This window comes from Georgenia sp. Z1344 (genome assembly GCF_049856295.1).
Taxonomy (GTDB): domain Bacteria; phylum Actinomycetota; class Actinomycetes; order Actinomycetales; family Actinomycetaceae; genus JB111.
In genome coordinates, this window is sequence record NZ_JBNDMZ010000003.1 from 261,252 (window position 1) to 310,265 (window position 49,014).

General features: G+C 73.4%; 49 protein-coding genes, 4 tRNA genes and 3 pseudogenes (1 of these 56 cut by a window edge). 23 read left to right on the forward strand and 33 right to left on the reverse strand.

Features of this window, described 5'->3' with window-relative positions; translation table 11 throughout:
- The 7 genes from pstA to ACPYO6_RS04730 all read right to left on the reverse strand — a co-directional run.
- On the reverse strand, positions 1 to 963 hold the 5' portion of the coding sequence (gene pstA, locus ACPYO6_RS04700) for a phosphate ABC transporter permease PstA (protein WP_425713733.1). 267 nt of this gene lie to the left of the window's left edge; only the first 963 of its 1,230 coding nucleotides appear in the window; it begins with the start codon at positions 961 to 963; its stop codon lies off the left edge, out of view.
- Positions 960 to 2,087: a PstC family ABC transporter permease gene (locus ACPYO6_RS04705; protein WP_425713734.1), complete on the reverse strand. Its 1,128-nt coding sequence runs from the start codon at positions 2,085 to 2,087 to the stop codon at positions 960 to 962. The genes pstA and ACPYO6_RS04705 overlap by 4 nt, the downstream gene beginning before the upstream one ends.
- Positions 2,088 to 2,230: 143 nt before the next feature.
- Positions 2,231 to 3,484, reverse strand: coding sequence for a phosphate ABC transporter substrate-binding protein PstS (pstS, locus tag ACPYO6_RS04710; RefSeq protein WP_425713735.1), 1,254 nt, complete (start codon positions 3,482 to 3,484; stop codon positions 2,231 to 2,233).
- A gap of 346 nt (positions 3,485 to 3,830) precedes the next feature.
- The gene (locus ACPYO6_RS04715) at positions 3,831 to 4,802 is read right to left on the reverse strand and encodes an NUDIX hydrolase (protein ID WP_425713736.1); all 972 of its coding nucleotides are present in this window, start codon (positions 4,800 to 4,802) and stop codon (positions 3,831 to 3,833) included.
- Positions 4,799 to 7,126 (reverse strand): RNA degradosome polyphosphate kinase, encoded by a 2,328-nt coding sequence (locus ACPYO6_RS04720; RefSeq protein WP_425713737.1) that lies wholly within the window; start codon positions 7,124 to 7,126, stop codon positions 4,799 to 4,801. Before ACPYO6_RS04720 ends, ACPYO6_RS04715 begins: the two co-directional genes overlap by 4 nt.
- Before the next feature lie 43 nt (positions 7,127 to 7,169).
- Positions 7,170 to 8,081: a mycothiol synthase gene (gene mshD / locus ACPYO6_RS04725; protein ID WP_425713738.1), complete on the reverse strand. Its 912-nt coding sequence runs from the start codon at positions 8,079 to 8,081 to the stop codon at positions 7,170 to 7,172.
- Positions 8,082 to 8,125: 44 nt separating this feature from the next.
- On the reverse strand, positions 8,126 to 8,770 hold the full coding sequence (locus ACPYO6_RS04730) for a hypothetical protein (RefSeq protein ID WP_425713739.1): 645 nt from the start codon (positions 8,768 to 8,770) through the stop codon (positions 8,126 to 8,128).
- A 117-nt stretch (positions 8,771 to 8,887) separates the two neighbouring features.
- Between ACPYO6_RS04730 and ACPYO6_RS04735 the strand changes: the two genes are divergently transcribed.
- Positions 8,888 to 9,709, forward strand: coding sequence for a transglutaminase-like domain-containing protein (locus ACPYO6_RS04735; RefSeq protein ID WP_425713740.1), 822 nt, complete (start codon positions 8,888 to 8,890; stop codon positions 9,707 to 9,709).
- A gap of 4 nt (positions 9,710 to 9,713) precedes the next feature.
- Positions 9,714 to 10,235: an NUDIX hydrolase gene (locus tag ACPYO6_RS04740; RefSeq protein ID WP_425713741.1), complete on the forward strand. Its 522-nt coding sequence runs from the start codon at positions 9,714 to 9,716 to the stop codon at positions 10,233 to 10,235.
- Between the two features lie 11 nt (positions 10,236 to 10,246).
- Here ACPYO6_RS04740 and ACPYO6_RS04745 read toward each other — a convergent pair whose 3' ends face one another.
- Entirely contained in the window at positions 10,247 to 10,645 is a 399-nt protein-coding gene (locus tag ACPYO6_RS04745; protein WP_425713742.1) for a VOC family protein, read from the reverse strand.
- Between the two features lie 91 nt (positions 10,646 to 10,736).
- Here ACPYO6_RS04745 and ACPYO6_RS04750 point away from each other — a divergent pair.
- A tRNA-Lys gene (locus tag ACPYO6_RS04750) sits at positions 10,737 to 10,809 on the forward strand.
- Positions 10,810 to 10,822: 13 nt separating this feature from the next.
- On the opposite strand, the gene ACPYO6_RS04755 is transcribed toward ACPYO6_RS04750, so the two are convergent.
- Together ACPYO6_RS04755 and ACPYO6_RS04760 are read right to left on the reverse strand one after the other, a co-directional pair.
- Positions 10,823 to 11,284: a VOC family protein gene (locus ACPYO6_RS04755; protein ID WP_425713743.1), complete on the reverse strand. Its 462-nt coding sequence runs from the start codon at positions 11,282 to 11,284 to the stop codon at positions 10,823 to 10,825.
- Positions 11,281 to 11,892 (reverse strand): DinB family protein, encoded by a 612-nt coding sequence (locus ACPYO6_RS04760; RefSeq protein WP_425713744.1) that lies wholly within the window; start codon positions 11,890 to 11,892, stop codon positions 11,281 to 11,283. The genes ACPYO6_RS04755 and ACPYO6_RS04760 overlap by 4 nt, the downstream gene beginning before the upstream one ends.
- Before the next feature lie 61 nt (positions 11,893 to 11,953).
- On the opposite strand from ACPYO6_RS04760, the gene ACPYO6_RS04765 reads away from it, so the two are divergent.
- From ACPYO6_RS04765 to ACPYO6_RS04775, 3 genes are read left to right on the forward strand one after another with little or no spacing between them, the layout of a single operon-like run.
- Complete coding sequence (locus tag ACPYO6_RS04765; protein WP_425713745.1) at positions 11,954 to 12,916, forward strand: helix-turn-helix transcriptional regulator; 963 nt, start codon at positions 11,954 to 11,956, stop codon at positions 12,914 to 12,916.
- A gap of 12 nt (positions 12,917 to 12,928) precedes the next feature.
- Entirely contained in the window at positions 12,929 to 13,606 is a 678-nt protein-coding gene (locus ACPYO6_RS04770) for an MFS transporter (RefSeq protein ID WP_425713746.1), read from the forward strand.
- A gap of 12 nt (positions 13,607 to 13,618) precedes the next feature.
- Complete coding sequence (locus tag ACPYO6_RS04775) at positions 13,619 to 14,092, forward strand: hypothetical protein (protein ID WP_425713747.1); 474 nt, start codon at positions 13,619 to 13,621, stop codon at positions 14,090 to 14,092.
- Positions 14,093 to 14,221: 129 nt separating this feature from the next.
- Here the strand turns inward: ACPYO6_RS04775 and ACPYO6_RS04780 are convergent, their stop codons facing one another.
- The 3 genes from ACPYO6_RS04780 to ACPYO6_RS04790 are packed head-to-tail and all read right to left on the reverse strand — an operon-like array spanning position 14,222 to position 16,262.
- Positions 14,222 to 14,704: a nucleoside deaminase gene (locus ACPYO6_RS04780; protein ID WP_425713748.1), complete on the reverse strand. Its 483-nt coding sequence runs from the start codon at positions 14,702 to 14,704 to the stop codon at positions 14,222 to 14,224.
- Between the two features lie 33 nt (positions 14,705 to 14,737).
- Entirely contained in the window at positions 14,738 to 15,784 is a 1,047-nt protein-coding gene (locus ACPYO6_RS04785) for a nitronate monooxygenase (RefSeq protein ID WP_425713749.1), read from the reverse strand.
- Positions 15,785 to 15,812: 28 nt separating this feature from the next.
- Complete coding sequence (locus tag ACPYO6_RS04790; protein WP_425713750.1) at positions 15,813 to 16,262, reverse strand: hypothetical protein; 450 nt, start codon at positions 16,260 to 16,262, stop codon at positions 15,813 to 15,815.
- Positions 16,263 to 16,482: 220 nt separating this feature from the next.
- On the opposite strand from ACPYO6_RS04790, the gene ACPYO6_RS04795 reads away from it, so the two are divergent.
- Complete coding sequence (locus ACPYO6_RS04795) at positions 16,483 to 17,241, forward strand: ANTAR domain-containing protein (RefSeq protein WP_425713751.1); 759 nt, start codon at positions 16,483 to 16,485, stop codon at positions 17,239 to 17,241.
- A 4-nt stretch (positions 17,242 to 17,245) separates the two neighbouring features.
- On the opposite strand, the gene ACPYO6_RS04800 is transcribed toward ACPYO6_RS04795, so the two are convergent.
- The 4 genes and pseudogenes from ACPYO6_RS04800 to ACPYO6_RS04815 all read right to left on the reverse strand — a co-directional run.
- On the reverse strand, positions 17,246 to 18,910 hold the full coding sequence (locus ACPYO6_RS04800) for an NAD-dependent epimerase/dehydratase family protein (protein ID WP_425713752.1): 1,665 nt from the start codon (positions 18,908 to 18,910) through the stop codon (positions 17,246 to 17,248).
- Entirely contained in the window at positions 18,907 to 19,128 is a 222-nt protein-coding gene (locus ACPYO6_RS04805; protein ID WP_425713753.1) for a hypothetical protein, read from the reverse strand. Before ACPYO6_RS04805 ends, ACPYO6_RS04800 begins: the two co-directional genes overlap by 4 nt.
- Positions 19,115 to 20,461: a cytochrome P450 gene (locus tag ACPYO6_RS04810; RefSeq protein WP_425713754.1), complete on the reverse strand. Its 1,347-nt coding sequence runs from the start codon at positions 20,459 to 20,461 to the stop codon at positions 19,115 to 19,117. The genes ACPYO6_RS04805 and ACPYO6_RS04810 overlap by 14 nt, the downstream gene beginning before the upstream one ends.
- Positions 20,462 to 20,475: 14 nt before the next feature.
- Positions 20,476 to 20,709 (reverse strand): annotated as a pseudogene (locus tag ACPYO6_RS04815) (SDR family oxidoreductase); the annotation flags it as partial.
- A gap of 343 nt (positions 20,710 to 21,052) precedes the next feature.
- Here ACPYO6_RS04815 and ACPYO6_RS04820 point away from each other — a divergent pair.
- The 5 genes from ACPYO6_RS04820 to ACPYO6_RS04840 all read left to right on the forward strand — a co-directional run bounded on the left by ACPYO6_RS04820 (position 21,053) and on the right by ACPYO6_RS04840 (position 23,984).
- On the forward strand, positions 21,053 to 21,787 hold the full coding sequence (locus tag ACPYO6_RS04820) for a sigma-70 family RNA polymerase sigma factor (RefSeq protein ID WP_425713755.1): 735 nt from the start codon (positions 21,053 to 21,055) through the stop codon (positions 21,785 to 21,787).
- A gap of 34 nt (positions 21,788 to 21,821) precedes the next feature.
- Complete coding sequence (locus ACPYO6_RS04825) at positions 21,822 to 22,109, forward strand: WhiB family transcriptional regulator (RefSeq protein ID WP_425713756.1); 288 nt, start codon at positions 21,822 to 21,824, stop codon at positions 22,107 to 22,109.
- A gap of 37 nt (positions 22,110 to 22,146) precedes the next feature.
- A complete protein-coding gene (locus tag ACPYO6_RS04830) occupies positions 22,147 to 23,340 on the forward strand; it encodes a zinc-dependent alcohol dehydrogenase (RefSeq protein ID WP_425713757.1) in 1,194 nt (397 codons plus the stop codon).
- A 130-nt stretch (positions 23,341 to 23,470) separates the two neighbouring features.
- Entirely contained in the window at positions 23,471 to 23,737 is a 267-nt protein-coding gene (locus ACPYO6_RS04835; RefSeq protein ID WP_425713758.1) for a DUF7218 family protein, read from the forward strand.
- A gap of 10 nt (positions 23,738 to 23,747) precedes the next feature.
- Positions 23,748 to 23,984 (forward strand): hypothetical protein, encoded by a 237-nt coding sequence (locus ACPYO6_RS04840; protein ID WP_425713759.1) that lies wholly within the window; start codon positions 23,748 to 23,750, stop codon positions 23,982 to 23,984.
- Positions 23,985 to 24,016: 32 nt separating this feature from the next.
- Here ACPYO6_RS04840 and ACPYO6_RS04845 read toward each other — a convergent pair whose 3' ends face one another.
- Positions 24,017 to 25,345, reverse strand: coding sequence for an MFS transporter (locus ACPYO6_RS04845; protein ID WP_425713760.1), 1,329 nt, complete (start codon positions 25,343 to 25,345; stop codon positions 24,017 to 24,019).
- A 261-nt stretch (positions 25,346 to 25,606) separates the two neighbouring features.
- Here ACPYO6_RS04845 and ligD point away from each other — a divergent pair, with 261 nt between their 5' ends.
- Positions 25,607 to 26,731: a non-homologous end-joining DNA ligase gene (gene ligD, locus ACPYO6_RS04850; RefSeq protein ID WP_425713761.1), complete on the forward strand. Its 1,125-nt coding sequence runs from the start codon at positions 25,607 to 25,609 to the stop codon at positions 26,729 to 26,731.
- Between the two features lie 131 nt (positions 26,732 to 26,862).
- Here the strand turns inward: ligD and ACPYO6_RS04855 are convergent, their stop codons facing one another.
- The 7 genes from ACPYO6_RS04855 to ACPYO6_RS04885 form a co-directional block, all read right to left on the reverse strand.
- The gene (locus ACPYO6_RS04855; protein ID WP_425713762.1) at positions 26,863 to 27,123 is read right to left on the reverse strand and encodes a GlsB/YeaQ/YmgE family stress response membrane protein; all 261 of its coding nucleotides are present in this window, start codon (positions 27,121 to 27,123) and stop codon (positions 26,863 to 26,865) included.
- A gap of 180 nt (positions 27,124 to 27,303) precedes the next feature.
- Positions 27,304 to 28,284, reverse strand: a complete 981-nt coding sequence (locus ACPYO6_RS04860; RefSeq protein WP_425713763.1) for an EamA family transporter — start codon at positions 28,282 to 28,284, stop codon at positions 27,304 to 27,306.
- A complete protein-coding gene (locus tag ACPYO6_RS04865; protein ID WP_425713764.1) occupies positions 28,281 to 29,201 on the reverse strand; it encodes an AEC family transporter in 921 nt (306 codons plus the stop codon). Before ACPYO6_RS04865 ends, ACPYO6_RS04860 begins: the two co-directional genes overlap by 4 nt.
- Positions 29,198 to 30,133, reverse strand: a complete 936-nt coding sequence (locus ACPYO6_RS04870) for an endonuclease/exonuclease/phosphatase family protein (protein WP_425713765.1) — start codon at positions 30,131 to 30,133, stop codon at positions 29,198 to 29,200. Before ACPYO6_RS04870 ends, ACPYO6_RS04865 begins: the two co-directional genes overlap by 4 nt.
- Positions 30,130 to 30,597, reverse strand: coding sequence for a peptide-methionine (R)-S-oxide reductase MsrB (msrB, locus tag ACPYO6_RS04875; RefSeq protein WP_425713766.1), 468 nt, complete (start codon positions 30,595 to 30,597; stop codon positions 30,130 to 30,132). Before msrB ends, ACPYO6_RS04870 begins: the two co-directional genes overlap by 4 nt.
- A 73-nt stretch (positions 30,598 to 30,670) precedes the next feature.
- Positions 30,671 to 33,469: a mechanosensitive ion channel family protein gene (locus tag ACPYO6_RS04880; protein WP_425713767.1), complete on the reverse strand. Its 2,799-nt coding sequence runs from the start codon at positions 33,467 to 33,469 to the stop codon at positions 30,671 to 30,673.
- A gap of 35 nt (positions 33,470 to 33,504) precedes the next feature.
- Complete coding sequence (locus tag ACPYO6_RS04885) at positions 33,505 to 33,864, reverse strand: metallopeptidase family protein (RefSeq protein ID WP_425713786.1); 360 nt, start codon at positions 33,862 to 33,864, stop codon at positions 33,505 to 33,507.
- A gap of 207 nt (positions 33,865 to 34,071) precedes the next feature.
- On the opposite strand from ACPYO6_RS04885, the gene ACPYO6_RS04890 reads away from it, so the two are divergent.
- From ACPYO6_RS04890 to ACPYO6_RS04900, 3 genes are all read left to right on the forward strand, one after another.
- Positions 34,072 to 34,144, forward strand: a tRNA-Glu gene (locus ACPYO6_RS04890).
- 63 nt (positions 34,145 to 34,207) lie between these two features.
- Positions 34,208 to 34,281 (forward strand) — tRNA-Asp (locus ACPYO6_RS04895).
- Positions 34,282 to 34,317: 36 nt separating this feature from the next.
- A tRNA-Phe gene (locus ACPYO6_RS04900) sits at positions 34,318 to 34,390 on the forward strand.
- A 53-nt stretch (positions 34,391 to 34,443) separates the two neighbouring features.
- Here the strand turns inward: ACPYO6_RS04900 and ACPYO6_RS04905 are convergent.
- Positions 34,444 to 36,399 carry a peptidoglycan DD-metalloendopeptidase family protein gene (locus tag ACPYO6_RS04905; protein WP_425713768.1) on the reverse strand — a complete coding sequence of 652 codons (1,956 nt, stop codon included), beginning with the start codon at positions 36,397 to 36,399 and terminating at the stop codon, positions 34,444 to 34,446.
- Positions 36,400 to 36,666: 267 nt separating this feature from the next.
- Between ACPYO6_RS04905 and ACPYO6_RS04910 the strand changes: the two genes are divergently transcribed.
- Together ACPYO6_RS04910 and ACPYO6_RS04915 are read left to right on the forward strand one after the other, a co-directional pair.
- Entirely contained in the window at positions 36,667 to 37,161 is a 495-nt protein-coding gene (locus tag ACPYO6_RS04910; RefSeq protein ID WP_425713769.1) for a phage holin family protein, read from the forward strand.
- Positions 37,158 to 37,469 carry a DUF3618 domain-containing protein gene (locus tag ACPYO6_RS04915; RefSeq protein ID WP_425713770.1) on the forward strand — a complete coding sequence of 104 codons (312 nt, stop codon included), beginning with the start codon at positions 37,158 to 37,160 and terminating at the stop codon, positions 37,467 to 37,469. The genes ACPYO6_RS04910 and ACPYO6_RS04915 overlap by 4 nt, the downstream gene beginning before the upstream one ends.
- A gap of 109 nt (positions 37,470 to 37,578) precedes the next feature.
- Here the strand turns inward: ACPYO6_RS04915 and ACPYO6_RS04920 are convergent, their stop codons facing one another.
- Complete coding sequence (locus tag ACPYO6_RS04920; RefSeq protein WP_425713787.1) at positions 37,579 to 37,794, reverse strand: BldC family transcriptional regulator; 216 nt, start codon at positions 37,792 to 37,794, stop codon at positions 37,579 to 37,581.
- Positions 37,795 to 38,137: 343 nt separating this feature from the next.
- On the opposite strand from ACPYO6_RS04920, the gene ACPYO6_RS04925 reads away from it, so the two are divergent.
- A complete protein-coding gene (locus ACPYO6_RS04925; RefSeq protein WP_425713771.1) occupies positions 38,138 to 38,335 on the forward strand; it encodes a DUF3073 domain-containing protein in 198 nt (65 codons plus the stop codon).
- Positions 38,336 to 38,671: 336 nt separating this feature from the next.
- Here the strand turns inward: ACPYO6_RS04925 and purM are convergent, their stop codons facing one another.
- The 4 genes from purM to ACPYO6_RS04945 all read right to left on the reverse strand — a co-directional run bounded on the left by purM (position 38,672) and on the right by ACPYO6_RS04945 (position 42,786).
- The gene (gene purM / locus ACPYO6_RS04930; protein ID WP_425713772.1) at positions 38,672 to 39,844 is read right to left on the reverse strand and encodes a phosphoribosylformylglycinamidine cyclo-ligase; all 1,173 of its coding nucleotides are present in this window, start codon (positions 39,842 to 39,844) and stop codon (positions 38,672 to 38,674) included.
- Positions 39,841 to 41,301 carry an amidophosphoribosyltransferase gene (purF, locus tag ACPYO6_RS04935; RefSeq protein ID WP_425713773.1) on the reverse strand — a complete coding sequence of 487 codons (1,461 nt, stop codon included), beginning with the start codon at positions 41,299 to 41,301 and terminating at the stop codon, positions 39,841 to 39,843. Before purF ends, purM begins: the two co-directional genes overlap by 4 nt.
- 62 nt (positions 41,302 to 41,363) lie before the next feature.
- Positions 41,364 to 41,897, reverse strand: a complete 534-nt coding sequence (locus ACPYO6_RS04940; protein ID WP_425713774.1) for a hypothetical protein — start codon at positions 41,895 to 41,897, stop codon at positions 41,364 to 41,366.
- A gap of 118 nt (positions 41,898 to 42,015) precedes the next feature.
- Positions 42,016 to 42,786, reverse strand: coding sequence for an SDR family NAD(P)-dependent oxidoreductase (locus ACPYO6_RS04945; protein ID WP_425713775.1), 771 nt, complete (start codon positions 42,784 to 42,786; stop codon positions 42,016 to 42,018).
- A 190-nt stretch (positions 42,787 to 42,976) separates the two neighbouring features.
- On the opposite strand from ACPYO6_RS04945, the gene ACPYO6_RS04950 reads away from it, so the two are divergent.
- Both ACPYO6_RS04950 and ACPYO6_RS04955 read left to right on the forward strand, forming a co-directional pair.
- Positions 42,977 to 43,531, forward strand: a complete 555-nt coding sequence (locus ACPYO6_RS04950; RefSeq protein ID WP_425713776.1) for a GNAT family N-acetyltransferase — start codon at positions 42,977 to 42,979, stop codon at positions 43,529 to 43,531.
- Positions 43,532 to 43,725: 194 nt separating this feature from the next.
- A pseudogene (locus tag ACPYO6_RS04955) lies at positions 43,726 to 44,634 on the forward strand (LacI family DNA-binding transcriptional regulator); the annotation flags it as partial.
- Positions 44,635 to 45,018: 384 nt separating this feature from the next.
- On the opposite strand, the pseudogene ACPYO6_RS04960 reads toward ACPYO6_RS04955, so the two are convergent.
- Positions 45,019 to 45,753, reverse strand: a pseudogene (locus ACPYO6_RS04960) (xylulokinase); the annotation flags it as partial.
- Between the two features lie 120 nt (positions 45,754 to 45,873).
- Positions 45,874 to 47,157: an alpha-hydroxy acid oxidase gene (locus ACPYO6_RS04965; protein ID WP_425713777.1), complete on the reverse strand. Its 1,284-nt coding sequence runs from the start codon at positions 47,155 to 47,157 to the stop codon at positions 45,874 to 45,876.
- 389 nt (positions 47,158 to 47,546) lie between these two features.
- Between ACPYO6_RS04965 and ACPYO6_RS04970 the strand changes: the two genes are divergently transcribed.
- Both ACPYO6_RS04970 and ACPYO6_RS04975 read left to right on the forward strand, forming a co-directional pair.
- Positions 47,547 to 47,933, forward strand: coding sequence for a hypothetical protein (locus tag ACPYO6_RS04970; protein ID WP_425713778.1), 387 nt, complete (start codon positions 47,547 to 47,549; stop codon positions 47,931 to 47,933).
- Between the two features lie 74 nt (positions 47,934 to 48,007).
- The gene (locus tag ACPYO6_RS04975) at positions 48,008 to 49,000 is read left to right on the forward strand and encodes an IS3 family transposase (RefSeq protein WP_425713788.1); all 993 of its coding nucleotides are present in this window, start codon (positions 48,008 to 48,010) and stop codon (positions 48,998 to 49,000) included.
- The last annotated feature ends 14 nt before the right edge of the window (positions 49,001 to 49,014 follow it).

Below are 49,014 nucleotides of genomic sequence, written 5' to 3' on the forward strand. Positions count from 1 at the left end.
GCCCGCGACCGAGGTGCGCAGGACGACCTTGACGATCGTCAGCCACTTCGGCACGCCGAGCGCGTAGGAGGCCTCGCGCAGCTCGTTGGGCACGAGCCGCAGCATCTCCTCGGTGTTGCGCACGACGATGGGGGTCATGAGGACGATGAGCGCGACCGCACCCATCGCGCCGGAGCGGTAGGCCGGCGCGCTGTCGAACCCGAGCTGGCCCATGACCATCGTCAGCATCGCGACGGCGAACAGACCGGCGACGATCGAGGGGATGCCCGTCATGATGTCGACGAGGAAGGTGACGGCGCGGGCGAAGGGGCCCTTGCCGTACTCGACGAGGTAGATCGCCGTGAAGATGCCGAGCGGGATGGCGACGAGCGCCGTGAGCAGCGTGACGTAGAGCGTGCCGATGATCGCGTGCCCGAGGCCGGTCTCGACGTCCGCGACGGACGCGCCGACGTTGTTGTGCGTGAGGAAGCTCCACGAGATCGCCGCGATGCCCTGCTGGATGGAGGTCCACAGGAGGGAGACGAGCGGGAGGAGCGCGACCAGGAACGCGCCGCCGATGATCGTGGTGGCCACCCGGTCGCCGCCGTAGCGACGTCCCTCGTAGAGGTAGGCCACGAGGATCATGACGACGATGTAGGTGACGACGGCGTAGAGCCCGATGGTCAGGAGCGGCAGCGAGTACTGCGACTCGCGCTCCGGGTCCGACCAGGTCTCGACCGCCGGCCCGAAGGTCTCGGTGCGCATGCCGAAGAAGATGCCGACGGCCAGCGCGAAGGCGATGACGACCCACTGCACCCACCCGGGCAGGCGGCGGCCGTGGCTCGTGATGGACGGCGCCCCGTGGGCGCGCGTCGGCGGGCCGTCGCCGACCCGCTTGCCCAGCGCCGCACCGGCGTTGGTCGTCAGCTGGTCGTTCGCGGCGGTCTCCCGCCCGACGTGGCCGGTGGGGTCGGTGTCGCTCATGCGTTGGCTCCCGAGAACTCGGCGTACCGGGCGACGATGGCCCGGGAGATGTAGTTGACGACGAAGGTGAGGATGAACAGCATCAGGCCGATCGCGATGAGGACGTCCTGGCCGGCGACCGGGTCACCGGTGGCGTGCGCCTCGGGGAACGACAGCGCGATCTGCGAGGCGATCGTCGCGTGCTGCCCCGGGGACATGAGCCAGAAGTTCACCGCGAGGCCGGGCGAGAGGACCATGAGGAGGGCCATCGTCTCGCCGAGGGCGCGCCCGAGGCCGAGCATCGACGCGGACACCATGCCGGAGCGGCCGAAGGGCAGCACCGTCTGCTTGATCATCTCCCAGCGGGTGGCGCCCAGCGCGAGCGAGGCCTCCTCCTGCAGGCGCGGGGTCTGCAGGAAGACCTCGCGGCACAGGGACGTGATGATCGGCAGGATCATGATGGCGAGGATGAGCCCGCCCATGAGGATGTTGCGGGCCGGCGGGGTGAAGTCGAAGAGGAACGGCGAGATCGGCCACCACTCGAAGTTCTCCGCCATGTAGCTGAAGCCCGGCAGGCCGCCGTACCACTGCTCGGGGTCCTGGCCGAGCTCGGAGTCGCCCCAGTTGCCGGCGATCCACTCGAGCACGGGCGTGAAGGTCTCGGAGACCCACGTGAACGCGGGGCGCAGGAGCGGTTCGAGCAGGCGCATGCCCCACAGGCCGAAGACGACCGAGGGGATGGCGGCGAGCAGGTCGATGACGTACCCGAGCGCGGAGGACATGCGGCGCGGCGCGTAGTGCGAGATGAACAGCGAGATCGCGATCGCGAACGGGACGGCGATGATCAGCGCGATGATCGACGCGAGCAGCGTGCCGAAGATCGTGATCCCGGCGTAGGCCCAGAAGCCGTTGCCGCTGGTGAACGGCGCGGCGGCGGCCACGTCCTCCGAGCTGGAGGTCAGCGCGGGGATCGACTGCAGGAGCAGGAACAGCGCGACGGCGCCGAGGACCGCGATGATGACGGCGCCCGCGGCGAACGAGAGTCCGTTGAAGACCCGGTCGCCGGTGCGGACCTTGCCTCCGTCGACCCGCTTGGACGGTGGGCGTTCAGCTGGCGGTGCGGAGGTGGTGACAGCTTCAGACACGGGGTGGCTCCAGTCGCCGTGGCGGTGGGGTGGGCCGGCCGCGCCGGGCCGGGGTGGACCCGACGAGCCCGAGGGGATGTCGGTGAGCGCGTCGACGGTCCGGCCCCGCTCGGGGCCGGACCGTCGACGTGGTCAGGCGTGGGTCAGCCGGCCGAGATCTGCTCGATCACGGTGTTGACCTGGCCACGCAGGTTGTCCGAGATCGGGGCGACACCGAACTCCTCGGCGGCCGACTGGCCCTCCGCGGAGGCGATGTAGGCGAGGAAGCCCTGGACGTTGGCGGCCTCGGCCTCGTCCTCGTACACCGAGCAGGCGGCGTGGTACGAGATGAGGACGATCGGGTACGCGTCGGGGATCGAGCCGTCGCGCTGCAGGTTGATCGTCAGCTGCGTCTCGGTGGCGCCCTCCGCGGGCTCCGAGCCGTCGACGATGGCCGCGGCGGCCTCGGCCGAGTACTCGACGAAGTTGCCGTCGCCGAGGCCGATCGCGGCGGTGCCGAGGTCACCGATCTGCGAGGCGTCGGCGTACGTGACGGCGCCCTCGGTGCCGGTGACGAGCTGGACGACGCCCGAGGTGGCCTGGGCCGACTGCGTGCCGTCGATCGGCCACACGTCGGACGGCTCGTGCTCCCAGCCCGAGCCCGACTCCTGCAGCCACTGCTGGAAGTTCTCCGTGGTACCGGAGTCGTCCGAGCGGTTGACCGGGATGACCGGGAGCGCGGGGAGGTCGGCGTCGGGGTTGTCCGCCGCGATCTCCTCGGCGTCCCAGGAGGTGATGTCGCCGTTGAAGATGCCGGCGACGGTCTCCGGGGTGAGGTTGAGGGTGTCGACGCCCGGGAGGTTGAACGCGACGGCGATCGGCGACACGTAGGTCGGCAGCTCGACGATCGGGTTCCCACCGCAACGCTCCTCGGCGGCGGCGAGCTCGTCGCCCTCGAAGTAGGAGTCGGTGCCGATGAAGGAGACCTGGCCACCGACGAACTGCTCGCGGCCGGTGCCGGAGCCCGTGGCGTTGTAGTTGACGGTGACGTCCGACTCCTGGCCGAACTGGTCACGCCACGCCTGCATGGCGGTCTCCTGCGAGGAGGCGCCCGAGCCGTTGAGCGTGCCGGACAGCGAGGCGTAGTCGATGCCGAGGTCCTGCGGGCCGGACGCACCGGCGTCGCCACCCTCGGACTCGGACTCGGAGGGCGACTCCTCGGACTCGGACTCCGAGGGGGCCTCCTCGGGCTCCGACTCGGTGTCCTCCTCCTCGGAGGACTCCTCCTCGGAGGTCTCCTCCTCCGAGGTCTCCTCCTCGGTCGACTCGGCGTCGTCGCCGCCACAGGCGGCAAGGGTCATGGCGACAGCGCCGACGGCGGCCAGGCCGGCCAGACGGCGGGAACCAGCAAGCTTCACGGTATTTCCATCCTCTACAAGTGGAGTCCGGTTCGGGAAAGCCCGACCACGTGGGGACGTTAGGCACCGCGGGTGTACGGACATCACGTCGTAAGTGAACAATCGGTGAACTCGACCAGTCACCTCAGTCACAGATTGACCACGGGCCACGGCTTGACCAGGATTTTTCGGACGCATGACGGTGGGATCAGACAGTCCCGGTCTACCGGGCCACAGCCGCGCCGACCTGGGCGGACGCCGTTCTGGAGGGGAGCCGGTGGGTGGTGGTTCGTCGTCGTCGGGGGCCGTTCCCGGCCCGGGGACACCCCCGCGCGCACGGGCGATCATCCGGAGGGTGAGTCTGCGCTCATTCGTCCTCGACGGCGCGGACCCGCTCGACGGCGACGACGACGGGGCCGTGCCGCGCCCGGCGCGCGCAGTGCACGACCAGCATCTCGCCGGTCCGCAGGAAGGGGTCCTTGTCCGGGACCGTGCGGCGCAGGGCGTGGGGCGCCCGGTCGAGCAGCGTGGCGACCACCGTGGGCAGCACGGGGCGGTGCGTGCAGATCGCCGTGGGCCGGGTGGGGCGGCTGAGCGCGGCCGCCACGAGGTCGCGGACGGGGCGCTTCCGGCGCTCGTGGGCGGCCTCGGTCAGCTCCTCGTGGAGGTCGACCTCGATGCCGCCGCGCTCCGCGTACGAGGCGAGGGTCGCCCGGCAGCGCTCCCACGGCGAGCTGACGAGCTGCTCGACCCCGTAGGCCGAGAACAGCGACCCCATGCCGACCGCCTGGACCGCGCCGCCCACCGTGAGCGGCCGGGTCGCCTCGGAGCCCTTCCACGACTTCCGCGCCCGCGCGCGGGCGTGCCGCACGAGGAGGACCGTCCAGGTGTCGAGGCGGGAGTCCTTCCACTGGTCGACGAGGCGGCCGAGGACCTCGCGGTCGCGGTCGTGCGCGAGGGCCTTCTCGGCGTCGCGCACGGACATCCACCGCGTCTCGTCGATCTCGTCGGCGGACGCCGCCGACGGGACGCGGCGCACCCGGGACCAGGCGCCGTCGGGCGTCGCCGCGCTGCTCGCCCAGTAGCTGACGTGCTTCCGGCGCCCGTCCCGCAGCCGGTAGCGCACGACCCCGAGGGGCTGGCCGACGACGACGAGCTCGCCGGTCTCCTCTGCCACCTCGCGGACGGCGCACTCCTGGAGGGTCTCGTGCGGGTCGAGGTGGCCCTTGGGGAAGCCCCACTCGTCGTACCGCGGCGAGTGGACGAGGAGGACCTCGAGCCGCCGGCCCTCCTCGCGCCAGACGACCAGGCCGGCGGCCCGGACGTTCCCCCGGCTCACCTCGAGCTCGCGACCCGCCGTCGCGCCTGGCGCATGTGGTGCTGCTGGACGTCGCGCAGGCGGTTGCCGTCGGCGTCGTGCGTGACCCTGGTCCAGCCGTCGGGGCCGAGGCGCCACGAGGACGTCTCGTCCGAGGCGGCGAGGTCGACGAGCTCGACGAGGCGCTCGCGCTGGCCGGGGTCGACGATGCGGATGAGGGCCTCGACGCGGCGGTCGAGGTTGCGGTGCATGAGGTCCGCGGAGCCGATCCACACCTGCGGGTCGCCGTCGTTCGCGAAGGCGAAGATCCGGGAGTGCTCGAGGAAGCGACCGAGGATCGAGCGGACCCGGAGGTTGGCGCCGGTGCCCGGCAGGCCGACCTTGATGGCGCAGATGCCGCGGACCACGACGTCGACCGGGACGCCCGCGCGGCTCGCCCGGTACAGGCCGTCGATGAGGCGCTCGTCGACGATCGAGTTGACCTTGATCTTGATCCACGCGGGGCGGCCCGCCTCGTGGTGGGCGATCTCCTTCTCGATGCCCTCGAGCAGGCCGGGGCGGATGTCGCGCGGGGCCACGAGCAGGCGGTGGTAGCTCGTGCTCGGCGCGTAGCCGGAGAGCTGGTTGAACAGGCGCGTGAGGTCCTGGCCGACGTCGCGGTGGCACGTGAACATCCCGATGTCCTCGTAGCCGCGGGCCGTCTTCGGGTGGTAGTTGCCGGTGCCCACGTGGCAGTAGCGGCGCAGCCCGTCCGCCTCCTGGCGCACGACCATCGACAGCTTGCAGTGCGTCTTGAGGCCGACGATCCCGTAGACGACGTGGACGCCCGACTCCTCGAGCTTGCGCGCCCACTCGATGTTCGCCTGCTCGTCGAACCGGGCCTTGATCTCGACGATCGCGAGGACCTGCTTGCCGGCCTCGGCGGCGGCGATGAGGGCGTCGACGATCGGCGAGTCGCCCGAGGTGCGGTACAGCGTCTGCTTGATGGCGAGGACCTTCGGGTCCTTCGCGGCCTGCTGGAGGAACTGCTGGACCGACGTGGAGAACGAGTCGTAGGGGTGGTGCAGGAGGACGTCGCGCTCGCGGATGGCGGCGAAGATGTCGGTCGGGTTCGCCGACTCGACCTTCGCCAGGCCCGCCGCCGTGACCGGCACGTACTTGGGATACTTGAGGTGCGGGCGGTCGAGGTCGTGGATGACGTTGAGGCCCGTGAGGTCGAGCGGCGCGGGCAGGCGGTAGATCTCCTGCTCGCCGACGCCGAGCTCGCGCGCGAGCAGGTCGAGCACCCGCTCGGAGATGTGCTCCTCGACCTCGAGGCGGACGGCCGGGCCGAAGCGCCGGCGGGAGAGCTCCTTCTCGAGGGCCTGGAGCAGGTTCTCGGCGTCGTCCTCCTCGACCTCGAGGTCCTCGTTGCGGGTGACGCGGAACGTGTGGTGCTCGACGATCTCCATGCCCGGGAACAGGGCGTCGAGGTGCTGCCCGATGATCTCCTCGAGCGGGACGTAGGAGGTGCGGCCGCCCGCGTCCTCCGGCACGTCCTCCGGGCGGTAGGGGCGGCCCTCGGCGTCGACGGCGATGAACCGCGGCAGCAGCGCCGGCACCTTGACGCGGGCGAAGTGCTCCATCCCCGTCTCGGGGTTGCGCACGAGGACCGCGAGGTTGAGCGAGAGGCCCGAGATGTAGGGGAAGGGGTGCGCCGGGTCGACCGCGAGCGGCGTGAGCACCGGGAAGATCTGGGTGCGGAAGAACTTGTGCAGGCGCTCCTTCTCGCTGTCCGCGAGCTCGCCCCAGTGGAGGATGTCGATGCCCTCCTCGGCGAGCTTGGGCTGCACGTCGTCGAGGAAGACCTTCGCGTGGCGGGACATCAGCTCCTGCGCGCCGGCCCCGATGCGCTCGAGAACCTGCCGCGGGCTCAGGCCGGATGCGCCCGGCACCGCGAGGCCCGTGCTGATCCGGCGCTTGAGGCCGGCGACGCGGACCATGAAGTACTCGTCGAGGTTGGAGGCGAAGATGCCGAGGAACCACGCGCGCTCGAGGATCGGGAGGCTCTGGTCCTCCGCCTGCTCGAGCACCCGCTGGTTGAAGGCGAGCCAGCTGATCTCGCGGTCGGCGAAGCGGTCGTCCGGCAGGTCGCCGTCCGCCGTCGCGGGCTCCTCGTCCTCGGGGTCCGCGGGGCTGCCCTGGATGACGAAGGTCGGCGGACCGTCGGTGGCGGAGTCGCCCGGGCCGCCCTGGGCGCCCTCGCCGGTCAGCTGCCGCGCGACCCGCGCCTCGACGTCCTCGCGGTCCTCGTGCAGGTCGGGGGTGTGCTCGTCGGTGCCGTGCGGCGCGGAGGAGGAGCTCATGGCGCCATCCAACCACCTCGCGGTCAGGTGGCGCTGCGGAGGGTCAGGCGTACTGGCTGTGCCGCTCGACGACCGCGAAGCCCTGCCGCTCGTAGGTCGCGAGCGCCGGCGCGTTGTCCCCCTCGACGTAGAGGTCGACCGAGCTCCGCCCGCGCGCGGCCACCTCCGCCAGGCCGCGGGCCGTGAGGTCGCGGCCGAGTCCGCGGCCCTGCGCCGACGGGTCGACGCCGAGGACGTACAGCTCCGCCTCGCCCGGATCGCCCGGCTTCATCCAGATGAAACCGAGCGGATCGGGGGCGCGGGGTCCGTCGTCGTCGGCCGCCTCGTCGTACGCGAGGAGGAGCAGCTCGGGGTCGAACCACGGCTGCGCGAGACGCTCGTCGAGGTCGGCGCGCGTCATCCGCCCCTGCTCGGGGTGGGTCGCGAACGCCCGCGCGTTGACCCGCAGCCAGGGCTCGGCGTGCGCATCGACGTCGAAGGTCTCGATCCGGGTCCCGGCCGGCGGCTGTGGCGCGTCGTCGGTGCGGACCTGGGCCCCCATCCGCAGGAGCTCGCGCACGCGCGTGAGGCCGAGCGAGCCCGCGAGCGCCTGGGCGCCGGGGAGGTCGCCGTGCGCCCAGACGGCGAGGCCCGCGTCGGTACCGGACGTCCCCTCCACCGAGACGTCGCCGCCGATCTCACGCGCCGCGACCAGCAGCTGCCGGCCGAGTCCGCGCCGCCGGGCGGCGGGGGCCACGACCAGCTCGCCCGAGCCGTCGGCGACCTGGGCGTAGCCGAGCAGCGCGCCGTCCTCGTCCTCGAGCAGCAGGTGCGTGGCCGCGCGGGCGGAGTCGGGGGCGAGCCGGAGGAGGGTCTGCTCGTCGAGGGGGCCCACCCCGTCGGCGGCCTTGGCCTCGGCGGCGAGTGCTCGGACGGCGTCGGCCTCGTCGGCGCTCAGGCGGTCGGCGGTGCGCATGGGTGGATCTCCCGTTCGGTCGGGCACGTGCTGGTGGGCGGGGCTCAGTCGAGCTGGCCGCTGCCGTGCAGGGTGGCGGCGGCCTCGAGGTCCTCCGCAGTGCCGAGCAGCCCGCCGGCGCGGCGGGTGATCTCGAACGCGAGGTCGGCGCCGTCGCCCTCGGACTCCTCGTGGTCCGCGTGCAGCGCGGACCCGGTCGCGAGCACGCGGAGGAACGCGGCCGCGCGGTCGAGCGCGACGGCGAGGTCACCGGCGTAGACGCCGGAGAGGACCTGGTCGACCACGCCGACGACCTCGTCGGGACCGTTGGGCGCAGCCACGCCGGCGACGGCGCCGGCCACCTCGGCGCGGGTGAGCCCCTCGCGGTAGCGGGCGGCCACGGTGGCCGGGTCGCGGCGCACCCACTCGCGCAGCAGGTAGAGCCGCCACAGCGCGCCGGGCAGCGTGGCGGCGGGGCTGCGCGACCAGAGCTCGGCGATCGTGTCGAGGCCCTCGGAGTCGACGAGGGTGACGAGCCGGTCGAGCAGGTCGGGGTCGGTCCCGGAGTCGCGGCGGCCGCCGTCGACGATGAGGCGCGCGGTCGTGTGCGCGAGCTCGGACCGGGTGGCCGGGTCCTCGTCGCCCTCGATGCCCTCCGCCACGGCGGGGTCGAGCATCGCGGGCCGGCGGGGTCGTCGTGGTTCGTTCATGTCGACCTCCTTCGGCGTGCCCGGCGGACGGCCGGGCGGCGTCCGCCATTGTCGCGCATCTCGTCGCCGGAGGCCTCCGGGTCGAGCGCTCGTGCGGTGGCACCTACGCTGGCGAGCGTGCAGCGTTCCGTCACCGCCAGCCTCCAGATGACCACCCGCCGCGGCGCGACCCGCCTCGCCTTCCTCGTCTCGGTGGCCCGCCAGCCGGGCCTGACGATCGACGAGCGGCTCGTCTGCCGGCTCGGGGAGAGCGAGGTCGACCTCGTCGAGTTCGTCGGCCGGCACGGCACCGTCACCCACGTCCTCGACCTGCCGGACGACACCGAGCTCGGCACGCCGCTCACGCTCGACTACGAGGCGCAGGTCGGCGGGGACGGGGACCTCGGCGACATGGACGAGCCGGCCGAGCTGCTCGAGTTCCTGCGCCCCTCGAGGTACGCCGAGTCCGACCGCCTCTTCCGGTTCGCGCGCTCGCAGTTCGCCGGGCTGACGGGCCTCGAGCTCGTCCGTGCCGTCGAGTCGTGGGTGAACACGTCGCTCGCCTACGTCCGGGACTCCTCTCGGCCGACCGACGGCGCGGTCGAGACGATGCTCGCCCGCCAGGGGGTGTGCCGGGACTACGCGCACCTCGTCGTCGCCCTCCTGCGCGCGATGGACGTGCCCGCCCGCGTGACCTCGGTGTACGCGCCCGGGCTCTCCCCGATGGACTTCCACGCCGTGGCCGAGGCGTGGCACGAGAACCGCTGGCACGCGATCGACGCGACGCGTCTCGCGCCCCGCCGGCCCCTCCTGCGCATCTCGACCGGCCGCGACGCCGCCGACAACGCCTTCCTCTCCTCCTACGGCGGCGGGATCAACTTCCGGACGTTGCAGGTCACGGCCACGATCGACGGCGACCTGCCCGCCGACGACCACGCCGACCCCGTCCAGATCGCCTGACACCGTGCCGACCCCCGACTTCATCCTCGAGCTCCGCGAGCACGTGGGGCACGCCCTGCTGTGGATGACGGGCGCCTCCGCGGTGGTCGTCCGGGAGGACCCCACCTCCCCCGCGCAGCACCAGGTCCTGCTCGTGCGGCGCGCGGACAACGGCAGGTGGACTCCGGTGTCCGGGATCGTCGACCCGGGCGAGCAGGTGGCGGACACGGCCGTGCGCGAGGTGCTCGAGGAGACCGGCGTGCGGGCGCGGGCGGACCGGCTCGTGCACGTGAGCACCTCGGGGCCGATGACGTACCCGAACGGCGACGTCGCGCAGTACGTCACCCTCGCCTTCCGCTGCTCGTGGGTCTCCGGCGAGCCCTACCCCGCCGACGAGGAGAACACCGAGGCCCGGTGGTTCGACCTGACGGACCTGCCGGAGATGACGGACGACATGCGCGAGCGCATCGACGCCGCGCTCGACCCCGACGCCCCCGCGCGGTTCACGGGCGGACAGCCGCCGGCCGAAGAGCCGCCGGCCGGCTGAGTCGGTCGACGTCAGTGCCGGCCGGCCCAGTGCGGGCTGTGCATGAGGCCGAGCATGTTGCCGAACGGGTCGATCACCGACGCGGTGACGAATCCTTCCCCGCGCTCGGTCAACGACTCGGCGGGGGTGGCGCCGCGCGCGAGGAGGTCGGCGAGCGTGGTCGCGACGTCGTCGACGTGCCAGTACGTGGTCGACGTCCCCGGGCCCGCCGCGCCCGGCAGGTAGCTGCGGTCCATGAGGCCGAGCTCGTCCTCGTCCGGTCCGACCCGGAACTCGACGTAGGCCGCGGGGCCGGTCTCCGGGCGCCGGAAGTAGGGCTCGGCGCCCAGGACGTCGGCGTACCAGCGCGCGGCGGCGTCGACGTCGTCGGCGGTGAGGACCATCGTGGTCAGTCCGTGCAGCGTGCTCATCAGGGTGCCCTCTCGGTGGGTGGGTGGTCGGTGGTTCGTCGTCGTCGGGATTCACGCGTCGCTCCGATCCCGACGTAACCTGTGCGCTCGCGGGCCTCTAGCTCAATCGGTAGAGCAACGGACTTTTAATCCGTGGGTTGTGGGTTCGAGCCCCACGGGGCCTACTCGGCCTGCGGGTCAGTCGAGGCAGAACTCGTTGCCCTCCGGGTCGGCCATGACGATGAAGCCGATGCTCAGGGGCGGCTCGGGCTCGTGCCGACGCAGCCGCGACGCCCCGAGCCCGACCAGGCGGTCGCACTCGGCCTCGAGCGCGGCCATCCGCGGCTCGCCGCTGAGGTCGGAGGCCGTGCGGACGTCGAGGTGGACGCGGTTCTTCGCCACCTTGTCCTCGGGGACCTGCTGGAAGAAGATCCGCGGGCCCACGCCGTCCGGGTCCTCGAGAGCGGACGAGGAGTTCCGCAGCTCCTCGGGCACCTCGGCGGCCTCGAGGAACTCGTCCCAGGCGGCGAGCGGGTCGGCGCCGTCGGGCAGGTCGACGCCGGGCGGCGCCGGGTGGACGTAGCCGAGGACCTCGCGCCAGAAGATCGACAGGGCGCGCGGGTCGTGGGCGTCGAACGTGATCTGGACCGTCGCACTCATGACTGCACCGCCCCTCCGGAGCTCTCGCCCGTCGTGTGCAGGTAGAGGTCGCGCAGGAGGGCGACCTCGGCGAGGTGGTGGACGAGCTCGCGGTTGATGTGCAGGACGAGCCGCGCCATCGGGTCCTCGGCGAACGGGCCCTCCGCCTCGCCGCAGGGACGGGCGAGGCCCTCCTCCCCCAGGCTCGCGACCCCCTCGGTCCACCGCGCGTACTCCTCGTCGAGCTGGGCGAGGGCTGCGTCCGCCGTCGGCGCGTAGTCGAAGGACTGGTAGTCGGTGGCCGCGCGGCCGAAGTGGGCCGCGTTGCGCACCGCCAGCACGCCGACGATGACGTGGCCGAGGCGCCAGGCGATCGTCGTCATCGGGGCGGGCTCGGGCGGCGGGAAGGCGAAGTCGATCGTCATCTCGCCGGAGCCCGCCTGGACGGGGGCAGTCCCGGTCCCGCGCGGGCGGACGTTCCAGGCACCGGGGGCGGGCTCCCAGAGGTACTCGTCGTCGGTCAGCCCGGTGAGGCGCTCGCGGACCTGGTTGGTCAGGTGCCAGTCGGTCTGGTCCCGGAGCAGCGCGTTCCAGGACGTGTCGGTCAGGGTCGCTGTCGGTTCGCTCATGACCACACCGTGACGGAGAACAAGGACAGATTCGGTCCGCGTTCGGTGGAAGAGTGTCCGCATGCGCACCGAGGGGACGACCGAACGGGTGCTGCGGCTGCTCGGGCTGCTGCAGCACCGCTCACAGTGGACGGCCACCGAGCTCGCCGACGAGCTCGACGTCACGCCGCGCTCGGTGCGGCGCGACGTCGAGCGGCTGCGCCGGCTCGGCTACCCCGTGGAGGCGGCGCCCGGGATCGGCGGCGGGTACCGGCTCGGCGCCGGGACGCGCCTCCCTCCCCTCCTGCTCGACGCCGACGAGGCCGCCGCCACCGCCCTGTCCCTGCGCCTGGCCGCCGGTGGCACGGTGGCCGGCGTGGGCGAGGCTGCGCTGCGCGCGCTCACCAAGCTCGACCAGGTGCTGCCGCCGCGCCTGCGCGCCGAGGTGCGGGCGCTCTACGACGCGACGGGAGCCGTCGTCGGCCCCCACTCGACGATCGACGCCGACCTGCTCGTCCGCCTCGCGCGCGCCTGCCGCGACTCGGTCCGGGTGCGCTTCCGGTACACGGCGCGCAGCGGCGATGAGCGCGAGCGGACGGCCGAGCCCGTGCGCATGGTGTCCGTGGGGATGCACTGGTACCTCATGGCCTTCGACGTCGGCCGGGACGGCTGGCGCACGTTCCGGCTCGACAGGATGAGCGAGGTCGAGGCCTCCACCTGGCGTTTCACCCCGCGCGACCATCCCGACCCGGTCGAGTACGTCCAGCAGTCGGTGACGACGTCGCCCTACGCGTTCGTCGCCCGGGTCCGCCTGCGGGCGGCCGCGGAGGACGTGCGGGCGCTCGTCCCGGCGACCGCCGGGCGCGTCGAGGAGGAGGCCGACGGGTGGTGCGTGCTCATCTCCGGCGGCACGGAGCTCGACTGGATCGCCATGCACGTGGCCTCCCTCGGCTACGACGCCGAGATCCTCGAGCCGCCCGAGCTGCGCGAGGCGGCGGCCCGGCTGGCGCAGCGGCTGTCGCGGATGGCCGGTACAGGCGACTGACAGACTCCGCCCATGCGCCGGCGCACCTCGATCGCCCTCCTGGCAGTCGGCCACGCGTGCGTCGACGTCTACCAGGGGGCGGTCGCCGCGCTCGTCCCCTTCTTCGTCGCCGAGCGGGACTACACGTACGCGGCGGCGTCGGCGATCGTCCTCGCCGCCTCGCTCGTCTCCTCGATCGTCCAGCCGCTCTTCGGCGCGCTGACGGACCGGTGGTCGATGCCGTGGCTCGTCCCGGTGAGCACGGTCCTCGGCGGGCTCGGCGTGGCCCTGGGCGGCGTGAGCGAGAACTACGTCCTCACCCTGATCTTCATCGGGGTCTCGGGCATCGGCGTCGCGGCGTACCACCCGGAGGGGGCCCGGCTCGCGCGCACGGCGAGCGCCGGCAGCCACACGGCGATGGCCTGGTTCTCCACCGGCGGCAATGTCGGGTTCGCCCTCGCGCCGGTCGTCGTCGGGCTGAGCGTGGGGATCGGCGGCCTCGCACTCACGCCCGCGCTCGTGCTCCCGGCGCTCGTCGGTGCGGTCCTCACGCTGCCCGTCGTCCGCGTCCTCACCCGGCAGGTCGCGACCTCCCGCACGACGGCGACACCCGTCCGCCCCGACGACTGGTCCTCGTTCGGCCGCCTCAGCCTCGCAGTGGCCACCCGCTCGATCGCGTTCGTCGGGCTCGGCGCGTTCGTCTCGCTGTAGGCGGCCGAGCGCGTGGACGGGGGCGAGAGCGCCGGCCTCGTCGCGCTGTTCGTCCTCTATCTCGGGGGCATCGTCGGCTCGATGCTCGGCGGCGCCCTCGCCCAGCGGTTCGGCCGGGTCCGGGTCTCGCGGTGGGCGTACGTCGTCAGCACGGTCGCGGTGGCCGGGGTCGTGTGGGTTCCCGGCTACTCGATCTACGCGTTCCTCGCGCTCGCGTCGATCGGCATGTACACGCCCTTCTCGCTCCAGATCACGCTCGGCCAGGACTACCTGCCCAGCCGGGTGGGGACGGCGAGCGGGGTGACCCTGGGCCTCGCGGTGAGCGTCGGCGGCCTGGCGAGCCCGGGGATCGGCGCCCTGGCCGACCGCACGTCGCTGCAGGTGGCGCTCGCCCCGCTCGTCCTCATGCCCGCGATCAGCTGGCTGATGTTCGCCACGCTGCGGGAGCCGGGTGGGCGAGGCGAGGCCGACGGACAGGGCACGTGAGGCAAGCCGGGCAAGCGGCGCTAGCCAGGTCGACGGGGCGAGCCAGGTGAACGTGACGAGCCAGATGAACGCGACCGGCCGGGGCCGTCGGACGGCTGAGCGACCGAACCGCTGTGGGCGTCCCTTCCGTCAGCGCCGGGCGTCGGCTCTCGCCGCGTGCAGAGCGCGCACCCGCTCGGCGAGCTCCGGGTCCGGCCCGTCGACGACCGCGCCGGGTACGACCGCCTGGATCGGCAGGCTCGCGAGCGGTCCGGACGGGAGCCCGAGCTCGCGCGACCACTGCGTCAGCTGCTCGGTCGACGACGCGTAGACGATCCGCCCCAGCCCCGCCCAGCCGTGGGCGGCCGCACACATCGCGCAGTGCTCGCCCGAGGTGTAGACGACGCACCGCGCCGCGACGCCGGGCTCGAGGTGCTCCGCAGCCCAAAGGGCGATGACGAGCTCGGGGTGCCGCGTACGGTCCCCGCCGGAGACGTGGTTGTGGTCCTCGAGAAGGACGTGGCCGTCGGGCGCGACGAGAACGGATCCGAACGGCTCGTCACCGGACTCGAGCGCCGCCTCGGCCAGCTCGACGGCGCGGACGAGGAAGGCGCGGTCGGTGTCGGTGATCATGCCGCCATCCTGCCCGTCGACGGTCGGTGGGTGTCAGCCGCGTCGGCCGGCCCCGGCCGCCTGCGCATCGGCCCACAGGTCGGCGACGATCCGCGCGGCCGGGCCGCTCGGCGCGTCCTGCCACCGCTGCCCCGCCCACAGCGGGATGAACCGGGTGTCGCCCGCCGCACCGCCGTCCTGCCGGATCGGCCAGGTCACGTGGTTGAGCGCGGGGTAGGCCGCGGGCGCCACGGCGTCGAACCGCCGGACGAGGTCGTTGACGAGCGAGCGCGCGGGGCGGCCGGTGAACGCGCGGGTGACGGCGGTCGCGGTGAGAGCGGGGTCGCGCAGCGCGGCGCGGTGGCCGGGAGAGGTGCCGGCCTCGTCGGAGTCGAGCAGCGCGGTGCCGACCTGGACGGCATCCGCGACCTCGAGCGCCCGCGCCACCTCCTCCCCCGTCGTCAGCCCGCCGGCCGCGACCACGGGCACGTCCACCGCCGCGCGCACGGAGCGCAGCAGCTCGCCCAGCGGGGCGTCGTCCGGGGTGTCGACGACGGCGAACGTCGACCGGTGCCCGCCCGCCTCTGGCCCCTGCGCCACGACCGCGTCCACGCCGGCGGCCGCCGCGGCCTCGGCGTCCCGGGCGTGCGCGACGGTGACCCACACGGCGGTGCCGACGTCGTGGAACCGGGTGATCGTCTCCCCGCTCGGGAGGCCGAACGTGAAGGACACGAGCGGCACCGGGTCCGCGAGCAGGGCCTCGACCTTGGCGTCGAACCCGGAGTCGTCCTGGCGCGGCGTACCGAGCTCGTCGATGCCGAGCTCGACGGCCAGGGGCGCGAGGGCGTCGCGGTAGGCGAGGGCGGCGTCGAGGTCCGCGGCCTCGGGGTCGGGGACGAAGAGATTGACGCCGAACCGGGTGGCGCCGAGCTCGCGCGCTCGGCGGACCTGCTCGAGCAGCGCGTCGACCCCGCCGTAGCCGGACGCGAGGAATCCGGTCCCGCCGGCCTGCTCGGCGGCGGCGACGAGCTCGGGCGTCGACGGCCCTCCGGCCATCGGGGCAGCGATGAGCGGAACGGTCAGGTCAGCGGGGGTGAGCACGGCCTCGAGCCTAGTGACCGGCCGGCGCTCATGGCCCGGGAGGCGGCGGGAGCTCGACGACTCGTGCGCCCGGTCCCACCCGGTCGAGCTCGTCCGCGACCGCTTCCGCGAGCGCCGCGAACGCGGGGTGGACCGGGTGGCGCCGGTCCGCGTCGGGCGGGGGCGCGGTCGTCCGCACGAGCGTGACGTCGTTGCGCTCCCCGCAGCGACGGCACACGGTCTCCCACCCGTCCTCGTCCGCGGCCACCGGGCCGACCGCGACGAGCCTCGCCCCCTCGACGTCGCCCTCGGCGAGCGAGCGGACGGCGACGGCGCCCGCGTGCGAGTCGAGCCGGGCCACGGCCGCGCGCACGGAGGTCAGCCAGCCCAGGTCCACGGACAACAGGTGCGGGCGGGCGCCGCGATCGGCGAGCGCGTCGGCGATCACGAGCTCCGCGCGCCCCCCGTCGCCCAGCACAGCCACGGTCGTGTCACGCATGCGTCGATCGTCCTCCTTGTTCCTGCGGCCCGCACGTCGGCGCCCGCCCGGCGGTCCCTGGCAGGCCGCGTCCCCCGCGCCACCCGTCTCCGTCGGCCGGGCCCGAGACCGGTGCGGCCGCCCGAGGAGTCGGTAGACTGGTGCCTCGGTGACGGTCGGCCGCTCGCGCCGGACCGCGCCCACCCGGGGGTACGCACGCCGCCCGGACGACGGAGGTGTGGTGGCGGACGAGGACTTCTTCTCCCGGATGGCGCTCGACCTGCAGGCCGGGTCCGGTGCCGGGAGTCGCACGACGATCGAGCGGATCGCGGACTACGCCCGCTCCGCGGTCACGTGCGACGACGCCGGCATCATGCGTACCCACGCCCGTGACCGGCTCGAGACCGCCGCCGCCACGTCGAGGGCGGTCGCCGAGGCCCACCACCTGCAGCTGCACCTCGACGAGGGGCCGTGCCTCGACGCGCTGACCGCGGCCGAGGGCGGCGAGTACGTCTCCGGGGACGTCGGGGCGGACGCGCGCTATCCGGCCTGGGGCCCGGCCGTCGCCGCCCTCGGGTTCCGCAGCGTGCTCAGCGTGCCCCTGCGCACGCAGGAGCGCCGGTACGGGTCGCTCAACCTCTACTCGGCCCGGCGGGACGCCTTCGACGAGGAGGACGTCGCGGTCACCCACATCTTCTCCCGGCACGCCTCGGTCGCGATCGCGTCGGCGCACGAGCACGAGGGGCTGAAGGTCGCCGTCGACTCGCGCAAGCTCGTCGGTCAGGCCCAGGGGATCCTCATGGAGCGGTTCGACCTCGAGGCCGACCAGGCGTTCGCCTTCCTCCGGCGGCACTCCCAGGACCACAACATCAAGCTCCGCGAGGTCGCCGAGTGGGTGGTCGAGCACCGTCGTTCCCACCGCACCCCCCCGTCCGACGCCGGACGCGAGCACCAGCCCGCCGGCAACGGGACCGTGTCCTCCGACACCGAATCGGGCTGAGCGCTCACTCACCGGGCGCCGCGACCTTCCGCTCCTGCCCGTCCTTCTGGCGCGCCGTGGCGAAGGCGTGGCCGGTGACCCGGTCGTGCAGCCGGCCGATGACCTCGGCCTGCTGACGGGCGTCGTCGGCGAGCTGGTCGAACACCGCTCGGGGCAGCCCGAGCTCGTCGGCGAGGCGCGCGAGCACCTCCCAGACGCCCAGCTTGCCGATGACGGCACTGCGCAGGAGCTCGGTCTCGAGCACCGGTGTCATGGGCGAGTCCACCAGCCGTCCGTTGAGCTTGAGCCTGCCGATCCGCTCGGCCGCCCACGCCGCCACCTGGCGGTGCGCGCGTGGCCGCAGGTCGAGCGTCTCGACGAGGTCACGGAGGAAGAGCCGCTCGGACTCGATCTGCTCCGCCAGGTCCGCCAGCTCGGGGCCGAGCTCCGTGCGGCCGTGGGCGTCGGCCATGCGTCGCGCGCGTGCGCTGCCCCCCGTCGCCCCCGTGAGGTGGTCGGAGAGGTAGAGGCCGAGCAGGTGCCGGTCGAGCGTCGCGGGAACCCGGTGAGCGGCGGGCGTCCCGCCGGACTCCTGGGCGCGGAACCGCAGCGCGCCGCCGGCCGGGGTGGCGTCGGTCGGCCACGCCTCGGCCGGCCGCATCGGAGTGCTCGGCATCCCGGTCCCGTCGGCGATCCCCGTCAGGAGCGCGCGCAGCGCGCTGCCGGCGTCGTGCCGGGGGTGCCAGCCGAGCTCCGTGCGGGCGCGCGTCGCATCCATCACCGGGACGGCCATGCCCATGTCGAGCCATCCGGCGTCGGCGGCGACCGCGCGTGCCTCCCACGCGAGCGAGACGGCCGGCCGCAGCAGCCGCGGCGGGACGCGGACGAGCCGGCCGTGGTCGAGGACGTCCGCCAGGTCCTGCGCGGTGAGCACGGGGTCGGCGGCGATGTTGAAGGGTCCCGCCGCCCGCTCGAGGACGACCCGCAGGTAGGCGTCGGCGAGATCGTCGGCATGGACGACCTGCAGGCGCAGACCCGTCGGCACGGGCATCACGGGCAGCCGCCCGGGCCGCAGCAACCCGGCGGGGACGAGCGGACCGAGGAAGTACCGCCGGATCTCCGCGGCCGGTTCGCTCCCGAAGACGAGCGCCGGGCGCAGGCGTGCGACCCGCAGGTCGGGGTGCTGCTCCTCGTAGTGGTCGAGGACCCGCTCCTGGGCGGCCTTGTCCACCGAGTAGTGGGACGTGGGGATCCCCTCGGTGGGCCAGGACTCGTCGCGGGGCGTGTCGTCGTCGACCGGTGAGTAGGCACCCACCGAGGAGGCGACGACCAGGTGCGGGACCCCCGCCCGTGCCGCCGCCTCGGCGACCCGCGCCGTCCCGGTGACGTTGGCTCGCCGCAGGAGGTCGCGCTGCCGGTTCGGCTGGATGAGCCAGGCCAGGTGCACGACGGCGTCCGCGCCGCGGATCGCCGTGGCGATCTCGTCGATCAGCCGGTCCTCGTGCTCCCGGGTGCGCGCCGGCAGCGCGAGGTCGATGCGGTGCCACGTGGCGGACGCGTACGGCTCTGCGTCGGGCTCGGGCAACCGCCGGGCGATGGCGACGATCTCGTCGACCTCCGCGGATCCGGCCAGTGCGCGCAGCACCGCGGTGCCGGCGTTGCCGGAGGCTCCGACGACGGCGACCCTCACGGTCCGTCCTCCGGCTCGCCCTCGGCCTGGGAGGGATGTCCGCCGGGCGGTTCGGGGTGGTCCTCGGAGTGGGCGTCCGACGGGTCCTCCCCCTCCGCCTGCGACGGCCGGCCGGTGGGGCGGTCGCCCGGCTCCTCCCGCTGCGCGGGGTCGCCGGCGAGCGCCTCCCCGGTTCCGGTGAGCTCCTCGGTCGTGGGGTCGTCCCTACGGTCGGGCATGGCTGGTCTCCTTCTCCTGTGCGTGCCCGACGCCGACCCTCGGCGTCAGGGTGAGTCGCACCCTGCCCGGTGCGAGGGTGCGCGGGAGCGGCGCGTCGGCGGACAGGTCGGCCGGGTCCGCCAGGCCGACGTCGTACCGGCGCACGAGCGCGGCGAGCACCTCGCTCGTCACGTCGAGCACGAGCGTTCTCCCCGGGCACCGGGCGGGTCCGGCGCTGAACGGCACGAGTCCCCGGTCCGCCTCGGCGCGTCCGTCGGTCCACGCCTCGGGCGTGAACCGGTCGGCCCAGCCGCGGCGGCGCGGGTCCCGGTGGAAGAACGTCGACACGACGACGAACCCCGTCCCGGTGGCGGCCTCGCGGTCCCGCCACGTGGTCGGGGTCGTGGAGTCGCGCAGGATCGCGAGCGTGGTCGGCCACAGCCTGAGCGACTCGAGCACGGTGGACCGCGCGGCCGGCCGCAGTCCCCGGTGGTCGGCCGGGTCCTCCGCCCGCACGCGCTCCTGGGCCTCGGGGTGGATCGCCAGCAGCGCGAGTGCCCGATGGATCGCGATGGCGGCGGCGTCGAAGGCGAACAGCCAGTGCGGGAGCTGGCCGGTGCTCGCGGTGCCCCGCGCGGCCGGTGCGGCGGCGACGAGGCCGGCGAGGCTGTTCGGGTCGGCCGTGAGCACGTACCCGCGCAGCGAGGCGGCGAGCTCGCGCATCCTCGCCGTGCTCCGCGGCACGAGGCAGGCCCAGTTCGCCCGGGCCCGCAGCTGGTCGAGGACCGTGGTCACGCGGGTGTCGTCCCGCGCCAGGTCCCCGAGCGTCACGCGGCGGGCGACGCGACCGAACGAGGCGCGCAGCCGATCCCACGTGAGGTCCGGCCCGGTGAGCGCGCCCATCTCCTCGTCGGCCGCACGGACGCACGTCTCGTGCAGGCGGTGCAGGTCCGCCCCGTGGTCGAGGACGGCCTCGTTGAACGGCCGGCGGAGTCGGCGCCGTGCGGCGTCGGAGACGAGCAGGCCCGCCGGCTGGAAGTGGCTCAGGGAGGCCACCTTCTCCCGGTTGGCCGGGGTGAACGTGTCGACGTCACCAAGCAGTCGCTCGACGTCACCGACGTCGAGCGGGAGCGCGATCTCTCGCAGCGGCAGGCGCAGCCGGACGGGTCCGGGCCCGTACCGCTCGCGGAGCGCGGCGAGGACGTCGGCGGCGCGGCGGTCGGCGTCGAGCCGGTCGACGAGGGCGGTCGCGCGCGGCCGGCGCACGATGATGCCGCGGACGAGCAGCGGCAGCAGGACGCCCGTGACGGCGCGTGCGGTGTCCCGGCGGCCGAGCGTGACGAGCCCGGTCACGGTCCGATCATCCCGCCGGTGACGCCCAGCGGCGTCGACCGCCCGAGCTCGGGCAGCTCCTCGGTCGGCTGACCGTCCGAGGGCTGCAGCGGCGTGCAGATCGGACCGGGCGCGACGGCGTTGACCCGGATGCCCCGCGGGGCGAGCTGCTGCGCGAGGTTCGTGCTGAAGCTGTTGATCGCGGCCTTCGTCGCCGCGTGGTCGAGCAGCACGGGCGGGGGCTGGTGGGCGACGATCGACGTGGTGCTGCGGACGTCGTCGGACATCGCGTGCTCCCGTTCGTCGTCGGAGGATCGGTGCGGGGTGGGCATGCCCCTGACGTACCCGCGGGGACGTCCGGCAAACCGAGGGCCTCCGTTTGACACACGTCACGGACTCGGCAAGATTGGAGACCTGGTGATGCAGCCGCCAGGACGCGCACGTTCTGCTCGGGGGACCTCCGTGAACGTACGACCGACAGCTGACCACCGTGGGAGCCGGCGCTCCCGCACCCACCGATCCGGGCGACGCAGCACCGCACGCCGACGCGGCGGCGAATCTCGCGGCCAGGAACCGTCGCCCGACCCGGCTCACGCCGACCACGACGACGCGGTGCTCGAGCATCTCGGGCTCGCCCGCGCCCTCGCCCGCCGGTTCCGGGGCCGCGGACCGGAGCCGGAGGACCTCGAGCAGGTCGCCTACCTCGGGCTGGTCAAGGCCGTGCGAGGTTTCGACGCCGGTCGCGGCAGTCTCGCCGCCTACGCGACCGCCACCATCCTCGGTGAGCTCAAGCGCCACTTCCGCGACGGCGGGTGGATGGTCCGCCCCCCGCGGCCCGTGCAGGAGCTGCAGATCGAGATCCGCGGGGTGGTCGACGAGCACCTCCAGCGCCACGCGTCCCCACCCTCCGACGCCGAGCTCGCGCGTTCGCTCGGGCACGACGTGCACGCGGTCCGCGAGGCCCGCGCCGCCGTCGGATGCTTCGCACCGCAGTCGATCGACGCCGCTCCCGGCCCGGGCACCCGCCCGATCGGCGAGGATCTGCCGGCCGCCGACGACGGGGCGTTCGAGCGGGTCGAGGAGCTCGCGAGCCTCGCGCCGTTGCGCGGGCGGCTGACCGGGTCCGACCGCGTGCTCCTGCGGATGCGGTTCGTCGAGGAGCACACCCAGCAGGAGATCGCCGACGTGCTCGGCGTCAGTCAGATGCAGGTGTCCCGCCGGCTCGGCCGCGTGCTCGCCACGCTCAGGCTGGCCGCGGGGACACCGGCCGCGGCGTCACGGCGGGGCACGGCGGCGCCGTCCCCCACCGGTACGACCGCCACCACGCCAAGGACGCGCGCCGCCTGAGGGCCGCGTGCGCGACGACCACAGGAGGCACCCGATGGCTGAACTGTCCCGACTTCCCGAACCGCTGCTGGACGTGTGGAGCTGGCAGCTCGAGGGGGCGTGCCGCGAGGTCGACCCCGAGGACTTCTTCCACCCCGAGGGCGAGCGCGGCCAGGTCCGGCGGCGCCGCGACGAGGCCGCCAAGGCGGTGTGCGCGGCCTGCCCCGTGATCGACGCCTGCCGTGAGCACGCGCTCGCCGTCCGCGAGCCGTACGGGGTCTGGGGCGGCATGAGCGAGGACGACCGGCAGGCCGCCTACCGCTCCGAGCGGAGGGCCGGTTGATGCACCGAGGACGCACTGCCGAAGAGAGGAGGATCACGTGCGCGCACTGACCTGGCAGGGGCCCGAGCACGTCAGCGTCGAGGACGTCCCCGACCCGACTGTCGTCGAGCCGACCGACGCCGTGGTGGAGGTGACCTCGACCGCGATCTGCGGCTCGGACCTGCACCTCTACAGCGTCCTCGGCGCCTTCCTCGACCCGGGGGACGTCCTCGGCCACGAGACGATGGGCATCGTGCGAGAGGTCGGGGCGGAGGTCACCGACGTCTCGGTCGGCGACCGGGTGGTCGTCCCGTTCCCGATCGCGTGCGGGAGGTGCCGGATGTGCGCGCGCGGCCTGCACAGCCAGTGCGAGACCACGCAGGTGCGCGAGCACGGCAGCGGGGCTGCCCTGTTCGGCTACACCAAGCTCTACGGCCAGGTGCCCGGCGGCCAGGCGGAGTACCTGCGGGTCCCCCACGCCGGCGCGGGGCTCGTCCGCGTGCCGGACGACGGCGAGCCGGACGAGCGCTACCTCTACCTCTCCGACATCCTGCCGACGGCCTGGCAGGCCGTGCGCTACGCGCAGGTGGAGCCGGGGTGCGCCGTGGTCGTGCTCGGGCTGGGGCCGGTCGGCCAGCTGGCCGCGCGCGTCGCCCGGTACCTGGGTGCCGGTCGGGTGATCGGCGTCGACCGCGTGCCCGAGCGGCTGGCGATGGCGGCGCGGCACGAGATCGAGGTGATCGACGAACGGGAGGTCGACGACGTCACCGCCGCCCTGCGGGACCGGACCGACGGCGAGGGCCCGGACGCGGTGATCGACGCCGTCGGGATGGAGGCCCACGGCTCCCCCGTGGCCGGCGTCGCCCACCGGGCGATGGCGAAGCTGCCGGACGCCGTCGCCGCCCCGTTGATGGAGCACGCCGGCGTCGACCGGCTGGCCGCGCTGCGGACCGCGATCTCCGCCGTGCGCCGCGGCGGCACGGTCTCCGTCTCCGGCGTGTACGGGGGCGCCCAGGATCCCCTGCCGCTGCTGGAGATGTTCGACAAGCAGCTGACCGTGCGGATGGGGCAGGCCAACGTCCACCACTGGGTCGACGAGCTGCTGCCCGTCGTCATGGACCGCGAGGACCCGCTCGGCGTCCTCGACCTGCGCACGCACCGGCTGCCGCTCGAGGAGGCGCCGGCCGCGTACGCGATGTTCCAGAAGAAGGAGGACGGCTGCGTCAAGGTCGTCCTCGACCCCCGGGCCTGACGGGGCGCGCCGGTGCGGCGGCCGATCTGCCGCCCGGTGCGCCGGCTGTTTGACTCCCGGCGGATCGGGTACGAGGCCCGGGAGGCTCGACCAGCGGCGCGGCTCACGCGCCGACGAGGAGGGAGACGACATGCCGAGGGACGAGACACCCAGCCTGAAGAAGCCCGAGATGTACGAGGAGCTGCGGGACGAGGGCGCGTCGAAGGAGAAGGCGGCCCGCATCTCGAACGCCGCGGCGAACGAGGGCAAGAAGGAGGTCGGCCGCCGCGGCGGGGAGGCCGGCAGCTACGAGGACTGGACCGTGGAGGAGCTCAAGGACCGGGCGAAGGAGCTCGGCATCGAGGGCTACTCCGACAAGAGGAAGTCGGAGCTCGTCGACCTGCTCCGCAACCACTGAGGGGGACGCCATGGCCATGTGCGCCACGTGCGGGAACAGCTACGAGAAGACCTTCACGATCACCACGCACGACGGCACGACCGCGGACTTCGACTCGTTCGAGTGCGCCATCCACGCGGTGGCGCCGACCTGCGCCCACTGCGGGTGCCGGGTCGTCGGCCACGGGGTCGACGTCGACGGCACGTCGTACTGCTGCAGCCACTGCGCGCGTCAGGTCACCGCGGCCGACCTCACCGACAGCGCCTGAGGCCCGGCCCGCCGCCGGTCGGCCCGCGGTCGTCAGGCCGTCCGACCGGTGACGCGCTCGTCCGACGTCGGACGCTCGCCCTGCGGCGAGGGGGCAGGTGACGGTGCGGCGTGCGCGCCGCCCGTCGCGGCGGTCCGTCCGTGGACGAGGTGGTAAAGCCCGAGGGACACGACGACGACGCCGGCGAGCACGAGGTACATCCCGGCGTAGCCGGTCACGCGCAGGAGCTGGGCGAGGATGACCGGCCCGACGCCGACGCCGAGGTCGACCATGAAGAAGTGCGTCGAGATGGCGAGGCCCACGCGCCGCATGGGCACCTTGGACACGGCGATCGCCTGCAGGGCGGACATGAGCGTGCCGTAGCCGAGGCCCATGAGCGCGCCCGCGACGACGACCATCCAGTCCGCGGTCGCGAGCCCGAGGACGGCGAGGCCGGCGGCGAACGCGACCACGGCGATGCCCACGACGACGTTGTCGCCCCGTCGGTCCTGCAGCGTGCCCATGAAGAAGAACCGGGTGAGGAACATGACGACCGCGTAGACGAGGAAGAACGCGCCGGCGCCCGCGACGAGGTTCGCTGCCTCCGCGTAGGAGTTGAGGTAGGTGAGCACGCCCGAGTACGCGATCGCCATGACGAGCATGAACGAGGCGATCGGCAGGACGGCGGGATGGAGCATCTGGGCCGGGTCGAGGCGGCGCATGCGGGCGCGCTCGTCGTCGGGGATGGGCTCGTCCTGGGTGCGCAGGAACAGGGAGACGACCATCGCGAGGACGGCCGCCGCGGAGGCGACGACGAACATCGCGGTGGCGCCGGGCCCGTTCCACAGCATCAGGCCGAGGAAGGGGCCGACCGCCGTCGCGAGCGTCATGCTGAGCGAGAAGTAGCCGGTGCCCTCGGCGCGCCGGACGGCCGGGATGACGGACTGCGCGATCGCCATCGCCGCGGTGCTGGCCAGCGCGAACGCCACGCCGTGGATCGCGCGGACCGCGAGGAGCAGGCCGAGCGAGTCGACGAGCAGGTAGGCCAGCGACGCGACGACGAACGCGATGAGCGACCAGGTGAGGACGCGCCGCTTCCCGAGGAGGTCACCGAGCCACCCGGCGAAGAGGCGCGCGACGGTCGAGCCGATGACGAAGATCGAGGACGCGAGGCCGCTGGCCGTCTCCCCCGCCGCGAACCGGTCGACGGCGTACATCGCCATCGTCGTGACGAGGAAGTAGAAGACGAAGGCGAGGAGGAAGTTGACGATCCACGCGAGGACGAGGTCGGCCGTCCAGAGGCGGACCCTGCCGGCCGGTCGCGTGGGGGACGTGCCGTCCGCCGTCGTGCCGTCCGCCGCCTGCGCGCGCTCGTCGACCACTGCTGACCATCCGTTCCCGTCTCGGCTCGCCCGGCTCGCGCCGGAGGACCGGTCGGAGGGGTCGGGCCCGTGGATTCCGGGCCGCCGATGATCCTGACATCGGGTACGCCGTTATGCCGGTCGTGCGAATCCTCACCCCGGTGCCGCTTGCGGGATCTTCGGGCACCCGCTCGAGCGCCGGCGGGCGGGGCGGGGCGGCCGGGGGTAGCGTCGGGCTCACCATCGGCGGGGCACCGGTCCCCGCACCGAGAGGGGGCCACGATGGCCGACCCCGACCGCGACACGGTCGAGATCGACGGCCGCCGGGTGCGTCTCACGCACCCCGAGAAGGTGATGTACCCGTCGACCGGGACGACGAAGCGCGACGTCGTCGACTACGTCGTCGCCGTGGCTCCCCTCGTCGTGCGGCACGGCGCGGGCCGGCCGGCGACCCGGAAGCGGTGGCCGGACGGCGTCGGGACCGCGCAGGATCCCGGCCAGTCGTTCTTCGCGAAGGACCTGCCCGGCAGCGTCCCGCACTGGGTGCCGCGCCGCGAGCAGCAGCACGCCGACCACGTCAACACCTATCCCCTGCCCGACGACGCCGCGACGCTCGCCTGGTTCGTCCAGATGGGGACGCTCGAGATCCACGTGCCGCAGTGGCGGTTCGGGCCGGCGGCGAGGCAGGAGCTCCCGCCCGACCGGCTCGTCCTCGACCTCGACCCCGGGGAGGGCGCGGGGCTCGCCGAGTGCGTCGAGGTGGCCCGGCTGCTGCGGCCCCGGCTCGACGACCTGGGCCTCACCTCGGTGCCGGTGACGAGCGGCAGCACGGGGGTGCACGTCTACGCCGGGCTCGACGGCTCGGCGACCAGCGACGAGGTGGCCGAGGCCGCCGCACGGCTCGCCCGCGAGATGGCGGAGGAGCACCCGGACCTCGTCGTCAGCACGATCCGCCGGGACGTGCGGCGCGGGAAGGTGCTCATCGACTGGAGCCAGAACCGGGCGGCGCGGACCACGGTCACGCCGTACTCGATGCGGGGGCGCACGCGACCCACCGTCGCGGTCCCACGCTCCTGGGACGAGCTCGAGGACGCGGACCTGCGCCAGCTGACGATCGACGAGGTGCTCGAGCGGGTGCGGGACGTCGGCGACCCGATGGACGTCATCGCTCCGCTCGAGGGCCGCGCGGGCACCCGCCACGGCGCCGCGATGCCGGTCGAGGAGGACGGCGACGCAGGGACGACGGAGGACGGCACGGGCACGGGGACCACGGGGGACGGCACGGGCACGGGGCGCTACGAGGACCGCACGGTCGCCGAGCTGCGGCGCCGCGCGCGGGATCTCGGCCTCCGCGGCTACTCCGACCTGAGGAAGGCGGAGCTCGTCGACCTGCTCCGCAACCACTGACCGACCGCCGGACGTGCCGGAGGGGCCGGCCCCCGGTCGGGAGCCGGCCCCTCCGGGCCGTGCAGGTCGGACGGTCGGTCGACCGCCCGGTGCGGGCGCCGGGTGGCGCCCCGGGGTCAGAGCCCCACGGGTCAGCGTGCTGCGCGACCCGCGCGGCCACGGACCGCGATGAAGATCGTGATGAAGACGATCGCGAGCACGACGCCCGCGATCCAGGTGACGATCGTGGAGCCGTCGAAGAGCGAGTCCGCGATCCACCCGCCGGCGAGCGCTCCGAGCGCGCCGAGGATGATGGTCCACAGGATGCCGAGGTTCTGGTCACCCTTCATGAAGAGCCGGGCGAGGGCGCCCATGATGGCACCGACGACGACGAGAGAGATGAACGACCACATGATGTGCCTCCTTGTCCGGGGGCCGGTGGGCAGCCCCCTGTTGTGACAGCGGGCCTACTGTTGCACCATCTGCGCACAACCGCACGCAGGCGCGGCGAGGGGAAAGTCACGGTTCGGCACCGCGTTATCGGGAGGCCCCCGCACGGTCGCCCGCCGGACATCTCGTCCTTCTCGGCGCGATCAGGCCTTCTCGGACCCCGGCCGACCCTGCCGCGGCGGCGCTGGGCGGCTTGCAAGCCCCACGGCGACCGAGACCATGACGAGCCCGGCGATCTCGGCGGCGTTGGGCACCTGCCCCAGCAGGACGAGTCCCACGAGCAGCGACGTCACGGGCAGCAGCGAGCTGAGCAGGGCGAACATCGCCGCGGTGAGCCGCCGGAACGCGACCTGGTCGATGACGTAGGGCACCACCGAGGACAGCACGGCCACGGCGACGACGAACAGCAGGTTCTCCGGCCGGAACAGCGGGCCCGACCCGGGCAGCCCGACCGGCGCGTACACCACGGCGGCGATCGCCAGCCCGACGGCGAGCGTGTCCGCCCCCGGCACCCGCGCGGCCTGACGCTGGCCGACGAACATGTACATCGCCCACGTCGCCCCCGCCAGGAGCGCGTAGATCGTGCCGACGAGCTGGTCGGGGTCGGTGAGGTCGACCCCGAGGCCGCCGATCGTCGCCACGCCCGCGAAGGCGAGCACGACCGCCGCCCGGGCGAGCCACCCGCGGCCCCCGATCGCCGCGAGGATCACGGGACTGAGGTATTCGAGGGACACGGCGGTGCCCAGCGGCAGCCGGGCGATCGACTCGTAGAACAGGAGGTTCGTCCCGCCGAGGGCCAGCCCGAACGCGACGGTCCAGCCGAGCGCCGTCCACGGGTGCTCGCGCGGCCAGCGCCGCCACGGCCGACGCCACGCCACGAGGATGAGCGAGGCGACGAGGATCCGCCCCCAGCCGACGGCGAGCGCCGGCGAGGACGCGAACAGCCCGACGGCGAGCCCCGAGCCGACGTAGCTCGACGTCCCCGACATGAGGAAGTACACCGGCGGCGGCACCTTGCCCACCGCGCGGGAGAGCGCCCCGCCTCGGCCGGGACCGCCGCGCGAACCGCCGGGCGGTCCGCCGGGTGCGCCGTCCGGCGTCGTCGGGCCGGGTGTCCCGCTCACGACAACAGCCCGGTCGCGGCGACGATGACGGGCACGCACGCCACGCTGGTGACGAGGATCGCGCGGCGGGCGAGGTCGACGTGGGCCTCGTAGCGCATGGCGTAGACGAAGACGTTCTGGGCCGTGGGCAGGGCGGCCACGACGACGACGCCGAGCAGCACGTCGCCCTCGAGGCCCGCGACCGGCCCGCCGATCACCCAGGCGAGGAACGGTCCGAGAGCGAGGCGCATGGCGATCGCCGTCCACACCACCGGGGTCGGTTCCCGGTCCGGCCCGCTGCCGCCGCCGTGGATCGACAGGCCGAACGCGACGAGCAGCATCGGCACCGTCATGTCGGCGAGCATCTGGACGGGCTGCGCGAGCACGGTCGGCAGCTCGAGGCCGGTGAACGACAGGACGAGGCCCGCGATCACGCCGAGCACCGGAGGGGAGAGCACCGGGGTGACGACCCGCCGCCAGCCGGAGCCGGAGCGGCCGGTGAACCGGTCGAGCAGGGCGCAGCTGAGCGGCGCGAGCACGAGGAGCTGCAGCATCATCGCGGGCACCACGGGCGCGGCCGTACCGACGGCGAGGACGAGGATCGGCAGCCCGATGTTGCCCGCGTTGACGTAGGACGCGGACAGGGCGCCGACCACCGTCCCGGCGGCGTCGACCCTGAGGATCGTCCGGGCCACGACGACGAAGAGCGCCGCGACGAGCAGCGCCGTGACGATCGTGACGACGGAGGCGAGCGAGAGGACGTGCGCGACGTCGGCCGTCGCGACCGTCGTCAGCATGAGCATGGGCACGCCCACGTGGAAGACGACGGTGCTCAGGGTGTCGGCGCCGCCCTTCCCGACGACGCCGGTGCGCGCGAGCACGTAGCCCACGACGACGATGAGGGTGAGGCCGGCGAACCCGGTGACGACCCCGGTCACGAGGCGCCGGTGGCGTGCGCGCCGGCGACCCGGGCGTCGGTGATCGTCGCGACGAGCGTGAGGTGGTCCGAGACGGGCAGGCGGTGGACCTCGCCGGAGGCGACCAGGTCGCTCGTGCCGAGGACGTGGTCGATCTGGCGGTGCGGGCGGCGGGCGGGGAACGTGGGCCCGACGGCGAGGGGCGTGAGCCCGGTGGCGGCCGCGACGTCGTCGGGGCCGAGGTTGAGGTCGCCGGCGAGGACGTGGGTGCCGGGCAGGGCGGTGAGCCGCTCGGTGACGGTGCGGAGCTGGGCACGCGCGGCGTCGGCGCGGGTGCTCAGGTGCGTGGCGGCCACGGCGAGCGGGCCGCCGGGGGCGTCGATCTGGGCGGCGAGCGCGACGCGGGCCTCGTCGCGCCGGAGCACGCGCGGGCCGACGCGGAGGACGGGGCCGCCCTGCGCGAGCGGGTGGCCGGGGCGCAGGAGCCGCAGCTCGGCGGGGAAGCTCCATGCGTGCCAGGCGCGCACGGGCAGCCGGCTGAGCAGCGCGACGCCGTAGCCCGGCTGCCACACCGCCGGCGCGACGAGCGGGCGGAGGCGGGGGCCGCCGCGCGGGCCGACCTCGGCGGCGGCGAGGCGCCACCACGACGTGCCGAGCATCCGCGCGAGCACCCGGGCCTGGTCGACGTAGCGCGAGCGCCGCTGACCGCGGTCGACCTCCTGGAGCGCGACGACGTCGAGGTCGAGCGCCGCGAGGGCCCGGCCGGCGGCGACGAGCGACGCGTGGTCGGGGTGGAGCGCGCAGGCGCCGGCGCGCGCGGGCGCGGTGCCGGTGGGCGTGGTACTGGTGGGCGCGGTGCCGACGTCGGCGGGCAGGCGGGGGCCTCCCCCGCTCGCCGGCGTGCCGTGCTGGAGGTTGACCGTGGCCACCCGGATCGGGCGGCCGGCCGTCACGGTCGCGACTCGGGTGCGACCGCGTCGTCGGCGGTGGGGGCGTCCGCGTCGTCCGCGGGCGCGAAGGTGAGCGAGACCGAGTTCATGCAGAAGCGGTCGCCGGTCGGGGTCTGCGGGGCGTCGTCGAAGACGTGCCCGAGGTGCGAGCCGCACGTCCTGCAGCGGACCTCGGTGCGGACCATTCCGTGGGAGCGGTCCTCGATGAGCTCGACCGCGTCGGAGTCCTGCGGGGCGTAGAAGGAGGGCCAGCCGCAGTGCGCATCGAACTTGGTCTCCGAGCGGAAGAGCTCGGCGCCGCACGCGCGGCAGGAGTACAGGCCCTCGCGGTGCTCGTCGAGCAGCTCGCCCGTGCCGGGGCGCTCGGTGCCCGCGAGGCGGAGGACCTGGAACTCGGCCGGGTCGAGGATCTGCCGCCACTCCTCGTCGGTCCTGCTGACGGCGTAGTCGCCGGTGGAGGTCGTCATGAGGCCATCGTCCTCCTCTTCGGCGCGGACGTCACGTCCGTCCGCCCCCGGCCGATGTGGTCGAGAGTGCGGGTCAGTCGCCGCCGCCCCCGTCGCCACCCTCGCCGCGGCCGGCGCCCGTCGCACCGCCGCCGCCGTCCGAGGCGTCGCGGCCGTAGACGACCTCGTGGCCGCGCGGCGGCCGGCCCGACCGGTCGCGGTACCGGCGCGGGGTGGACCCGGTGTCGACGCCCGGGGTGGACTCGGGGTCGTCGGCCGGGGCGACCGCGGGATCGTCGGCCGGGGCGACGTCCGCATCGGCGCCGGGCCCGGTACCGGCACCGCCCGCGGCCCCTCCCGCCGGCTCGACGGCCGCATCGGTCGCGGCGAAGTGCTCGGCGTCCAGTGCCGGCAGCACGGACGTCTCTCCGGAGCGCGGCGGCTGCACGTCGGCGGGCGGGGCGTCGCCCAGCGCGCCGGTGACCTCGACCGGCCCCTCGACGACCCGCTCGTCGCCGAACGCCTCCGACCCGTCGTACACGGCGGCGCGATCGTCGTCGTCGACCACCGGGATGCCACCCGTGGCGACGGAACCGAAGGCGACCGCCGCGGCGTCCGAGGTGTGATCCTCGCCGTCGACCGCCTCGCCCTCGCCGGTGGTCGCCGCCCGGCGCCGCTCCACGCCGGCCTCGAGCTCGGCCTGCACGGCCTCGTCGGGCCCGGTGAACTTCGCGCCGCGCTCCTCGTTCTCGGGGGTGCCCGTGTACATCGAGGAGGCGTGCGCGCCGGTCGTCGTCGTGACCGACGTCGCGTCGGACACGTCGGGCCGTTCCGCCGCCGACTGCGGCGTGATGACGGGCGGGAGCTGCCCGGCTGCGGCGGCGGAGCGCGCGCTCGGCGCCGACAGCCCGCGGCCGAACCGGTAGACGAGGCTCGTGCGCAGGGGGCCGAGCGGGAACTCGTCGCGCAGGCCGGGGACGGCGGACCCCTCGGCGGACTCCCCGCGGTTCTGCCACACCATGTCGTCCGGGTAGCCGGGCGGGTAGACGGCCGCGGTGTTCGCCGAGCCGGCGGAGATCGCCGAGACGGCCGACGTCCGTGTCCGGGCCGTCCACGCCACCGGCCCCTCCGACGCCGACGACGCCGAGGGCGCCGCCGCGTGGGCCGCGGACTGGGCCGAGTGCGCCGACTGGGCGGAGGAGGCCGACTGCGCCGACCCGGCGGAGCTCGCGGAGCGGGCGGACCAGGCCGAGCGGGCCGAACGCGCGGACCGGGGCGATCGTGCCGACCTACCCGAGCGCTCGCCGCGCTCCGCACGCTCACCGCGCTCGCCGCGATCCGCCCGCCCCGGACGCCCGGAGCGGGTCGCTCGGCCCCGCTGCCCGTCCGTCGCGCCCGCCGAGGGCGCGCCGGTCCCGCTGGTCCGGGAGTCGGCGTCGGGGGCGTGGGTCGTGTCCCCCGGGCGCGAGGCGGCGAGCGCCTCCTCGAGGGCCTCGGTGCTCATGACGGTGGTCTGGGAGCCGGTGTCGTCGTGGTGCCCGACCTGCCCGCGCCGACCGAGCGCGCCGCCGACCTCGCGGGCCCGGCGCCGGTCCTCGCGGGCCGCCCGCCGACGCGCCCGGCGCGCAGCCGACTCGCGCTGCTTGCGCGCCTCGACCGTCTCCTGCCGGACGACCACGGCCTCCTGCGCCACCTGCTCCTGGTCGCGGTAGCTCTTCTCGATCTCCGCGAGCTCGGCGAGGTCGGCGTCGAGGTCGGCCTGCTCGTGGACGTCGCGCGGGCGGGGCGGCGTGAGCGCCTCCAACGGCGGCTCGTGGTCCTCGATCCGCGTGCGCGGCAGCGCGTAGGGGGCGTGGGTCTGGAGGAAGTCGAGGAGCTCCTCGCGCAGGTAGTAGCGCAGGTCGACGAGCGTCCCGGGGTCCTTCGCGGAGACGAGCGCGCGGACCGTGACGAACCCGCCGACGGCGTCGTACACCTGGAAGATCCCGAGGTTCTTGTCCCACAGCGGCGTGGCGTCGAGGAGGCGCTGCATCTCCGCGCGCATCGCGGGCACGGGCACGCGCCAGTCGACGTCGAAGGTCACCGTGCCTAGGATGCTCGTCTCGCGTCGGGTCCAGTTCTCGAAGGGGTTGGTCGTGAAGTGCGACGACGGGAGGATGATCCGCCTGTTGTCCCAGGTCAGCACCACCACGTAGGTGAGGGTGATCTCCTCGATGTAGCCGTACTCGCCGTCGATGACGATCGTGTCGTCCACGCGGATCGCGTCTGTGAACGCGAGCTGGATGCCGGCGAACAGGTTGGCCAGCGTGCTCTGCGCCGCGATACCGGCGACGACCGACAGCACACCCGCCGAGGCCAGCATCGAGGCGCCGGCCGCGCGGGCCCCCGGGAAGGTCAGCAGCACGATGGCGATGCCGATGATCCAGACGACCACCACGCCGACGCGGCGCAGCATGACCGCCTGCGTCTGGATGCGGCGCCCGTGGGTGGAGACCTCGCCGCCGCCCGCGCGCTCCCGGACGCCCTTGAGCGCGAAGTCCTCGGCCACGTTGGCGAGCGCCGCCACGAGCCACGTGACGCTGAGGATGATCGCCACGACGAGCGCATGCTGGATGACCCCGCGCCAGCCCGGCACGCGCGCGTCCGCCGGGAGCCGCGTGGCCAGGTAGAAGCCGACCATGGTGCCGATGACCATGAGCAGCAGCCGGACCGGCCCCTTGATGCGGGCATAGACGATCCGGATGCCGGCCCTGCGGCGCGCGAGGAAGCCGAACACGGCGCCGAGCAGCAGCGCGACGACGAGGCCGGCCGCCGCCCCGATGACCGAGCTGCCGGCCACCGAGAGGACGTCGAGCGTGGTCTCGATGGCCTGGTCGGTCTGCTCGTCGTCCATGCCTCCAGGCTAGGGCGCGGGGCCCTGCCCGTGCGTCACCCCCAGCCGAGCTCGTGCAGCCGCTCGTCGGAGATGCCGAAGTGGTGGGCGATCTCGTGCACCACGGTCACGGCGACCTCGTCGACGACCTCCTCGACGTCCTCGCACCAGCGCAGCGTGGGGCCGCGGAAGATCGTGATGCGGTCGGGCAGGGAGCCTGCCCAGCCGTCGTCGCGGTCGGTCAGCGGCGTGCCCTCGTAGATGCCGAAGAGCTCACCCTCCTCGACGCCGTCCAGCTGCTCCGGCGTGGCCTCCTCCTCGATGAGGACCACCACGTTGTCCATCGCCGCCGCGAGCTCGGGCGGGACGAGGTCGAGCGCGTCGGCCACCGCCTCCTCGAACTCGGCCTCGCTCATCTCCACCACGGGGCCATGGTCGCACCCGGCCCGCGGTGGGCCCGGGACGGGGGCGGCGTCGGGACGGGGGTGGCGGCCGGGGTCGTTCGTCGTCGTCGGATGTTTGTCCGGGCATGACGGAGCGCACACCCGAACTGGTTGGAACCATCGCCGAACGCCACCTATGCTTGTCCAGGCCTCAGGACGCCTGGGCGACGGGAGTCTCCGGCCCCCATCGTCTAGCGGCCTAGGACCCCGCCCTTTCACGGCGGTAGCACGGGTTCGAATCCCGTTGGGGGTACGCTCCTTGACCGGTGAGTACCGAGCAGGTCAGCACGACAGCAGGATCAGAAGTACACAGCAAGGCCCTGTAGCGCAGTTGGTTAGCGCGCCGCCCTGTCACGGCGGAGGTCGCGGGTTCAAGTCCCGTCAGGGTCGCAGTCGAGCCGGTCGAACGGCCGCGCGTCGGCGCAGGGCTCTGTAGCTCAGTTGGTAGAGCGTCCGACTGAAAATCGGAAGGTCACCGGATCGACCCCGGTCGGAGCCACTGCACAGAAGGGGCCGGATCCCACGCGGATCCGGCCCCTTCTCGCGTCTGCGTCACGAGAAGCGGTAGATCCCGAGCGTGTCGGAGCCGTCGCCGTCCCAGTCGCCCACGTAGGTCTCGTCGGCGGCGCGGCCGTAGTCGATCTGGGTGTCGGCCCAGCCGGACTCCATCGAGTTGCGCACGAAGTAGGTGAACCCGCGGCGCACGGCGAAGGTGTCCTCGCCGTCGGCGTCCCAGTCGCCCACGTACACGTCGTCGCCGGCGCGGCCGTAGGAGATCTCGGCGTCGGCCCAGCCGGACTCCATCGTGTTGGACACGAAGAACTCGTTGCCCCGGCGGACGGTGAACGTGTCGGTGCCGTCGCCGTCCCAGTCGCCGACGAGCACCTCGTCGCCGGCGCGGCCGTACTGGAGGACGACGTCCGCCACGCCCGACGTCAGCGAGTTGCGGATGTGGAACTCGTTGCCCCGGCGCACGGCGAAGGTGTCGGTGCCGTCGCCGTCCCAGTCGCCCACGTACACCTCGTCGTCGGGGCGCCCGTAGTTGATAGTGACGTCCGGGTTGCCCGGGCTGTTGGTCTGGCGGATCCGGTAGGTGGCCTCGCGGCGGTAGGCCACGGTGTCGGTCCCGTTACCGTCCCAGTCGCCCACGTAGAACCGGTCGTAGTAGCTGCCGAAGCCGAAGATCGAGGTGGCGCTCGTCGTGAAGGTGTCGGCGAGGAAGAATCCCTCGTCGATCCCGTGCCGCACGCCGGGGGTGACCGCCACGGTCGAGTGGTGCAGCCAGCCGGAGCGGGAGCCGACGGTCACGCGGTACCAGCCGTCGATGAGGGCGTCGACGACGTCGATCCGCGCCCCCGCCCCGAGCGACGCCACCTGGTTGCCGGCGTCGAAGGCGCGGGAGGAGCGCAGGATGGTGGCCGCCGTCGTGCGGGCCTGGGGCTCGCCGGAGCGGACGGGCGAGACGTCGGAGGCGTGCGCCCAGCCGGTGACCCCGTTCGCGCGGACGCGGACCCAGTCGCCGGTCTTGTCGCCCGGCCAGCCGGTCATCGGGGTGAAGTTCGGGACGGTCGTCAGCACCCGGGCCCCCGACGACGCCGACGCCCGGATCGGGGTCGACCCGATCGCGTAGTACCGGCAGGTGGCGGGCGTGGTCATGGGGACGGCGCGCACGGCGGCCTCGCGCAGGTCGACGCCGCGGCCCGAGAACCAGCCGATCGGCTCGACGCGGGTGCCGCGCAGGTAGGCGTCGAGCCAGATCTCGAGGTGGAGGTGCGGGGCCGTGGACACGCCGGTCGAGCCGACGTCGGCGATCCGCTGGCCCGCGCGCACCGTGTCGCCGACCCGGACGTAGCGGTCGCGGTCGAGCGTGTGGGAGTAGCTGGCGAACACGTGCCGGCCGTCGATGGTGTGGCGCACGAGCAGCCACTCCCCCGCCACCGGGTCGTTGAGCTGGTTGACGACCACGCCGTCCGCGATCGCGTAGAGCGGCGTGCCGGCGGGGGCGCCGAAGTCCACGCCGCCATGGCTCGTCGAGCCGTACATGATCGGGATGCAGCGCGGGCCCATGTACGAGGTCAGCGCGTACGTGTTGCTGCCGAGCGGCCCGACGATCCCCCGGTTGCCCGCCGGCGGTGCGTCGATCTGGGCGAGCGGCCCTGCCGTGATCGGCGCGTTGCTGCGGGTCTGCGGGACGAGCTCGCCCTCGCGCAGGGGGTCGTCCGAGGGGGCCGGGTCCGCCGGGAGGGCGTCCGGGCCGGTGGCGCCGGGGGTGTCGGCGTCGTCGGGGGCGTTGCTGCTGTCCTCGGTCCCCGGGACGGTCGTGGGCTCCTCGAGGGCGGGGTCCTCGGGCGCGGGTTCCGGGGTGGTGGGGGCCGGAGTCGCCGCGGCGGGGCCGGCGGCGGCCGGACCGGCGAGCGTGAGGAGCAGGCCGAGCCCGACGGCGGCGCTCAGGCCGGTCGGGCGACGTCGCCCGGTCGAGCCGGTCGGGAGGGGAAGGGACGAGCGCACGGTGGTCCTCATGGTGGTCTGCGGGGTGGCCGGGGAAGTGGAGCCGCGCACAGCGTGCCACTCGCACCGGCTCCGGAAGCCGTTATGCGCGGGAGGTCGCCGGTTGTTCACCTCGGGGAGGTTGTGGATGGCGCCGACGGCCCGACGCGAACCGGCCGGTCGGCGCTGCGGTTGGGGTCGGGTGGCGCACACCATTACGCTGAGCGAGAGTCACACCAGGCGGCATCAACGGCCGCCGGTGCAGCGACACGGAGGAGATGATCCACGGTGAGCCAACCCGATCTGGGCGGCGTCGACCCCACGGAAGCGCGCCAGGCACCGGGGCTGTCCCCGAACGCCCCGAACGCCGAGCCGTCGGTCGGCGAGCTCTTCAGCCGGATGTCCCAGCAGGTCTCTGCCCTGGTCAAGGGTGAGATCAACCTGGCGAAGACGCAGGCGACCGAGAAGATCAGCAAGATCTCCAAGGGCGCCGTCTTCCTGGCGGTCGCGGGCGTCCTCGCGCTCTACGGCCTGGGCATGGTGTTCCTCACCGCGACGTGGGGCATCGCCGAGGCGCTGCCGCTGTGGCTGTCGGCGCTCATCGTCACGGTGGCGATCTTCCTCGTCGTCGGGATCCTCGCCCTCGTCGGGATCAAGACGCTCAACAAGCACAAGCAGTACAACGTCGCCCCGCAGGAGGGCCTCAAGGAGGATGTCGCGGCCCTGAAGAAGGGTCTCGGCAGCGACGACGACACCACCTCGGACGAAGGGTCTCAGCGATGAGCGAGGCGAACGGCTCCGCGCCGGAGAAGAAGAAGCAGTCGGCCGAGGAGATCCAGGCCGAGATCGAGCGGACCCGGGCCGAGCTGACGTCGACCGTCGGCGAGCTGTCCTACAAGCTCGACCCCAAGCGTCAGGTCGAGGCCGCCAAGGCCGGGGCCAAGGACGCCGTGGGCGGGGTGAAGGACAAGGCCACCGGCCTCGCGAAGGGCGTGAAGGAGGGCGACTCCGGCGCGCTGACGGTCGCCGGTGTGGCCGCGGCCGTCGTCGGCGTCTTCGTCATCGCCGCCATCCGCGGCAAGAAGGACTGACCGGAGCAGACGCTCCACGCGCCGAGCCCGCAGGCCCCGTCCCGAGCCCACCGACGCCGTCGGTGAGGTGGACGCACGACCTACGGGCTCGGCGTCGTTCTGTGCGGCCTCACCCGGCGGCGCGCTGCCTGGCCTCCGGGTCCAGCCCGACGCTGCGCATGAGCTCCTCGACCTCGTCGCGGCGGAACCGGCGGTGCCCACCGAGGGTGCGGACCGCCGCGAGCTTGCCGGCGTTCGCCCACCGCGTGACCGTCTTGGGATCCACCCGGAAGCAGGCGGCCACCTCGGCGGGTGTCATCAGGTCGTCGGTCGGCGTCGCGTCCATCTTCTGCATCCCTCGTCCCGGGTCGAGCGGTCCTCATCATCGTCGGCCTTGCACGGTCCGAAATCCTGGGCCCATGGTCCCGACATAAGGGACCACTCCGGCGGACCGGGCAGCGGTGGACGGCGGCGCATCACACCCCGCACGACGCCGAACAGCAGGGCGCTCCGGGCCGGCGCGTCGTCGTCGTGCACCCGTGGTGTGTGCCCAACGACGCCCTGGCGGGAATGGGCACCCGCCCCGACGGCGGGGTACGGTGGCCCCACGACAGACACTTGACCACTCAGCCGGGACCCCATCGTTCGCGATGCTTGCCCCGGTTCCTACGTTGGAGGGGGTCGGCTCCATGGGGCGCGGCCGTCAGAAGGCAAAGCAGACCAAGGTTGCCCGCGAGCTGAAGTACTTCAGCCCTGCGACCGACTACGCGGCACTCGAGCGCGAGCTCGCGTCCCGGGGAGACGGTGGCGACAACCAGAGGTCGTACGAGACGACTCCGGCGGCGGACGACGACGACGAGTGGGACGGCTACTCGGCCCGTTCCTGACGCCGAACGCCCGGTGACCGCCGGGCGAGGTCAGGGCGGGGCGTCACCACCCCGGTTCGTCGGACGAGGTCCACAGCGACACGGCGCGAGGCGTCGTCGGTTCGGCGTGCCCGCGGGCGCGGGAGGCGGCTGAGCCGCGCTCTCGACATGTGCGCGGGGCGGGCGGCGGCTCCCCACCGCAATGTCGGCGTGCACCAACCGCAATCTCGACGAGAGACGACGGCGCTGGACCGCACCCTCGACACGTGCGGGGCTCCCAACCGCAATCTCGACGTGCACCAACCGCAATCTCGGTGACGACCAACCGCAATCTCGACGAGGGAGAGCGAGCGGCGGTCAGGCGGGGCGGTAATTGCCCGTGAGGTGGACGGCTCCGCCGTCGACGCCCTTGGTTCCGCTGACGACGCGCGCGCCGTCGGGGGCCGAGCCGTCACCGAGCGCGATCTCGCCGATGACCCACGAGGGCACGTCGGCGTCCGCGAGCAGGACCATCGCCTCGTCGACGCGGTCGGCCGCGAGCACGGCCACCATGCCGACGCCGAGGTTGAGCGTCCCCTCGAGGTCGTCCCACGGCACGCGCCCGAGGCCCTGGAGCAGGCCGAAGATCGGCGGCACGGCCCACGAGCCGCGGTCGACGCCGGCGACGAGCCCGGCCGGCAGCACGCGCGCGAGGTTCGCCGCGAGCCCTCCCCCGGTGACGTGCGTGAACGCGTGCAGGTCGGCACCCAGCGCGCCGGCGAGGTCGAGCGAGGGGCGCGTGTAGAGGGCCGTCGGCTCGAGCAGCTCCTCCCCCAGCGTCCGGCCGAGCTCGGGGACGTCGCGGTCGAGGGCCCAGCCGGCCGCGTCCACCACCCGCCGCACGAGCGAGTACCCGTTGGAGTGCAGGCCCGAGGACGCCATGGCGAGCAGGACGTCGCCGTCGCGGACGCGCTCGGGGCCCAGCACGTCCTCGGCGTCGACCACGCCGGTGGCGGCGCCGGCCACGTCGTACTCGTCGGGGGCCATGAGGCCCGGGTGCTCGGCGGTCTCGCCCCCGAGCAGCGGGACGCCGGCGATCTCGCAGGCGGCGGCGATGCCCCGGACGATGTCGGCGATCCGGGTGGGCTCGACCTTCCCGCACGCGATGTAGTCGGTCATCAGCAGCGGCTTCGCACCGACCACCACGATGTCGTCGACGACCATCGCCACGAGGTCCTGCCCGATCGTGTCGTGCACGCCCATGGCCCGCGCGATCGCGATCTTCGTGCCGACGCCGTCGGTCGAGGTGGCGAGCAGCGGGCGGCCGTAGTCCTTGAGCGCGCTCGCGTCGACGAGCCCGGCGAAGCCGCCGAACCCGCCGAGCACCTCGGGGGTCAGCGTGCGCTGGACGGCGGACCTCATCAGCTCGACGGCGCGGTCACCGGCCTCCGTGTCGACGCCGGCGGTGGCGTAGGTGATGGCCTCCCCCGTCTCCCCGCCCGAAGGTGCGGGGACCACGGGGCGAGGCTCCGGCGTCGTGGGCGTGGTCATGCGGACACCACCGGGGTCAGTGAGGCGTTCTCGTGGCGGATCGGGTACGTGCCGGTGAAGCAGGCGGTGCACAGGCGCCCGGCGTCGACGGCGGTGGCCGCGACCATGCCGTCCACGGAGATGTAGCCGAGCGAGTCGGCGCCGAGGGAGGCGCGGATCTCCTCGACGCTCATCCCGTTGGCGATGAGCTCGGCACGGGAGGCGAAGTCGATGCCGTAGTAGCAGGGCCACTTGACCGGCGGTGAGGAGATCCGGACGTGCACCTCGGCGGCGCCGGCCTCGCGCAGCATCCGCACGAGCGCGCGCTGGGTGTTCCCGCGGACGATCGAGTCGTCGACGACGACGAGCCGCTTGCCCGCGATGACCTCGCGCATCGGGTTGAGCTTGAGCCGGATGCCGAGCTGGCGGATCGTCTGCGTGGGCTGGATGAACGTGCGGCCCACGTAGGCGTTCTTCACGAGGCCCTGGGCGAACGGCAGGCCGGACTCCTGGGCGTAACCGATCGCGGCGGGCGTGCCGGAGTCGGGGGTGGGGATGACGAGGTCGGCGTCGGCGGGGGCCTCGCGGGCCAGCGCCCGGCCCATCTCGGTGCGCGCGGAGTTGACGGAGCGGCCGGCGATCGTGGTGTCGGGGCGCGCGAGGTAGACGTACTCGAAAATGCAGCCCCGGGGCTCGGCCTCGGCGAAGCGGCTCGATCGCACACCGTCGGCGTCGATGGCGAGCAGCTCGCCGGGCTCGACCTCCCGGACGAACGTGGCGCCGACGATGTCGAGCGCCGCCGTCTCGGACGCCACCGCCCAGCCGCTCTCGAGCCGCCCGAGGACGAGGGGGCGGATGCCGTGCGCGTCCCGGGCGGCGTAGAGCGTGTGCTCGTCCATGAACACGAGCGAGAAGGCGCCGCGCAGGAGCGGCAGGACGGCCGTCGCGGCGTCGCCGAGCCCGCCCGCGGTGGCCGGCTCGGTGCCGAGGAGGTGTGTGATGACGGCGGTGTCGGTGGAGGAGCCCTTGCCGAGGTCGCCGCTGAGGTCCGTGCCCGAGCGCTCGCGGACGATCTCGAGGAGCTCGCGGACGTTGGTGAGGTTGCCGTTGTGGCCGAGTGCCACGGTGCCGGTCGCGGTGGGGCCGAGGGTGGGCTGGGCGTTGTGCCAGGCACGGCCACCGGCGGTCGCGTAGCGGGCGTGGCCGACGGCGAGGTGCCCCTGCAGCGACTCGAGCGCCTGGTCGTCGAAGACCTGGGACACGAGCCCGGTGTCCTTGTAGACGAGGATCGACTGCCCGTCCGAGGTGGCGATGCCCGCGGCCTCCTGGCCCCGGTGCTGGAGGGCGTACAGGCCGAAGTAGGTCAGCCGCGCGACCTCCTCGCCGGGCGCCCACACGCCGAACACGCCGCAGGAGTCCTGCGGGCCCTTCTCTCCGGGGATGAGCTCGTGCGAGAGCCGACCGTCGCCACCTGCCACGCCCGGCAGTCTCTCACGAGGGTGGGCGGTGGTTCGGGGAGCGTCCGCGGGGGGGGCGGTGCTCAGGCGGCCGCGGCGGTGCGGGCGGCGTCGGCGAGCGGGACGCGCGCGCCGGGCTCGACGCCGAGGAGCGTCGCCAGCTCCGCGTCCCGGATCGGGGCGGTGATGTCGCCCTGGCGCAGGAGGAACAGCACGTCGAGGATCTCGTAGCGCGGCCGCCCGTCGGCGAGCGCCTCGGTGAACCGGGACCCGCCGGGCACGAACCCGCACTCGACGGCGGCGAAGGTGCGCGGCGCGTCGTCGGCGCGGTCGTGGACACGCACGGACGCGACGACGTCGGCGACCGCCTGCCCGTACCGCTCCGCGTTGGCCCGCACCGCCTCGCCGACCGTCGCCGCCGCGCCGCCGAGCAGCTCGAAGCCGGGCCAGGACGAGTCGACGGCGCGGGCGACGAGGGCGTCCCAGTCGACGTCGGCACCGGCCCTGATCTCGACGCCGCCGCACGGCGAGAGGTCGTCGAGGTCGCAGGACGAGTCGTCGACGACGACGTCGAGGCGCTGGGCGTCGGGGTTCGTCGTCGGGGCGGTCGTGGTCATACCGCCATTGCACGCCGACAGCCGCGCGGCCGCAAGGGGTGGTGCGGTCGCTCGGCGATCGGGGCGGGCAGGGAGCGGGGCGGGGTTCGCCGTCGGGCGGGGTGTGTCGACCCCCGCGTCACATGGCGGTGTAGCCGCCCTCGAGCATGACCGTGCTGCCGGTCATGAAGTCGGACGCGGGGGCCGCCAGGTAGAGGACGAGGTCGGCGACCTCGACGGGCTGGCCGAATCGGCCGAGCGGGATCTTCGCCTTCATCGGGTCGCCCTTCTCGGGCGGGCCCCAGACCTGCTCGCCCATCGGCGTGAGGATGACGGTGGGGGCCACGGCGTTGACCTGGATGTTGTGCGGGCCGAGCTCGCCGGCGAGGACCTTCGTCAGCGAGATGAGGCCGCCCTTGGAGGCGGCGTAGGCGGCGTGGTCGTCGGCGGCGATGACGCCGGTCTGCGACGCGATGTTGATGATCTTGCCGCGCCCGCGTTCGATCATGCTCGGCGCGATCTCCTGCGTGAGGGCGAACGGGGCCGTGAGGTTGACGGCGAGCGTGAGGTCCCAGTCCTCCTGGCTCAGCTCGGTGTAGGGGGCGACGCGCGCGACGCCGGCGTTGTTGATGAGCACGTCGACGTGGCCGAGGAGCTCGAGGGCCTTGCGGCCGAGCTCGCGCGCGCCGGCCGGGGTGGTGAGGTCGGTGGGCACGAGGTGCGCGGTGCGGCCGTGGGCGCGGACGGCGGCGGCGGTGTCCTCGAGCGCGGCCTCGTCGCGGCCCGAGAGGACGAAATCAGCGCCGGCCTCCGCCAGGACCTGGGCGATCGCCTCGCCGATGCCGCGCGAGGCGCCGGTGAGGAGGACGGTCTTCCCCTCGAGCGAGAACCGGGTCCTGAGGTCCGACATGGGGTGCTCCTTCGTCGCAGCGTGGGCCCGCAGGGTGGTGCCGTGCGGGCGTGGGCCCGCAGCTCCGGTCGGTGCGGGTGCTCGGGAAGGTATGACCGGTGCAGACAGGTTGTCCACCCGGTGCTCAGATGTGGGTTCTGGTCCTCCCAAAACGAGGTGATCCGGTGCTCGGGCACGCACAATCAGAGGCATGCCTGATGTCGACCTGCCGTTCCGCTTCGCCGCCGGCGAGAGGGTCGCGCTGCGCAAGGCGATCGACCGGGACCTCGACGGTCTCGTCGAGCTGCGGTCCGACCCGGACGTGCGCCGCCACCTCGGCGGGGCGGTCCCCGAAGGGCGCGTGCGGGACCTGCTGACGGCCCGCAGCATCTCGTGGTCCACGGAGGGCTCGGGCGAGTTCGTCGTGGCCGACGCGGAGTCGGACGACCTGCTCGGCATGGTCGTCCTCGACCGCCGGTCCGCGACCCGACCCGGGCACGTGCGCGACGAGGGCGAGGAGCTCGAGCTGTCCTACGTGCTGCGTCGGTCGGTGTGGGGGCGCGGGCTCGCGCGCGAGGCGGCCGGCCTGCTCCTGCGGGAGGCCGCCGCGCACCTCGAGGACCAGCCGGTGCTGCTGGTGAGCACGGTGGACAACGCACGGTCGATCGGGCTCGCCAGGCGGCTCGGGTTCGAGGACGCGGGGACCTTCACCGAGTTCGACGCCGAGCAGTGGCTCGGGAGTCTGCGGCTCGGTCGCTGGGCCTGACGCTCCCCCGTCTGTTGCGCATATCTGCGCATCCGCTCCACCTGCTTGCTCTCCTCCCGACGCAGGTGCACCGTCATGCGCAAACGTTTCCGCATCGGCAGTGACGCCAGGACAGACCCGGCATCCCCACGACCGCCGCCCCGCCGAGGGGCGCGGCGAGCATCTCCGGCGCGGACCTCGACGAGGAGGACCAGGTGGGCATCAGGGAGGTCGCTCGAGCCGCGCACGTCTCGGTGACGACCGCGTCCCGCGCGCTCAACGGCACCGGGCGCGTCGCGGAGACGACCAGAGAGCGCGTGCGCGCCGTCGCCGAGGAGCTCGGCTACCGCCCCAACGAGCTGGCCCGTCAGCTCAAGCGCGGGAAGAGCTCCTCGGTCGGGATCGTCGTCCCGGACATCACCAACCCGTTCTTCTCCGAGCTCGCCCAGGGGGTCCAGGAGGTGGCGGCCCGCCACGGCGCGGTCCTGCTACTCACCGCGACCGGCGCCGACCCCGGACGGACAGCCGAGGCGATTGCTCAGATGCGGGCACGCCACGTCGCCGGAGTCGTCCTTGTCGAAGACCAGCTCGACGACGACCGGCTCGTCCGGGCGCTGGACGGCATGCGGTTCGTCGCCCTCGACCGCGAGCTCGACCCGAGCCGCGCCACGTCCGTGACCAGCGACCACCGGTCCGGCGGCCGGCTCGCTGTCCAACATCTCTTCGACCTCGGGCACCGGCGGATCGCCCACGTCGGGGGACGGCCGGAGATCGCCGTGGCGAGCGAGCGCGCCGCCGGCTATCGGGAGGGTCTCGCAGCCGCCGGGATCGACGTCGACCCGACGCTCGTCGTCGAGGCGGACTTCGAGGAGGAGGCCGGCTACCAGGGCACGCTCCGTCTCCTCGCCCGCGGCACCGACCTCACCGCGATCGTCGCCGTCAACGACCTGGCCGCCATCGGGGCGATCCGCGCGCTCGACGAACACGGCCTCGCGGTACCGCACGACATCAGCGTCGTCGGCTTCGACGACATCCACCTCGCGTCCTACGTGCGACCGGGGCTCACCACGATCCACCAACAGATCGACGAGCTCGGGCGGCAGGCCGCCGAGCTGCTGCTCGACGACGAACAGGAAGGGCGTTCCCGCATGCTCGATGTCCACGTGGTCACCCGAGGGACCACCGCACCGCCTCCGGCCGTCGCTGCCGATCGGCGCCTGGGAGGCCTGGAGCGTGATGAGGTCGTACGGGCTGAGGTCGAGGGCCTCGGCCGCCGTCACCTCGGGCTGGCCGTAGGTGTCGCGCCACCACCGGAGCACGACGCCGGCGGCATGCGCGGTGCCCTCCATGTCCCAGCGGTGCGGGATCGCGTGGGCGCCGAAGGAGACGCCGCTGTCGAGGTTCGCCGCCATGTCGGGGGCCTCGTCGAGCTGGGCGACCATCACCGCCGCCGTGCCCAGCGAGAGCTCGGCCATGCCGGCCTTGTTGACGGCCGAGCCGACGGCCGCGCACTGCTGGTCGCCGCCGCCCGGCGAGAGGACCGTGCCCTCGGCGAAGCCGGTGGCCAGCGCGCCGGCCGCCGAGACCGCACCGACGGGCCGCAGGTCGTGGACCATCGGCGGCATGAGGTCGAGGTCGAGCCCCGCCCGCTGGAACAGCTCCGGGGAGTAGTCGAGCGTGGTGAGGTCGAACATGCCGTTGTAGTTGAGCGCCGACGGGTTGGCGAAGAGCTCGGTCGACCCGAGCCGGTGGAGAATCCACTCCTGGCCGTTGAGGATCTTCCACGTGCGGTCGTAGATCTCCGGGCGGCGGTCCTTGAGCCACTTGAGCTTCGGGTAGACCCACAAGCTCGAGGGGTTGAGGCCGGTGATGCGGCAGTACTCGTCGGAGCCGATCTCGTCGTTGATCCACTGCGTCTCTGCGGTGGCGCGGCCGTCCGACCAGACGATGGCGTCGCTCAGCGGCTCCCAGTCCTTGTCGACCGGGACGAACGAGCCGCGCTGCGAGGAGACGCCGATCGAGACGATGCTCGTCAGATCACCGCGGAACCGGCTGGTGGCCTGCTTCGAGGCGAGGCAGACGCCCTCCCACAGCTCGTGCATGTCCTGGTCGACCCACCCGGGGTGCGGGTGCTTCGTCCGGTACTCGGCGTAGCCGCTGCTCATGACGTTGCCGTCGCGGTCGAAGATCATGACCGTCGTGCCGGTCGTCCCGGCGTCGATGCCGGCGAAGTACTTCTCCATCGGGGCCTCCCCAGGCGGTTGCGTCGTTGCGTTTCGACACTATCCGAGGGGAGTGGTGGGCCTGAGGGTGGGTGCGAGCGCAGGCGGAAGAACGCGCTTATGTGCGGGGGACGTTCCCGCTCAGACCGACGACGCCGACCTCGCCGGCACCCCACCAGCCACACCACCCGGCACCGCGCGCGGGACGAGGCGCTGCAACTGCGTGACGTGCCGCGGCTCGAGCTCCTCGACGGATGCGACCTGCAGCAGCTTCATCGTGCGGACGACCTGCTCGGAGAGGATCTGGATCGCGCGATCGACGCCGTCGCGCCCACCGGCCATGAGCCCGTAGAGGTACGCGCGCCCGACCATCGTGAACCGCGCACCGAGCGCGAGCGCGGCCACGATGTCGGCGCCGTTCATGATCCCGGTGTCGAGCGCGATCTCCGTGTGGTGGCCGACCTCGCGCACGACCTCGGGCAGGAGGTGGAACGGAACCGGTGCACGGTCGAGCTGACGACCGCCGTGGTTGGACAGCACGATCCCGTCGACGCCCAGGTCGACGAGCCGCCTGGCGTCGTCGACGGTCTGAACGCCCTTGACCACCAGCTTCCCCGGCCACATCGAGCGGATGGTCGCGAGGTCGTCGTCGTCGATCGTGGGGTCCATCGCGGAGTCGAGCAGCTCGCCCACGGTGCCGCCCGTGGAAGACAGGGAGGCGAACTCGAGCTTCGGCGTCGTGAGGAAGTCGTACCACCACCAGGGCCGCGGGATCGCGTCGGCGATGGTGCGGAGCGTGAGGCTCGGTGGGATGGAGAAGCCGTTGCGGGCGTCGCGCAGGCGGGCGCCGGCGATCGGGGTGTCGACGGTGAAGAGCAGCGTGTCGAAACCGGCCGCAGCCGCGCGCTCGACCAGGTTGTACGACGTCTCGCGCTGCCGCATGACGTAGAGCTGGAACCAGTTGCGGCCCGTGGGGTTGGCGGCGCGGACATCCTCGATCGACGTGGTGCCGAGGGTGGACAGGGCGAACGGGATGCCCGCCGCGCCGGCCGCCCCCGCGCCCGCGCTCTCGCCCTCGGTCTGCATGAGGCGGGTGAAGCCGGTGGGCGCGATGCCGAACGGCATGGCGGACGGTCCGCCGAAGATCGTCGTGCTCGTGTCGACGGTCGAGACGTCATGGAGGATCGACGGGTGCAGCTCGACGTCCCGGAAAGCCTGCCTGGCCCGCGCGAGCGACAGCTCGGCCTCCGCGGCGCCGTCGGTGTAGTCGAAGGCGGCGGCGGGCGTGCGGCGCTTGGCGATGCGGCGCAGGTCCTCGATCGTCAGAGCCGAGGCGAGCCGCCGCTTCTTGAGGTCGAGGCTCGGCCGCCGGAGCTGCACCAGCTCGAAGATCTCGCTGGGGCGGGGGAACTGCCGCTGGACCATGGTCCGACCTCCTGGGCGATGAACGATCACGCACGTGCCCGACGTCGGACGCGTGCCACCCAGCACGCTACCGCTCTGCGCGTGGTGCGGTGGACGCGCGCCGGGGTTCTCCCGATACCTCCGCTCCCCTTCTCGGCACCCGCGCCCCCTCTGCGCCGAGGCCACAGGTTGTGCGCCGACCCCGATGATTGTCGCCGAAGCTAGATGTTGGGTGCCTACCCCGAGGGTTGCCGCCGAACCTAGAGGTTGTGCGCCGACCCCGAGGGTTGTCGCCGAAGCTAGATGTTGTGCGCCGACCCCGAGGGTTGCCGCCGAACCTAGAGGTTGTGCGCCGACCCCACCCACGCCCCCTGTGTGTCAGCCTGGGTGTGAGTCGATCGAGGAGGTCGATGTTGGCACGTCTGCGCACTCCGCAGGAGAAGGCTGAGTTCGTGGCCGAGTACCTGGTTGTCGAGCACGGTCAGAAGTTGGCATGGCTCGCAGAGAGGGGGATCGACTCGCGAACGATGAGTCGTTGGCGTAAGGCGTTCTTCTTTGGCGATCTGGATGCCGAGCTGATTCCCAGGGACACTTCCTTGATGGATGTCGCTGGTGGAGCCAAGTTCAAACAGCTCGAGGTCCAGCTCGCGGCGGAGAAGGCTGCGCGGGAGGCCGATCGGCGGGAACACGCCGCTGAGATCGAGCGACTCCAGGAGGTCAACGATGCGCTGGGAAAAGCTATCGGGCTCTTGCACGACCGCGCCGGCGAGCAGCAGGAGCCCAAGGACGAGAGCTGAACCCAACCACCGGCTCGGGTACGGCGACGGGCGGTTCGGACTTCATCGCGTTCGAGAACGAGCTGGTCGCTGAGATCAAGAGCTATGGGACCAGTCAGCGCGCCACCTTGGAACTGCTCGGGATCAGTCGCGCGACGTGGCACTACCGCCGCCATCCCCGCGACCGGGTGCCCGGTCCGGTTCCGCAGGCACGGCGGGACTATCCCAACCGGGTCACCGACGCCGAGCGGGAGCAGATCCTGGGACTGATCGCCCAGGGGTTCGCCGTCGGTCGCGGCGTGTACTCGTCGTGGCACGACGCGTTGGACGCGGGCGATCCGATCGCCTCGCTCAGGACGTGGCACCGGCTCGCCGCTGCTCATCTGGGGCCGCAACGGCCCAGCCGGCCCCGGCGCCGGCGGCGGGCCAGCGCGATGCCGCAGTTCCGAGCCACCGCGCCCAACCAGGTCTGGTGCTGGGACATCACCAAGCTCGCGGGCAAGTACCACGGGCAGTGGCTCAGTCTCTATCTCGTCATCGACGTCTTCTCGCGCCTGGTCGTGGGCTGGCGGGTTGAACAGGGCGAGGACGATGACCTGGCCCGAGCGATGTTCGAGACCGCGTTCGACGCGCAGGGCACGCACCCGCAGATCGTGCACTCCGATGGCGGCCCGTCGATGATGTCCGACACCCTGTCCGACCTCTACCGCGAGCTGGGCATTACCCGCTCACGTAACCGGCCCCGGGTCTCCAACGACAATCCGTACGCCGAATCATGGTTCAAGACAGCGAAGTACCAGTCCCGCTATCCCGGCTGGTTCCACGACATGGCCCATGCTCGTCGCTGGGCCACGACCGTGATCACCGACTACAACACCACTCACCGGCACACGTCGCTCGAGGGCCACACACCGCAGAGCGTCCATGACGGCAGCTGGCGCACTGTCCATCACCAGCGACAGTCCACTCTCGAAGACCTGGCCGCCCGCCACCCCGAGCGCTACCCCCGCACCCCCCGAATCAGAGCACCGTTAGCGAACGTCACTCTCAACACCGAACAATCAACCCAACGACTCCAAACAGGTTGACACCTTCCGGCCGT

Bases quoted from the DNA above. Each gene is read 5' to 3' on its own strand.
- ACPYO6_RS04720 (WP_425713737.1), bottom strand. From the start codon at position 7,126: ATGAGCTCCTCCTCCGCGCCGCACGGCACCGACGAGCACACCCCCGAC.
- mshD (WP_425713738.1), bottom strand. From the start codon at position 8,081: ATGCGCACCGCCGACCGCCTGAGCGCCGACGAGGCCGACGCCGTCCGA.
- ACPYO6_RS04730 (WP_425713739.1), bottom strand. From the start codon at position 8,770: ATGAACGAACCACGACGACCCCGCCGGCCCGCGATGCTCGACCCCGCC.
- ACPYO6_RS04745 (WP_425713742.1), bottom strand. From the start codon at position 10,645: ATGAGCACGCTGCACGGACTGACCACGATGGTCCTCACCGCCGACGAC.
- ACPYO6_RS04755 (WP_425713743.1), bottom strand. From the start codon at position 11,284: ATGAGTGCGACGGTCCAGATCACGTTCGACGCCCACGACCCGCGCGCC.
- ACPYO6_RS04760 (WP_425713744.1), bottom strand. From the start codon at position 11,892: ATGAGCGAACCGACAGCGACCCTGACCGACACGTCCTGGAACGCGCTG.
- ACPYO6_RS04765 (WP_425713745.1), top strand. From the start codon at position 11,954: ATGCGCACCGAGGGGACGACCGAACGGGTGCTGCGGCTGCTCGGGCTG.
- ACPYO6_RS04770 (WP_425713746.1), top strand. From the start codon at position 12,929: ATGCGCCGGCGCACCTCGATCGCCCTCCTGGCAGTCGGCCACGCGTGC.
- ACPYO6_RS04780 (WP_425713748.1), bottom strand. From the start codon at position 14,704: ATGATCACCGACACCGACCGCGCCTTCCTCGTCCGCGCCGTCGAGCTG.
- ACPYO6_RS04790 (WP_425713750.1), bottom strand. From the start codon at position 16,262: ATGCGTGACACGACCGTGGCTGTGCTGGGCGACGGGGGGCGCGCGGAG.
- ACPYO6_RS04805 (WP_425713753.1), bottom strand. From the start codon at position 19,128: ATGCCCGACCGTAGGGACGACCCCACGACCGAGGAGCTCACCGGAACC.
- ACPYO6_RS04825 (WP_425713756.1), top strand. From the start codon at position 21,822: ATGGCTGAACTGTCCCGACTTCCCGAACCGCTGCTGGACGTGTGGAGC.
- ACPYO6_RS04835 (WP_425713758.1), top strand. From the start codon at position 23,471: ATGCCGAGGGACGAGACACCCAGCCTGAAGAAGCCCGAGATGTACGAG.
- ACPYO6_RS04840 (WP_425713759.1), top strand. From the start codon at position 23,748: ATGGCCATGTGCGCCACGTGCGGGAACAGCTACGAGAAGACCTTCACG.
- ligD (WP_425713761.1), top strand. From the start codon at position 25,607: ATGGCCGACCCCGACCGCGACACGGTCGAGATCGACGGCCGCCGGGTG.
- ACPYO6_RS04855 (WP_425713762.1), bottom strand. From the start codon at position 27,123: ATGTGGTCGTTCATCTCTCTCGTCGTCGTCGGTGCCATCATGGGCGCC.
- msrB (WP_425713766.1), bottom strand. From the start codon at position 30,597: ATGACGACCTCCACCGGCGACTACGCCGTCAGCAGGACCGACGAGGAG.
- ACPYO6_RS04880 (WP_425713767.1), bottom strand. From the start codon at position 33,469: ATGGACGACGAGCAGACCGACCAGGCCATCGAGACCACGCTCGACGTC.
- ACPYO6_RS04885 (WP_425713786.1), bottom strand. From the start codon at position 33,864: ATGAGCGAGGCCGAGTTCGAGGAGGCGGTGGCCGACGCGCTCGACCTC.
- ACPYO6_RS04915 (WP_425713770.1), top strand. From the start codon at position 37,158: ATGAGCGAGGCGAACGGCTCCGCGCCGGAGAAGAAGAAGCAGTCGGCC.
- ACPYO6_RS04920 (WP_425713787.1), bottom strand. From the start codon at position 37,794: ATGGACGCGACGCCGACCGACGACCTGATGACACCCGCCGAGGTGGCC.
- ACPYO6_RS04925 (WP_425713771.1), top strand. From the start codon at position 38,138: ATGGGGCGCGGCCGTCAGAAGGCAAAGCAGACCAAGGTTGCCCGCGAG.
- purM (WP_425713772.1), bottom strand. From the start codon at position 39,844: ATGACCACGCCCACGACGCCGGAGCCTCGCCCCGTGGTCCCCGCACCT.
- ACPYO6_RS04940 (WP_425713774.1), bottom strand. From the start codon at position 41,897: ATGACCACGACCGCCCCGACGACGAACCCCGACGCCCAGCGCCTCGAC.
- ACPYO6_RS04945 (WP_425713775.1), bottom strand. From the start codon at position 42,786: ATGTCGGACCTCAGGACCCGGTTCTCGCTCGAGGGGAAGACCGTCCTC.
- ACPYO6_RS04950 (WP_425713776.1), top strand. From the start codon at position 42,977: ATGCCTGATGTCGACCTGCCGTTCCGCTTCGCCGCCGGCGAGAGGGTC.
- ACPYO6_RS04965 (WP_425713777.1), bottom strand. From the start codon at position 47,157: ATGGTCCAGCGGCAGTTCCCCCGCCCCAGCGAGATCTTCGAGCTGGTG.
- ACPYO6_RS04970 (WP_425713778.1), top strand. From the start codon at position 47,547: ATGTTGGCACGTCTGCGCACTCCGCAGGAGAAGGCTGAGTTCGTGGCC.